This window comes from Paenibacillus sp. 22594, from assembly GCF_052044425.1.
Classification (GTDB): Bacteria; Bacillota; Bacilli; order Paenibacillales; family Paenibacillaceae; genus Paenibacillus_AQ.
This window is the reverse complement of record NZ_JBQENA010000004.1, coordinates 173,014-230,684: the sequence shown is the minus strand read 5'-3', so window position 1 is coordinate 230,684 and position 57,671 is coordinate 173,014. Positions and strand designations below refer to the sequence as shown.

Annotated in this window: 49 protein-coding genes (2 of these 49 only partly in view); 40 read left to right on the top strand and 9 right to left on the bottom strand. The window is 51.0% G+C overall.

Going from position 1 to position 57,671, the window contains the following annotated elements:
• The 11 genes from ACTJKB_RS15090 to ACTJKB_RS15040 all read left to right on the top strand — a co-directional run.
• Nucleotides 1-1,678, top strand: the 3' portion of a protein-coding gene (locus ACTJKB_RS15090) for an NADH-dependent [FeFe] hydrogenase, group A6 (RefSeq protein ID WP_440835026.1). 59 nt of this gene lie to the left of the window's left edge; 1,678 of the gene's 1,737 nt are visible here — the last part of the coding sequence; the start codon falls outside the window, past its left edge; its stop codon occupies nucleotides 1,676-1,678.
• Between the two features lie 42 nt (nucleotides 1,679-1,720).
• Entirely contained in the window at nucleotides 1,721-3,145 is a 1,425-nt protein-coding gene (gene hydG / locus ACTJKB_RS15085; protein WP_440835025.1) for a [FeFe] hydrogenase H-cluster radical SAM maturase HydG, read from the top strand.
• A gap of 27 nt (nucleotides 3,146-3,172) precedes the next feature.
• Nucleotides 3,173-4,363: a [FeFe] hydrogenase H-cluster maturation GTPase HydF gene (gene hydF / locus ACTJKB_RS15080; RefSeq protein WP_440835024.1), complete on the top strand. Its 1,191-nt coding sequence runs from the start codon at nucleotides 3,173-3,175 to the stop codon at nucleotides 4,361-4,363.
• A 10-nt stretch (nucleotides 4,364-4,373) separates the two neighbouring features.
• On the top strand, nucleotides 4,374-5,786 hold the full coding sequence (locus ACTJKB_RS15075; protein WP_440835023.1) for an aspartate ammonia-lyase: 1,413 nt from the start codon (nucleotides 4,374-4,376) through the stop codon (nucleotides 5,784-5,786).
• A gap of 41 nt (nucleotides 5,787-5,827) precedes the next feature.
• Nucleotides 5,828-7,096, top strand: coding sequence for a [FeFe] hydrogenase H-cluster maturation GTPase HydF (gene hydF, locus ACTJKB_RS15070; RefSeq protein ID WP_440835021.1), 1,269 nt, complete (start codon nucleotides 5,828-5,830; stop codon nucleotides 7,094-7,096).
• Between the two features lie 358 nt (nucleotides 7,097-7,454).
• On the top strand, nucleotides 7,455-9,212 hold the full coding sequence (locus ACTJKB_RS15065) for a spore germination protein (protein ID WP_440835019.1): 1,758 nt from the start codon (nucleotides 7,455-7,457) through the stop codon (nucleotides 9,210-9,212).
• Nucleotides 9,213-9,239: 27 nt separating this feature from the next.
• Nucleotides 9,240-10,331 (top strand): GerAB/ArcD/ProY family transporter, encoded by a 1,092-nt coding sequence (locus tag ACTJKB_RS15060; protein WP_440835017.1) that lies wholly within the window; start codon nucleotides 9,240-9,242, stop codon nucleotides 10,329-10,331.
• The gene (locus ACTJKB_RS15055) at nucleotides 10,328-11,515 is read left to right on the top strand and encodes a Ger(x)C family spore germination protein (protein ID WP_440835015.1); all 1,188 of its coding nucleotides are present in this window, start codon (nucleotides 10,328-10,330) and stop codon (nucleotides 11,513-11,515) included. The genes ACTJKB_RS15060 and ACTJKB_RS15055 overlap by 4 nt, the downstream gene beginning before the upstream one ends.
• A 44-nt stretch (nucleotides 11,516-11,559) precedes the next feature.
• Entirely contained in the window at nucleotides 11,560-12,759 is a 1,200-nt protein-coding gene (locus tag ACTJKB_RS15050) for a Ger(x)C family spore germination protein (protein ID WP_440835013.1), read from the top strand.
• A 434-nt stretch (nucleotides 12,760-13,193) separates the two neighbouring features.
• Nucleotides 13,194-15,017 (top strand): ABC transporter ATP-binding protein, encoded by a 1,824-nt coding sequence (locus ACTJKB_RS15045; protein ID WP_440835011.1) that lies wholly within the window; start codon nucleotides 13,194-13,196, stop codon nucleotides 15,015-15,017.
• Nucleotides 15,018-15,164: 147 nt separating this feature from the next.
• A complete protein-coding gene (locus tag ACTJKB_RS15040; RefSeq protein ID WP_440835009.1) occupies nucleotides 15,165-15,947 on the top strand; it encodes an alpha/beta hydrolase family protein in 783 nt (260 codons plus the stop codon).
• A 13-nt stretch (nucleotides 15,948-15,960) separates the two neighbouring features.
• On the opposite strand, the gene ACTJKB_RS15035 is transcribed toward ACTJKB_RS15040, so the two are convergent.
• Nucleotides 15,961-16,437, bottom strand: a complete 477-nt coding sequence (locus ACTJKB_RS15035) for a GNAT family N-acetyltransferase (RefSeq protein ID WP_440835008.1) — start codon at nucleotides 16,435-16,437, stop codon at nucleotides 15,961-15,963.
• Nucleotides 16,438-16,550: 113 nt separating this feature from the next.
• On the opposite strand from ACTJKB_RS15035, the gene ACTJKB_RS15030 reads away from it, so the two are divergent.
• On the top strand, nucleotides 16,551-16,895 hold the full coding sequence (locus ACTJKB_RS15030; RefSeq protein ID WP_440835006.1) for a YojF family protein: 345 nt from the start codon (nucleotides 16,551-16,553) through the stop codon (nucleotides 16,893-16,895).
• Between the two features lie 23 nt (nucleotides 16,896-16,918).
• Nucleotides 16,919-17,602 (top strand): bacillithiol biosynthesis deacetylase BshB2, encoded by a 684-nt coding sequence (gene bshB2, locus ACTJKB_RS15025; RefSeq protein ID WP_440835004.1) that lies wholly within the window; start codon nucleotides 16,919-16,921, stop codon nucleotides 17,600-17,602.
• A 227-nt stretch (nucleotides 17,603-17,829) separates the two neighbouring features.
• On the opposite strand, the gene ACTJKB_RS15020 is transcribed toward bshB2, so the two are convergent.
• Nucleotides 17,830-18,633 carry a Cof-type HAD-IIB family hydrolase gene (locus ACTJKB_RS15020; protein ID WP_074101583.1) on the bottom strand — a complete coding sequence of 268 codons (804 nt, stop codon included), beginning with the start codon at nucleotides 18,631-18,633 and terminating at the stop codon, nucleotides 17,830-17,832.
• A gap of 283 nt (nucleotides 18,634-18,916) precedes the next feature.
• Complete coding sequence (locus tag ACTJKB_RS15015; RefSeq protein ID WP_440835608.1) at nucleotides 18,917-19,861, bottom strand: DMT family transporter; 945 nt, start codon at nucleotides 19,859-19,861, stop codon at nucleotides 18,917-18,919.
• Nucleotides 19,862-20,098: 237 nt separating this feature from the next.
• Here ACTJKB_RS15015 and ACTJKB_RS15010 point away from each other — a divergent pair, with 237 nt between their 5' ends.
• Nucleotides 20,099-20,818: a metal-dependent hydrolase gene (locus tag ACTJKB_RS15010; RefSeq protein WP_440835003.1), complete on the top strand. Its 720-nt coding sequence runs from the start codon at nucleotides 20,099-20,101 to the stop codon at nucleotides 20,816-20,818.
• 140 nt (nucleotides 20,819-20,958) lie between these two features.
• On the opposite strand, the gene ACTJKB_RS15005 is transcribed toward ACTJKB_RS15010, so the two are convergent.
• Nucleotides 20,959-21,960 (bottom strand): lipoate--protein ligase, encoded by a 1,002-nt coding sequence (locus tag ACTJKB_RS15005; RefSeq protein WP_074084915.1) that lies wholly within the window; start codon nucleotides 21,958-21,960, stop codon nucleotides 20,959-20,961.
• Between the two features lie 214 nt (nucleotides 21,961-22,174).
• On the opposite strand from ACTJKB_RS15005, the gene cobD reads away from it, so the two are divergent.
• The 13 genes from cobD to ACTJKB_RS14940 all read left to right on the top strand — a co-directional run bounded on the left by cobD (nucleotide 22,175) and on the right by ACTJKB_RS14940 (nucleotide 35,680).
• Nucleotides 22,175-23,266: a threonine-phosphate decarboxylase CobD gene (gene cobD, locus ACTJKB_RS15000; protein WP_440835607.1), complete on the top strand. Its 1,092-nt coding sequence runs from the start codon at nucleotides 22,175-22,177 to the stop codon at nucleotides 23,264-23,266.
• Nucleotides 23,267-23,735: 469 nt separating this feature from the next.
• Nucleotides 23,736-24,242, top strand: a complete 507-nt coding sequence (locus ACTJKB_RS14995; protein ID WP_440835000.1) for a GNAT family N-acetyltransferase — start codon at nucleotides 23,736-23,738, stop codon at nucleotides 24,240-24,242.
• A 124-nt stretch (nucleotides 24,243-24,366) separates the two neighbouring features.
• On the top strand, nucleotides 24,367-25,119 hold the full coding sequence (locus ACTJKB_RS14990) for an adenosylcobinamide amidohydrolase (protein WP_440834998.1): 753 nt from the start codon (nucleotides 24,367-24,369) through the stop codon (nucleotides 25,117-25,119).
• A gap of 37 nt (nucleotides 25,120-25,156) precedes the next feature.
• Nucleotides 25,157-26,122 (top strand): adenosylcobinamide-phosphate synthase CbiB, encoded by a 966-nt coding sequence (gene cbiB, locus ACTJKB_RS14985; RefSeq protein ID WP_440834996.1) that lies wholly within the window; start codon nucleotides 25,157-25,159, stop codon nucleotides 26,120-26,122.
• A 9-nt stretch (nucleotides 26,123-26,131) separates the two neighbouring features.
• Nucleotides 26,132-26,935, top strand: coding sequence for a histidine phosphatase family protein (locus ACTJKB_RS14980; RefSeq protein WP_440834994.1), 804 nt, complete (start codon nucleotides 26,132-26,134; stop codon nucleotides 26,933-26,935).
• 367 nt (nucleotides 26,936-27,302) lie between these two features.
• Nucleotides 27,303-28,763, top strand: a complete 1,461-nt coding sequence (pdxR, locus tag ACTJKB_RS14975) for a MocR-like pyridoxine biosynthesis transcription factor PdxR (RefSeq protein WP_440834993.1) — start codon at nucleotides 27,303-27,305, stop codon at nucleotides 28,761-28,763.
• A gap of 15 nt (nucleotides 28,764-28,778) precedes the next feature.
• On the top strand, nucleotides 28,779-29,843 hold the full coding sequence (locus ACTJKB_RS14970) for a D-alanine--D-alanine ligase (protein WP_440834992.1): 1,065 nt from the start codon (nucleotides 28,779-28,781) through the stop codon (nucleotides 29,841-29,843).
• Nucleotides 29,836-31,041, top strand: coding sequence for an aminotransferase class I/II-fold pyridoxal phosphate-dependent enzyme (locus tag ACTJKB_RS14965; RefSeq protein ID WP_440834991.1), 1,206 nt, complete (start codon nucleotides 29,836-29,838; stop codon nucleotides 31,039-31,041). Before ACTJKB_RS14970 ends, ACTJKB_RS14965 begins: the two co-directional genes overlap by 8 nt.
• 152 nt (nucleotides 31,042-31,193) lie before the next feature.
• Entirely contained in the window at nucleotides 31,194-32,255 is a 1,062-nt protein-coding gene (gene cobT, locus ACTJKB_RS14960; RefSeq protein ID WP_440834990.1) for a nicotinate-nucleotide--dimethylbenzimidazole phosphoribosyltransferase, read from the top strand.
• The gene (gene cobU / locus ACTJKB_RS14955) at nucleotides 32,252-32,800 is read left to right on the top strand and encodes a bifunctional adenosylcobinamide kinase/adenosylcobinamide-phosphate guanylyltransferase (protein WP_440834988.1); all 549 of its coding nucleotides are present in this window, start codon (nucleotides 32,252-32,254) and stop codon (nucleotides 32,798-32,800) included. Before cobT ends, cobU begins: the two co-directional genes overlap by 4 nt.
• Nucleotides 32,797-33,603 (top strand): adenosylcobinamide-GDP ribazoletransferase, encoded by an 807-nt coding sequence (cobS, locus tag ACTJKB_RS14950; RefSeq protein ID WP_440834986.1) that lies wholly within the window; start codon nucleotides 32,797-32,799, stop codon nucleotides 33,601-33,603. The genes cobU and cobS overlap by 4 nt, the downstream gene beginning before the upstream one ends.
• A gap of 140 nt (nucleotides 33,604-33,743) precedes the next feature.
• On the top strand, nucleotides 33,744-35,342 hold the full coding sequence (locus tag ACTJKB_RS14945; RefSeq protein ID WP_440834984.1) for a cobyric acid synthase: 1,599 nt from the start codon (nucleotides 33,744-33,746) through the stop codon (nucleotides 35,340-35,342).
• Nucleotides 35,343-35,353: 11 nt separating this feature from the next.
• Complete coding sequence (locus tag ACTJKB_RS14940) at nucleotides 35,354-35,680, top strand: YnfA family protein (protein WP_440834983.1); 327 nt, start codon at nucleotides 35,354-35,356, stop codon at nucleotides 35,678-35,680.
• 146 nt (nucleotides 35,681-35,826) lie between these two features.
• On the opposite strand, the gene ACTJKB_RS14935 is transcribed toward ACTJKB_RS14940, so the two are convergent.
• Complete coding sequence (locus tag ACTJKB_RS14935; protein ID WP_440834981.1) at nucleotides 35,827-37,515, bottom strand: methyl-accepting chemotaxis protein; 1,689 nt, start codon at nucleotides 37,513-37,515, stop codon at nucleotides 35,827-35,829.
• Between the two features lie 367 nt (nucleotides 37,516-37,882).
• Here ACTJKB_RS14935 and ACTJKB_RS14930 point away from each other — a divergent pair, with 367 nt between their 5' ends.
• Entirely contained in the window at nucleotides 37,883-38,608 is a 726-nt protein-coding gene (locus ACTJKB_RS14930; protein ID WP_440834980.1) for a queuosine precursor transporter, read from the top strand.
• 117 nt (nucleotides 38,609-38,725) lie between these two features.
• On the opposite strand, the gene ACTJKB_RS14925 is transcribed toward ACTJKB_RS14930, so the two are convergent.
• Nucleotides 38,726-39,820, bottom strand: a complete 1,095-nt coding sequence (locus ACTJKB_RS14925; protein WP_440834979.1) for a M24 family metallopeptidase — start codon at nucleotides 39,818-39,820, stop codon at nucleotides 38,726-38,728.
• A gap of 390 nt (nucleotides 39,821-40,210) precedes the next feature.
• On the opposite strand from ACTJKB_RS14925, the gene ACTJKB_RS14920 reads away from it, so the two are divergent.
• From ACTJKB_RS14920 to ACTJKB_RS14910, 3 genes are all read left to right on the top strand, one after another.
• Nucleotides 40,211-45,451 carry an S-layer homology domain-containing protein gene (locus tag ACTJKB_RS14920; protein WP_440834977.1) on the top strand — a complete coding sequence of 1,747 codons (5,241 nt, stop codon included), beginning with the start codon at nucleotides 40,211-40,213 and terminating at the stop codon, nucleotides 45,449-45,451.
• Nucleotides 45,452-45,665: 214 nt separating this feature from the next.
• Nucleotides 45,666-46,508, top strand: a complete 843-nt coding sequence (locus ACTJKB_RS14915) for an SDR family oxidoreductase (protein WP_440834976.1) — start codon at nucleotides 45,666-45,668, stop codon at nucleotides 46,506-46,508.
• Between the two features lie 102 nt (nucleotides 46,509-46,610).
• Nucleotides 46,611-47,114: an N-acetyltransferase family protein gene (locus tag ACTJKB_RS14910; RefSeq protein ID WP_440834974.1), complete on the top strand. Its 504-nt coding sequence runs from the start codon at nucleotides 46,611-46,613 to the stop codon at nucleotides 47,112-47,114.
• A 39-nt stretch (nucleotides 47,115-47,153) separates the two neighbouring features.
• Here the strand turns inward: ACTJKB_RS14910 and ACTJKB_RS14905 are convergent, their stop codons facing one another.
• Complete coding sequence (locus tag ACTJKB_RS14905) at nucleotides 47,154-47,498, bottom strand: winged helix-turn-helix transcriptional regulator (RefSeq protein WP_440834972.1); 345 nt, start codon at nucleotides 47,496-47,498, stop codon at nucleotides 47,154-47,156.
• 84 nt (nucleotides 47,499-47,582) lie between these two features.
• On the opposite strand from ACTJKB_RS14905, the gene ACTJKB_RS14900 reads away from it, so the two are divergent.
• The 6 genes from ACTJKB_RS14900 (at nucleotide 47,583) to ACTJKB_RS14875 (ending at nucleotide 53,174) form a co-directional block, all read left to right on the top strand.
• On the top strand, nucleotides 47,583-47,852 hold the full coding sequence (locus ACTJKB_RS14900) for a YqkE family protein (protein WP_440834971.1): 270 nt from the start codon (nucleotides 47,583-47,585) through the stop codon (nucleotides 47,850-47,852).
• A gap of 361 nt (nucleotides 47,853-48,213) precedes the next feature.
• Nucleotides 48,214-49,659 carry an RtcB family protein gene (locus ACTJKB_RS14895; protein ID WP_440834969.1) on the top strand — a complete coding sequence of 482 codons (1,446 nt, stop codon included), beginning with the start codon at nucleotides 48,214-48,216 and terminating at the stop codon, nucleotides 49,657-49,659.
• A gap of 2 nt (nucleotides 49,660-49,661) precedes the next feature.
• Nucleotides 49,662-50,948, top strand: coding sequence for an AAA family ATPase (locus ACTJKB_RS14890; RefSeq protein WP_440834968.1), 1,287 nt, complete (start codon nucleotides 49,662-49,664; stop codon nucleotides 50,946-50,948).
• Nucleotides 50,949-51,128: 180 nt separating this feature from the next.
• The gene (locus tag ACTJKB_RS14885) at nucleotides 51,129-51,740 is read left to right on the top strand and encodes a DUF2441 domain-containing protein (RefSeq protein WP_440834967.1); all 612 of its coding nucleotides are present in this window, start codon (nucleotides 51,129-51,131) and stop codon (nucleotides 51,738-51,740) included.
• 72 nt (nucleotides 51,741-51,812) lie between these two features.
• Nucleotides 51,813-52,325, top strand: coding sequence for a hypothetical protein (locus ACTJKB_RS14880; protein ID WP_440834965.1), 513 nt, complete (start codon nucleotides 51,813-51,815; stop codon nucleotides 52,323-52,325).
• A 672-nt stretch (nucleotides 52,326-52,997) separates the two neighbouring features.
• Nucleotides 52,998-53,174, top strand: coding sequence for a hypothetical protein (locus ACTJKB_RS14875; RefSeq protein WP_440834964.1), 177 nt, complete (start codon nucleotides 52,998-53,000; stop codon nucleotides 53,172-53,174).
• A 258-nt stretch (nucleotides 53,175-53,432) separates the two neighbouring features.
• On the opposite strand, the gene ACTJKB_RS14870 is transcribed toward ACTJKB_RS14875, so the two are convergent.
• The gene (locus ACTJKB_RS14870; RefSeq protein WP_440834963.1) at nucleotides 53,433-53,816 is read right to left on the bottom strand and encodes a hypothetical protein; all 384 of its coding nucleotides are present in this window, start codon (nucleotides 53,814-53,816) and stop codon (nucleotides 53,433-53,435) included.
• Between the two features lie 569 nt (nucleotides 53,817-54,385).
• On the bottom strand, nucleotides 54,386-54,520 hold the full coding sequence (locus tag ACTJKB_RS14865; protein WP_440834962.1) for a hypothetical protein: 135 nt from the start codon (nucleotides 54,518-54,520) through the stop codon (nucleotides 54,386-54,388).
• 85 nt (nucleotides 54,521-54,605) lie between these two features.
• Here ACTJKB_RS14865 and ACTJKB_RS14860 point away from each other — a divergent pair, with 85 nt between their 5' ends.
• The 3 genes in view from ACTJKB_RS14860 to ACTJKB_RS14850 are tightly spaced (at most 25 nt apart) and all read left to right on the top strand, a layout consistent with a single transcriptional unit that may run on beyond the window.
• On the top strand, nucleotides 54,606-55,007 hold the full coding sequence (locus tag ACTJKB_RS14860; RefSeq protein ID WP_440834960.1) for a GntR family transcriptional regulator: 402 nt from the start codon (nucleotides 54,606-54,608) through the stop codon (nucleotides 55,005-55,007).
• Nucleotides 55,004-56,080, top strand: a complete 1,077-nt coding sequence (locus ACTJKB_RS14855) for a DUF5808 domain-containing protein (RefSeq protein ID WP_440834958.1) — start codon at nucleotides 55,004-55,006, stop codon at nucleotides 56,078-56,080. Before ACTJKB_RS14860 ends, ACTJKB_RS14855 begins: the two co-directional genes overlap by 4 nt.
• Before the next feature lie 25 nt (nucleotides 56,081-56,105).
• Nucleotides 56,106-57,671 carry the 5' portion of a serine hydrolase domain-containing protein gene (locus ACTJKB_RS14850; RefSeq protein ID WP_440834957.1) on the top strand. Its footprint extends 612 nt past the window's final position, so 1,566 of the gene's 2,178 nt are visible here — the first part of the coding sequence; its start codon is at nucleotides 56,106-56,108; its stop codon lies beyond the right edge, outside the window.

Sequence of the window (57,671 nt, the reverse complement as noted above, 5' to 3'; positions counted from 1 at the left end):
TGTTCTTGAAGCGGCCCGTGATCAGGGCATTCATATCCCTTCTCTGTGTTATTTGAAAGGGATCAACCATTCTTCCAGTTGCCGGGTGTGCGTGGTTGAAGTGGGGGCTAGACTCATTGCCTCCTGTACGCTGATCGCAGAGGAAGGCATGAACATTCAGACGAACACCAAGAAAATCCGGGATGCCCGGAGAACTTCTATAGAATTGTTACTGTCCGATCATGACCAGGAATGTCTCAGTTGCTCCCGTAGCGGGGGGTGTGAGCTGCAATCCGTATCGAGCGATCTTAATATCCGCAAAGTGACTTACATTGGTGAAAAGTCCAGCCAAGAGAAAGACTATACTTCCCCGGCAATCGTTCGTGACGCATCCAAATGTATCCTTTGCGGCCGCTGTGTCGGGGCCTGTGGAACTGTGCAGACTGTGGGGGCTATCAACTTCGCGAGGCGCGGTTTTGATACGGTGATCTCGACCGCGTTCGGTCGTTCACTTGCGGAATCAACCTGTGTTAACTGTGGTCAGTGCATTATGGCTTGTCCCGTAGGCGCTCTTAGTGAGCATGAGAGCATCAATGAGGTGTGGAATGATCTTGCAGAACCAGGCAAATATGTTGTTGTCCAGACAGCACCTGCTGTACGTGTTGCACTTGGAGAAGAATTCGGGATGCCCGTGGGGACTCGCGTAACCGGTAAAATGGCTGCAGCACTTCGGAGGCTAGGATTTGATAAAGTATTCGACTCGAACTTTGCTGCTGACCTTACGATTATGGAAGAAGGTACGGAACTCATCTCCCGTCTCACCAGCGGACAGAACCTGCCGCTTATGACCTCTTGCTGCCCCGGCTGGGTGAAATTTATGGAGCATAACTTCCCTGACAAGCTGGGTAACCTATCCACCTGCAAATCACCGCATGAAATGGAAGGGGCAATGGTTAAATCCTTTTTCGCTCAGAAAATGGGGATTGATCCGAAAAATATTGTTGTCGTCTCGATTATGCCTTGTACCGCTAAGAAGTTCGAGGGTACGCGGGAAGAGCTGTCAAGGGAAGGGCTGCAGGACGTCGACCGGGTACTGACGACCCGCGAGCTTGCGGCAATGATCAAAGAAGCGGGTATCGACTTTGTTAACCTGAAGGATGAAGCGTTCGATAATCCGATTGGCGAGGGCTCTGGTGCTGGCGTTATCTTCGGTGCAACCGGTGGTGTTGCGGAAGCTGCGCTTCGTACCGTATTCGAAATAACCTCAGGTAAGGAACTGGAGACTGTTGATTACACTGCTGTCCGGGGAATGGATGGCATCAAAGAAAATATCATCGAACTGCCCAATGGCCAGAAGATTCGTACGGCTGTTGTTCATGGTCTCGGCAATGCGCGTGAGCTTATGGAAGCGATGGAACGTGGTGAAAAAAGCTATGAGTTCATAGAAGTAATGGCCTGCCCCGGTGGCTGTATTACGGGTGGGGGTCAGCCCATCGTGGATGCGAGAACCTCCGAGCGGATTGATATTAAGGCTGAACGCGCGAAAGCCATCTACACGGAAGATGAGGCCCAAACGGTTCGTAAATCGCATAACAATCCTTATATAAAAGCTCTTTATGAAGAGTTCTTAGGGGAGCCTAACAGTCACCTTGCGCACGAACTGCTGCATACGCATTACGTGACGCGTTCCAAGTTTTAAGCCTACGTTTCCGTAGTACAAAACTTTGAGGAGGTTGACGAGTTGCGGGAAGATTGGGAACCAGCTGATTTCATCAATGACGAGGAAATCCTGCTCAGTCTGGAAGAAGCCAAAGTAAAGGCAGGCGATCAAGCCTATGTCCAGGCTATTTTAGAGAAAGCAAGAGCGTGTAAAGGGCTTACCCACCGGGAGGCAGCAGTACTTCTAGAGGTTACGGATACAGATATTCTGGAAAGTATCAACCGATCTGCTAAGGTCATTAAAGAAAAAATTTACGGCAATCGTATTGTATTATTCGCTCCATTATATATAAGCAACTACTGCGTCAATAATTGCGAGTACTGCGGATATAAACACAGCAACAAAGATTTCCTGCGGCGGAAGCTCAGTATGGATGAATTGGCGGATGAAGTCCGCGTGCTACAGGAATTAGGTCACAAACGGCTTGTCGTGGAAGCAGGAGAAGATCAAGCGAGCTGTGACATTGACTATGTCGTCGAATCGATCAAGACGATTTATTCCGTTAAGGTGGATAATGGCAGCATTCGCCGCGTGAACATTAACATTGCAGCTACCACAATCGAGGATTACACGAAGCTTAGGGATGCGGAGATAGGGACATATATTTTATTCCAGGAGACGTATCACAGACCCACTTATGCTGCTATGCATCACCAAGGACCCAAGAGAGATTACGACTGGCATACTACGGCGATGGACCGTGCTCAAATGGGGGGGATTGATGATGTGGGGATAGGCGTTCTCTACGGCCTATATGACCATAAGTACGATACAATCGCAATGCTCATGCATGCTGAGCACTTGGAGGAGAGGTTTGGTGTTGGTCCCCATACCGTATCCGTTCCCAGACTGCGTGAGGCAGCAAATGTAAATTTGGAAACCTATCCGCATTTGGTGAAGGATGAGGATTTCAAGAAGCTTGTTGCCATTTTGCGCTTGGCTGTTCCCTACGCCGGGATGATTCTATCCACCCGTGAAGAACCGTCATTCCGTGACGAGGTAATCAAGCTTGGTATTTCCCAGGTGAGCGCGGGCTCCAGTACGGGAGTCGGTGGATACATGGAGACCAAGCAGGGAACCGCAGGTCAGTCGAACGAGAAGCCCCAATTTGAAGTCAGTGATCATCGTTCACCAGAGGAGATTATCCGTGGACTTTGCCAGGACGGGTACGTTCCCAGTTATTGTACAGCTTGCTATCGGGAAGGACGTACAGGCGACCGTTTTATGAGGCTTGCTAAATCCGGTCAGATTCATAATATCTGCCAACCGAACTCTTTGTTAACTTTTAAGGAATATTTGCTTGATTATGCAGACGATGAGACCCGTACCTTAGGGGAAGAGATTATTCGCAAGGGACTCGATGATATTCCGAAGGAAGCCGCGAGAAAAGCAACGATTAATCGGCTCCAGCGCATCGAAAATGGCGAACGGGATTTGCGTTTCTAAAATCGCATTATTAAGGAGAGAATCGCTATGCAATTTACTCCACAATCGAACAAAATGCATATCGCTGTTTTTGGCAGAAGAAATTCCGGTAAATCGAGTTTGGTTAACGCACTCACCGGTAAATCGACCTTGCTGGTCAGCGATTTGCCGGGAACGACGATAGAACCGGTCTTTCAATATGTGGAAATAAAAAATATAGGGACCGCTATTATCGTAGATACGGCTGGAATTGATGATGCGGACCTCTTCCGGGTTCAAAGGACGAGAGAGGTTATGGATTTAACCGATCTTGGGATCATGATTTTCTCGGATGAGACCGGTGACTACAAGCTGGAGAAGGAATGGGTTCACGAACTGGCTAAACGGAATATTCCTGTCATCGGGGTTATCACCAAAACCGACGATCATTATGTAGATATTGATTCTTTAAAGACGGGACTGAATATCCCCATCGTGAAGATCAGCGTGAAGCGAAACACTAACCTTGGAAGTCTACGCCACGCCTTGAGTGACTTTGCTCCTGCCGAGTTTGAGCGAAACAGCATTGTGGGTGATCTGGTTAACCCAGGTGATCTGGTCGTTATGGTGATGCCTGAGATGATACCTGCTCCTAAATACCGGCTGGTTGCTTCGCAACAGCAAATTCTTCGCGATCTGCTGGATCATCACGCTATGGCTGTGTCTGTCACCGAAGAAGAACTGCCAGAGCTGCTCTCCCGCTTGAATAAGTTGCCAGATCTTGTGATTACAGATTCACTGGTATTTGACAAAGTGAACGAGAGTATACCCGCGAGTGTACCATTAACTACTTTTGCGATTCTGATGGCGCGGTTTAAGGGGGATTTAGATACCTTTGTGGCCGGTGCCGGGATGATATCCACCCTGAAGCCCGGAGACAGGGTCCTTTTGTCAGAGGCCTGTATCCATCACCCGCATAACGGAGAGATCGACCGTGTGCTGGTCAAGGCCAAGCTTCAGGAAATAGCTGGCGGCGCTCTGGATATCACGACGAGTGTGGGGCCCGATTTCCCTGCTGACATCTCCGGGTATAAGCTGATCGTTCACTGTGGAGGCTGTATATTTAATCGCAAGCAGCTGATGATGCGGCTGCAGAGTTCAGGAGTGCAAGGCGTGCCGATTACCAACTATGGCATCGCTTTCGCCTATTTCCGTGGGATTCTGCCGCGTGTGCTGGAAGTCCTGCAAGTGAAGGCTTGAGCGGTATAAGATGGAGATATCGCGGGAATCTCCCCGTATTGAACAGGATGCTTTAGGTGCAAAGGATATACCAGCGGCTGCTTATTACGGTATTCATACAGCGCGGGCCATGGATAATTTTCCTGTAAGCGGCAGAACGGTTAACCCTCATTTGCTCCATAGCATGATAACGGTGAAGAAAGCAGCGGCGCTGGCTCATTTGAAACTGAATACCTATCCGGCGGCGATTGCCCGGGCTATCGTTCAGGCATGTGATGAACTTCTGGCAGGCGCCTATAGGGAGCAATTTACTGTAGATGCTCTGCAGGGTGGTGCCGGGACATCAACGAATATGAATGTGAACGAAGTTATCGCGGGCCGAGCGATTGAGCTTTTGGGTGGGGAGCGGGGGGACTATTCACGGGTACATCCTCTGGATCACGTCAACTGCTGCCAATCCACCAATGACATCTATCCCACGGCACTGAGAATTGCTGCTATCGGCCTGGTTCGGCGGCTGAGTCAAGCTTTTGCCTCCTTGCAGGAAGCCCTTCAGGAGAAAGAGCATGCCTTCGCAGATGTGCTCAAGCTGGGTCGTACCGAGCTGATGGATGCCTTGCCGATGATGGCAGGGCAGGGATTCGGGGCCTATGCCAAAGCGGTAGCCCGGGACCGCTGGCGGCTGTACAAAGTGGAGGAACGGCTCAGGGAGATCAACATTGGGGGTACTGCAATTGGAACAGGCCTTAATGCACCGGCAAAATATACGTTTTTGATAACTGATCTTTTGCAGGATTTGACTGGTTACGGGCTGGCCCGGAGCGAATATCCAATGGACCCTACGCAGAATATGGATGTTTTCGCTGAAGTATCCGGGCTGCTGAAGGCTGCATCTATTAATCTGTTGAAAATTTCGGGTGATCTGCGGCTTCTGGCCAGCGGGCCGGTTGGAGGCCTCGGGGAGCTTGAAATGCCGGCCGTGCAGGCAGGCTCCTCCATTATGCCGGGTAAAGTCAATCCGGTAATGGCAGAGATGGCGGGGCTTGTGGCGATGCGTGTCATTGCCAATGATACCGCGGTAACGCTGGCAGCTGCGGGCGGCCAGCTGGAGCTGAATGCGTTTATGCCACTGATCGCGGATGCGCTCCTGGAGTCCCTGGAGATCCTGGCCAATGCCGTAAGGCTGTTCGAAGAGCGTTGCGTCCGTGGCATCCGCATTTGTGAGCAGCGGTGTTATGAAGGGGTTGAGAAATCCTCCGCTTTGGCAGCCGCACTGATACACCACATCGGATACGAGAAAAGTGCAGAGGTAGCCAAGCGGGCAAGCCAAGAAGGAAAAACGGTACGGGAGGCGCTGGTGGAGGCTCAGTTTCTACCTGAGGCTGTAATCGATCAAATCCTGAATCCCTATCAAGTGACCAAACCGGGTGTGCCCGGCAAATAAGTATAGATCGGCACTAACCGCTGGGGGAAGGAGAGAGCCGTGTGAGTGTGAATGATACCCCACGCTCAAATCGCCTGCACATCGCCCTGTTTGGCAGGAGCAACGCAGGGAAATCAAGCCTGATTAACGCAATCACCAAACAGGATGCTGCGGTTGTGTCACCTGTTAAAGGAACGACAACAGATCCTGTGTATAAAGCGATGGAGCTGCTGCCGCTCGGGCCAGTAGTATTTATTGATACCGCCGGCCTGGATGAAGAGGGTGAGCTAGGTGAGTTGAGGAAACAGAAGACGCTTGAAGTTCTTAACAAGTCTGATATGGCCCTGATCGTTGTTGATGCTGTTTGCGGTGTGAACCCATGTGACCGGCAGATTGCCGGAACCGTCCGCAGCAAGGGCATCCCCGCAATTGGAATCTTGAATAAGATAGATTTGTTAGCGGACCAGGAGACATCTCATGCGGATGGTCTTACCGCGCTTGTTGACCAGGCAGAGCAGGAACTGGGCTGTAAGGTGATCCCTGTATCTGCACTTGAGCAGCAGGGAATTAGCGGACTGATGAAGGCACTGATTGCTGTTGTGCCGGATGCTGAGGATAAATTCCGCATTATCGGCGATCTGGTCTCTCCGGGAGACTTGGTCGTACTGGTGGTTCCGATTGACAAGGCAGCGCCCAAAGGCAGATTGATTCTTCCGCAGCAGCAGACCATCCGTGACCTGCTGGAGAGCGATGCCATTGCGGTGGTTACGAAGGAATTCGAGCTGAAGGAAACGCTGGAGAGTCTCGGCAAGAAGCCCCGGCTTGTGGTGACAGATTCACAGGTATTCCTGAAGGCTGCAGCAGATACGCCCAAAGACATACCACTTACCTCATTTTCTATCCTGTTTGCCCGGCACAAAGGTAATCTGGAAGAGATGGTGAGAGGGGCGCGTGCTATTGACCGCCTGGAGGACGGTGACAGAGTGCTGATTGCCGAGGCATGTACACATCACCAGCAGCCAGATGATATCGGCAAAGTCAAAATTCCCCGCTGGATTCGGCAAGCCACCGGCAAGCAGCTGCAATTCGAATACGCCAGTGGCATGAAGTTCCCGGACAATCTGGAGGACTATTCCCTTATTGTGCACTGTGGCGGCTGTATGCTGAACCACAGGCAGATGCTCTGGCGGGTGGAGCAAGCGATTTGGGCCGGGGTGCCCATCGTCAATTATGGCGTTGCGATTGCCTATGTCCAGGGTATTCTGGAACGGGCGATATCACCGTTTCCGCTTGCCCGTATAGCCTGGGAAGAGAGCAAGGCGCATGAATGATTTGTGATGTGTAAGAGAGATGACCGCCTTCCTGGAACCGGAAGGTGGTTTTTGTGTTGTGTAGGAGTAACTATTCAGTTGCCTGTCTAAAAGTCAACGCAAATAAGGGGTGCAGCGCACCTCATAGGGAAAAAATCAAATGGGAAAAGCAACGTTCCCTCTAAGCACGGACTGAATACTTTCGAGCACTGGAGCTACGGGCGAGACCCGGTGCTCTGTCCATGCTGTAAGAACCGAATGGTGCTTGTGTACCGGCTAGGATAAAGAAAATATTCACCCGTTAGGATGATTTTATTCGTGCATGAATTATCCTGCTTCGGTAAAAATATGGCTACAGCTTATAAAGGAGGCGTTAATGGTGTGGAAGACGATAGTGGAGTTATTCCCTAGCTGGAGCTTGCTTTTCCAGGGATTCATGATCTTCAGCGTCCCTGCTGCCATAACGTATACAATGAACTGGGCCAAAGTAAAGGAGGGACAAATCAGTACAAGGGGACTCAGGGTTGAAGGTGAAAAGGGTGGTGGCATTCCAAATGCTGGAGATTCAGGAGGGAATACTCAGAAGAAAAACCAAGTTCCACAAAATACCATGGCTGCGGGAGATCCTGCAACAAGTACGTCCAAAGCTCCCCCTTCCCTCACTTATACCGGCCAATTTCAGAAGGATTTGCAGACGTTCAAAGCTATAAGCGCAGATATGGCTGATGTCAATGTGAGAGAGCTGCGCATCGGAGATTTGCAGATTAAGGCGGCGCTACTGTTCGTGGATGGGCTTACGGATAAGGACAGCATGGACCTGAATATTTTGAAGCCTTTAATGAACACGGTACGTCCCTTTGAAGGGATGACGACCGCTCCGGAAGCGAACGTGCTGAAAGACATTATTATACATAGGGTGGTCTCGGTCTCGGAAATCGGATGTACCGGGAATCCGATGATGTCGCTGCAAAAGGTATTGTACGGCTCTGCTGTATTGCTGGTCGAGGGCCTGGCAGAGGTCATCGTGTTGGGTGCGCCAAGGGGAAAGGCAAGAGGGGTAGAAGAGCCGATATCAGAAGCGCTCTTGCGCGGTCCACGAGTTGGTTTTAACGAGACGCTTAGTGATAATACGGCTCTACTGCGCAGGCATGGGCAAAACACCGACCTTGCTATGATTTCTTTTATAGTAGGCAAAAGAATACAGAAGAAACTGGTGCTAACGTATATCAAAAGTATCGCTAACGAGGAGCTTGTAGAGGAAGTCAAACGAAGAATCCGGACGATCGATATCGATGATGTCAAAGAATCGGGCTATATAGAGCAGCTGATTGAAGACAACTACCTCAGCCCCTTTCAGCAGGTTCAGAATACAGAAAGGCCGGACCGTGTAATGGCAGCTCTGCTGGAGGGAAGGGTTGCTATTCTTCTTGACGGTTCACCATTTGCTTTGATTATGCCGGTTACGTTTGGGATGCTGCTGCAGTCTCCGGAGGATTATTATGACCGCTGGATTGTGGGTTCGCTGCTCCGTACATTGCGTTTTTTCTCAGCGGCAGTCTCGCTGTTCGCACCAGCTTTATATATATCCCTTCTGTCGTTCCATCCCGGGCTGATTCCAACCAAGCTGGTGATTTCAATTATCAACTCACGGCAAGGGGTGCCCTTTCCAGCATTGGTTGAAGCACTGATTATGGAGGTTTCTATAGAAATATTGCGGGAGGCCGGATTACGTCTTCCCAAACCGATAGGTCCGGCAATGGGGATTGTCGGTGGTCTGATCATCGGTCAGGCGGCGGTAGAAGCGGGGATTGTCAGCCCGATTCTGGTAATCGTGGTCGCAGTTACAGCAATCTCTTCTTTCGCCATGCCGATGTATAGCGCAGGCATTACGCTGCGCCTGCTCCGGTTCGTAGCCATGTTCTTTGCAGCGGTATTCGGGCTGTATGGGGTTATTTTTTTCTTCCTCCTGCTCAGCAGCCATTTAATCAAGATGAAGAGCTTTGGTTTGCCGTATAGCAGTATGACGGTACCATATCGAATAAGCGATTGGAAGGATTTTATCTTTAGGATGCCGCTGCAATTTCTGCGACGCCGGCCGGCAATGATGAAACCGAAAGATCCTATGCGCAAAGGATAAGAAATACGGGTAATGGAGGTAGAGGAAATGAAGGCTAAAGCAAAGGATAGAATAACAACCCCTCAAGCGACGATTATCATGGTGAATTATATACTCGCAGCAGGCATCCTTACCCTGCCCCGTGTAACGGTTGAGGCTGGCAAAACTCCCGATGTATGGATATCCGTAATTCTGGGCGGCTTACTCAGTATGCTGGCAGCCGCTGTAATAGCGAAGCTCAGTCAGCGGTTTCCGGGCCAGACCTTCTTTCAATATTGCCGGCTCATTATCGGCAAGCCGCTGGGGATACTGCTGGGAACATTAGCTGTCGGATATTTTCTGTGTGTAGCCAGCTTTGAAATGCGTACCGTACAGGAAGTGACCGGTTTTTTTCTGCTGGAAGGGACACCCGCCTGGGCTATTTCGGCGATATTCATATGGATTGGCCTTTACTTATGCATGGGTGGGATTAATGCTATATCCCGCATTTGCCGGCTGATTGTTCCGATTACCTGGACGGTTTTTTTCGGAGCCAGTCTGCTTAGTCTCGAGCTCTTCGATCTCAATAATCTTCGTCCCGTTCTGGGGGAAGGACTTGGACCCGTATGGAAAGCCATTAAGCCGACGGCTCTGACCTTTACAGCCGGGGAAGTTATGTTAATCCTTGTAGCGTTTATGGATAAGCCGAATAAGGCCATGAAGGTGGTTGTAGTTGGGACGTTGATCCCCATGCTTTTTTATGTCGTGGCTGTTGTACTGACAATCGGGGCTTTTTCTATAGAGGGAGTGGTAACTAGAACATGGCCGTTCCTTGATTTGGTACGCAGCTTTGAGGTGAAGTATCTCATATTAGAACGGTTTGAATCACTATTGATGGCGATCTGGATCATGCAAATATTTTGTACATTCTGCATCACGTTCTACGCTGCGGCTCTGGGTCTATCGCAAATGATAAACAAGAAATTCCAGAATTGCCTATTTGCCCTGCTGCCGATTGTCTATATCGTTTCCCAGGTTCCGCCCGGTATTAACGGTCTGTTCGCGTTAGGGACGGGGCTGGGGAACTTTTCAATGACAGTATTCGGACTCATACCGCTGCCACTGCTGATCATCGCGCACTTTAGGAGGGCTGGTTCATGAAGCGCGGATGTATAATCATCGTGTTGTTTGAAGCGTGTGTGCTGCTCTCCGGCTGCTGGAGCATCTCGCCGATTGAGGATAAAAATATGTGTGTAGGTATTGCACTGGACAGTGCGGATGAAACCGAAGTTGAAGTGGAATTTGAGCATAAAGGCGGAGATTATCCAAGACGAAAAAAAATATCTTCCACCTACCAATATTTTATTCCGCAAGGCTCGGTAGGTCCTCAAAAAGGAGGCCCGCAATCTTTTAAAAACATGACTGAAACGGCAGACTCCATCTTTGAGGCTGTTCGGGAGCTTGCACTGCGTACGAACCGTCCTCCGATTGGCCATCACACAAAGATTATTGTGATAGGAGAGCAGCTTGCACGTTCAACGGATCTCTCTGAGCTTATAGACTTCTACGTCCGGGATAATGACACCCGCCTAAGCGTTTTGCTGCTGGTCAGCAGTGGAAAGGCCAAGGACTTACTGAGTACATCGCTGACGGGGCAAATCCCCGCTCTTGTGATAGATGGCATTTTTGAGAACAGGGTCCGGAACTCGAGGATATGGGAGCCTATGTCTATGGCTAAGGTAATCGGTCCTTTGCATGGGAAAACAAGCTTTTTACTGCAAAATGTAATTATTTCAGGCAAGGAGGTCAAATTTGCGGGAGCGGGCGTGATCAAAGGGGAAACGGGAACGCTCATCGACTTTCTCGATGAGTCGGAGCTGGAGGGTTTGGTCTGGCTTACGGGGAAGGCGAAGGGTGGAGTCCTCAAGACACATGATCCGGATAACGACAAGCTCATTACGTATGAAATCAAATCGATGGGCAGTAAAATCAAGGCGAAAGTGAAGGGCGACGACATCTCTTTTGTCGTTAAGATAGAGTCTACAGGAAGATATGCTGAAACATTCACCCCTGGCGGGGGAAAATTGGACGAGGCCTTGGTGGAGAAAGATGAGCAAACGCTGCAGAAGCAGGCCAAAGAGCTGGTTCAATCCACTATGAACAAAATGCAGCATGAACTGAAGGTCGATGTTGCGGGATTCGGTACCAGCCTGCACATCCAACATCCCGCCGTATGGCGGAAGGTCAAGGAGGATTGGGAAAAAACCTTCAGCAAGCTCCCGGTCACTTATGAGGTGAAGGTGGAAATTGAAGATTACGGGGCATCAGGTATAACATCTGAATAAAAGGGAGCCTTGCTGATCATCGCGTACTTTAGGAGGGGTGGTTCATGAAGCGTGGCTGTGTAATCTTATTGTTGCTTACAGCATGTGTACTGCTCTCCGGCTGCTGGAGCAGCTCGCTGATTGAGAATGTAAATCTGATAGTAGGTGTTGCACTGGACACCGAGGATGAAACGGAAGTTGAAGCGGGATTTGAGCGTGAAGGCGGAGATTACCCGAAACGGAAAAAAGTATCTTGTACCTACCAATTTTTTATTCCGCAAGGTACGGTGGGACCCCAAAAAGGAGGCTCACAAACCAAAACCAAAAATTATCATAATATGACTGAAACGGGAGACTCCATTTTTGAGGCTTTACGGGAGCTTTCACTGCGTGAAAGCCGTAATCCGATTGGTAGTCACCTGAAAACGATAGTGATTGGAGAGCAGCTTGCACGTTCAAGGAATATCTCCGAACTCGTAGACTTCTACATCCGGGATAATGACATTCGGCCAAGTGTTTTGCTGGTGGTTAGCAGTGGAAGGGCCAGGGACATACTGAGTAATGCGCTGCCGGGGCAAATCCCCGCCTTTGTGCTAGATGGTATTTATGAGAACAGGGACCGGAACACGAGAATATGGGAGCCTCTGACTATAGCTAAGGTAATCGGTCCATTGCATGGGAAAACAAGCTTTTTACTGCAAAATGTAATTATTTCAGGCAAGGAGGTCAAATTTGCGGGAGCGGGCGTGATCAAAGGTAAAACGGGAACGCTCAGCGGCTTTCTGGATGAGTCGGAGCTGGAGGGTTTGGTCTGGCTTAAGGGAAAGGGGAAGGGTGGAGTCCTCAAGACACATGACCCGGATAGCGGCAAGCTCATTACGTATGAAATCAAATCGATGAGCAGTAAAATCAAGGCGAAAGTGGAGGACGACGACATCTCTTTTGTCGTTAAGATAGAGTCTACAGGAAGATATGCTGAAACATTCACCCCCGGCGGGAAAAAATTGGACGAGGCCTTGGTGGAGAAAGATGAGCAAACACTGCAGAAGCAGGCGAAAGAGCTGGTTCAATCCACTGTGAACAAAATGCAGCATGAACTGAAGGTCGATGTTGCGGGATTCGGCACCAGCCTGCGCATCCAGCACCCCGCCGTATGGCGGAAGGTCAAGGAGGATTGGGAAGAAATATTCACCAAGATCCCGGTTACTTATGAGGTGAAGGTGGAAATTGAAGATTACGGGGCATCAGGTATAACATCTGAATAAAAGGGGAGCCTTGAACCCCGGGAAGTATGCCGTGAAAATAGCCAGACTATTGCTCATGAAACGGGCAGTCTTTAGAAAATGGCAGGGAGAAGCATGAGGATCATGCGCCTTCCTGCCATTTTGTACTTATGGGCTTCCTTTCCATGTTTTCCACTCCTGCATATTAATTTTCCTTTCAAAGAAAGATAACCACCTATATAATGGGAATCAGCTGTGGTTGATTTGGTTGAAAATTGAAATTTAAACTGATTTGAACAGGAGGTTAGTGCTGAAATGACATCCAAATCGGTTGTCCCCATCCTGCGCCTAAGCACGTGGTCCATGAATGGGAAATTGCACGACTCTATGGTGTATGTCAAGGTGCAGGGAACAGAATTTTAGAGGGAGATGATGGATTGAAACAGAAAGGCGCATTTTCGAGGTTGAGTACATATATGTTGAAGCACAAGCTGCTCTATACCGTACTGCTGCTGATCACATTGTTCAGCATTGTTCTGGATCTGACAATGGCCTGGTTTTTGGCCAGAATTACGGATGCAGCGGTCCGTATGGATGTGAATGCTTTTTCCGGCCTTGCCTGGTTCGGGGGGCTTTTCCTGATTACCGCAGGCGTGAGCAGCTATTTCAGTGCCTACCTCAAAATCAATATCTCCGCCAAGATCAGAAATGAGCTGCGCCTGGATTTGATGAACCATACGCTGCTGCTGCCACAGTCCTATTTTGACCGCAATCATTCCGGAGATCTATTATCCCGTTTTACCAATGATAATCAATCGGTCGGAGAAGCCTGCGGACAGGTTATGATTGATCTTTTGCGCAATCCGCTCTTGGCTGTGGCGTCTTTTGCCTATCTGATCTATATTAACTGGCTGCTTGCACTGATCTGCATTACGATGGGGCCGCTGCTCTATCTGGTCGGTAAGGTTTTTGGCAAAGCGATGCGGAAGAACAGTGTGCAGGTACAGGAGAATATGAGCCGGACGACTTCATTTCTGAACGATATTCTGGGCAGCAGTATGGTCTTCAAGGCATTCTCGATTGAGCGCAGACTGATGAAGCAGTACAAAGGATACAGTGACAGCATTAATGCCGGAGAACAGAATCGGGGACGGATTGAAGGGGCTACGGGGGCACTGTCCTCTGTGCTAGGAAATCTCACCTTTTTGCTGGCTCTGGTCATCGCCGGATATTTTGTCGCCAAAGGTTCGCTTGAGGTAGGAGCCATGATCGCATTCATTCAATTGATGAATTATCTGGTTATGCCTTTCTCGGCGCTGCCGGGACTTGTGGCCTCCATGCAGCAGTCGCTGGGAGCGGCGCAGCGGATTTTTGAGGTGATGGATGCGCCTGCTGAGGTAGAGGCTCTGCCTGAGAAACAAATGCAGCATCCCGAGTTTGAGCAGCTTAATCTGTCGGCGGTAACGTTCAGTTATCCCGGGGCCGGGAAGCTTAGCTTAAACCAGGTTAGTCTTGAATTGCCGCAGGGGATGCAGATGGCGGTGGTCGGGTCGAGTGGAGGCGGGAAGTCTACGCTATTCAAGCTTCTGCTGGGCTTCTATAAACCGGATGAAGGTGAGATTTTAATCAATGGCAAAACGGTTCAGGGGATGAGTCTGGAGCAGCTTAGAAGCCATTTTGCCTATGTACCTCAGGAGTCCGGGCTGTATACAGGCAGTATCCGCGAAAATATCCGCAATGGCAGGCAGGACGCCTCGGAGGAAGAGGTAATAGAGGCGCTTCGTCAGGCCAATGCCTATGATTTTGTAATGGAGCTGCCTGAAGGGGTAGACTCTGAGATCGGCGAGCATGGCTCGCGGCTCTCTGGCGGCCAGCGCCAGCGGCTTTCGATTGCGAGAGCGATGCTGAAGAACGCGCCGATTCTGCTGCTGGATGAAGCAACAGCCGCGCTGGATAACGAATCGGAAAAAATGGTGCAGCAGGCCATCCGCAAGCTGATGAAGGGCAAAACCACCATCGTTATTGCCCACCGTCTGTCAACGATTCAGAGCGCCGACGTTATTCTGGTGATGGAGAACGGGGAGATTGTAGAGCGCGGGGGTCACGAGGAGCTGCTTGCGGCAGAAGGGCGCTACTATGATCTCTACAATTCCCAGCTGGAGCAGGAGGAAGCAGAGGGGCAGGAAGAAAGAACACAGGAGTACACGGAAAAGCAGGGGGCTCGGGTGGCAGGTACGGAGAACACGGACCGTTCAGGACATAAGCTGCCCGGACAAGAGGTTGCAGCTGGCGAGGTATAGTGCAGAGAAAAACTTGTGATGTCAAGAATTCGATTGGATTATTCCGGAGCAGGCGCGGCGGCGACCTGCTCTTGGAATTATCCCAATAGATGGAATGTTTACCTTGCGCTCAAGAGGCTGAGGATATTGTTAAAAGGAGTATTCTGAATGAATAATTCTATGAGATTTTCTTATGGCAGCCACCCATCTCAGTTCGGCGTTTTACATTTACCTGATTCAGAAGGGAAGCTCCCGGTGATTATAACTGTTCATGGCGGATTCTGGAGATCACAATTTGGCCTTGAGGAGACCGAGGAGATAGTAAAGGATTTGGTCCAGCGTGGATTTGCAGTTTGGAATATAGAATATCGCAGAATTGGAGAAGAAGGAGGGGGGTGGAAAGGGACATTTTCTGATGCTATTTCAGCAGTGAATTATATTTCAACGCTTAGTGAGCAGTTTCCACTTGATCTCTCGCGTGTCATGCTTCTGGGTCATTCAGCTGGCGGACAATTAGTGCTTTGGTTAGCTTCCCTTGCTCATGAAAACGGTAGTGAAGAAAATTTCGAACCATTGCTGGTGTCCATTCGTGGGGTTATTAGTTTGGCAGGCGTTTCGAACTTACGGAAAATGTGGGAAATACATACCCAAAAGGATATCCTTAGTCCTGTAGAATCCTTGTTGGCAGGGTCACCAAATGAAGTTCCAGAAAGATATCATTTGGTATCGCCAATGGAAAGGCAGTCTTCCCAGATCGAGCAATTTCTTATTCATGGTGAAATGGATCTTCATGTGCCAGTCGAATTCAGTATTGAATACGCTCAAAAAACTGTTGAGCAGGGTGGGAAAGCACACTTAATAGTTATTCCAGGAATCGAACATTTTCAAATCATTAACCCTACATCTTCTGCTTGGAATACCGTGATACATTACTTGAAATCTTCCTGTTAAAGGAAGCATAAAATCATAGCCGCAATACGGTGATCGGCTCGTTGTCGCAGATTTCGCCGTTGTCATGGAAGCCGAAACTTTCATAGAGCTTTTTGGCGACGATGTTATCGGCTTCATATGGGATCCAGCAGTAATGTGCGGGCCCGGCCGGAAAGGTGCAGATAAATTCCAGGATTTTTGTCATGGCTTCCCGGCCGTAGCCCCGGTTCTGATACTGCTTGCCGATCATCAGCCGCAAGATGCAATAGCTGTCGTCCGCGATGGACGGCAGTTCGTATCCGGTGATTCCATAAGTGAGCATCACAAAACCAACCGGCTGCTCATCCGCGTAAATGGCAAACGGAAATGGGTGTCCCCCATTGGTTGCAAGGACATAACACGAAGCCACGCTTGACAGATTGGATGCCACGAAGCGGTTCTGATCTTCTGAAACTTCCAGATTGAATACGGTACGCCGGTTTTCCAACGTGATTGTTCTAAGCGTAATCATGTAGGGCTTCCCCTTTCGGTCGAATAGTCACCTGGGCCCAAACGCTATTGTTTATTCTCCCAGGACGTATGTTAAAATGGCATTAATACATTCTACCAGACAAGGAGGCCGCTATGCAGCCGATACTCCCCGAAGATATCCAGTTCCGGATCGATGATCTTACCGGTCAGGAGCTATATGTACACCTTGAACTTACGACAGGCGCCTATGCCAGTCATTTGGACAGCACCCGGCACCCGGCGTCGGCGTTCATCTCCAATGCGGTCATCCGATATACGCAAGGTTCCATCTCTGGTACGGGTCCATACCGGGTGGGCTTAAAGACAACGCTCGGCTGGATTTATGCCGAGGGCCTTACACACGTTGATGAGATGGACAAGGAACGGCTAATTCTGGCCGGCCACGATAGTCAAGGAAAGCTAATCGTTGCATTGCAACTGAGCCGGGAAAAGTTCTGATGAAAGCGGAGGATCAAGCACCTATGAATCATAAGCAAGCCAAGCATCAGCGAATCCTTGTTATATTACCCCATCCCGACGACGAATCTTTTGTTGCATCAGGGACGCTTTCGATGTACATAGACAGCGGTGCCGAGGTCACCTATGCCTGTCTGACCCTAGGAGAGATGGGGCGCAACATGGGCATCCCGCCGTTCGCGAACCGTGTCACCTTGCCGGCAATCCGCAAGGATGAACTGGCAGCCTCCTGCCTTGCGATTGGTATCCAGGATCTAAGAATGCTCGGGTTCCACGATAAAATGATCGAATTCGAAGACCAGGAACTTCTGGACTCTCAGATTATGGAGCTGCTCAAGGAACTGACCCCATCGCTGGTCATCACCTTCTATCCAGGGTACAGTGTGCATCCCGATCACGATGCCACCGGAGCTGCTGTCATCCGAACGATTGGCCGGCTCCCTGCGGCAGAGCGCCCATTGGTATATTGCAGCGCGTTCGCCAGCAATCACGAGCAGATGATCGGAAAAGCGGATGTTACCGTAGACGTGACCGCATTCCTTGCGAAGAAAATGGCCTCGATTCAGGCGCACCGTTCGCAATTCCAAGCGGCAGAGCTTGTGGGGAACCAGGATCTTACGGAAGAGGAAATCCGGAACCGGTTTGGAACAGAACAGTTCTGGACCTACCGGTTTGCTGAATCTTCGTAAGATAAACATGAAACTATACGGAGTCTTTAGTTATCTGATATCAAGTGGAAACGGATTCGCCATCCTCTGAAAAGCTTATGCTTCCGAAGCAGCGATACTACGCATCGCTTTCAGGCATCCGTTTCAAGCGAGAAATGTATAAATTTGCACAAAGGGTGCCTTACTGCCGAGTTCAAAGAACCGGAGTAAGGCACCCTTTGTGCTGCTGCAGAACAAGCTTACGCTCTCTATTCCACAGTGTGCAGGATGAACTTGTCGATGGCGTATTTCACGCCGTCTTCATTGTTACTGAGGGTGATGAAATCGGCAATGTCCTTCAGCGCCGGGATCGCGTTAGCCATCGCTACGCCAAGGCCGGCAGCTTCGAGCATTTCGTGGTCATTCCAGGAGTCGCCCACGGCGATGGTTTCGGACAGCTCGCAGCCGAAGTGGGCTGCCAGGAACTCCAGAGCCAGACCCTTGGTGCCCTCATGGTGCATGATTTCCAGGAAATGCGGCTTGGATTTCGTGATGTGTACAGAATCGCCCAGCAGCTCTCGCAGAATCGGAGATAGCTCATCCAGGAAGGCCGGATCGTCGATGATCAGCATTTTTGGTGTTTTTTGCGGAACAAGCTTTTCCCAGTCCGGCTCAATAAAGTATTGGGTTCCGTTGAGCGTGGCATAGTCAATCAGCTTTTGATTTTCTTCACGCGCATACAGCTTGTCATCAATGTAGGTCTGTAAGTGCAGGTTATGCTCTACGCAATAGCTGAACAGCTTCCGTACGGCATCTTGTGGCACATAACGCTCGTAGAGCACCTTTTCATCCATCAGGTTCTTCACAAGTGCACCCTGGTAGGTGATAATCGGCACGTTCAGTCCGGTCTGGCGGGCGATAGCCTGCGCTGAAGCATAGGCACGTCCGGTAGCCAGGGTAACCACAACACCTGCGGCAACGGCTTGTTCCAGCGCTGTTTGTGTAGCAGGGGTAACTTCCTTAGTATCCGTAATCAGGGTGTCGTCAATATCAATTGCAATCAATTTGTACATGCAGGTTCTCTCCTAATGGTTTGGTGAGCGCAGCCGTAGGAGTGTTTCCACACTATGGAATACGCTGTAGTAAGTGTGCTGTGAGCCTATGCGGAAGGCTTGGCTCTTTCTCTAATCAAGCTAGCAGAGCGCTAGCCTGGCGAAAATATGGTTTACATTGAAAATAAGGGCTGCTCAGTCCGTTGCAAGCTTGCGGCCTCTCCCCATGTGGCGAGTGATGATGCTGCTCCGGGGTGAAGACTGCTGCCGCATGATGACAAATGAAATCATGGGCCTGATCAAATCATTTGTCTGATGAAATCAGAAGGCCAGGTTCTTCACTTTCTAGGGCTGCAGGTCCAGGCTCAGGGCTAAGCTCAGCCATCAGCATGGCGGCAAGAATACATAGACATCCAAGTAGCACAGACACGCCGAGCGATTCCCCGCCAAACGCCAGTCCTGTCAGGGCGGCGAATACCGGCTCCGTGGCAAAGATAATCGCCACCCGGGAGGGTGTGGTGTATTTCTGGCAGGCGGTCTGAATCCAGAAGGCAAACGCGCTGGTCGGGCCGATGGAGATGAGCAGTGCCCACAGTACCTCTGGTTTCATGATCAGTGCCCCGCTGTGCGCAAGCGGGGCAGGCCCATCCACGAGCAGGGAAGCGAGGACGCTGAGCAGCCCGACAAAGGCAAGCTGCAGCGTGGCCAGCGGCAGCGCCGGATAACGCGGAGCATATACGCCGGTATATGCGACCTGCAGCGCAAAGGCGACAGCACATAGCAGGACCAGTGCGTCGCCCTGGTTCAGGGACAGCGCGGAGCCGGTGAAGGTGAGCAGGTAGAGGCCTGCCACCGCGAGTCCCGCGCTGAACCAGGTATACCGGGAAATGGCATGTCTTAACAGCGCCAGTGACAGGAAAGGGACAAGCACTACCGACAGTCCGGTTATAAATCCGGTGTTGGACGTGGTGGTATAGAGCAGTCCCATCGTCTGGAAGCCATAGCCTAGGAACAGAAAAAGACCCAGCAGTAAGGCGTGCCCTGTCATGCGCCAGCTTAGCAATCTCCATTCCCGGCGGTAGAAAACGGCGGTGATCAGCGCCAGCAGCAGGGCGGCACCGATGAACCGGATGCTGTTAAATGCGAGCGGCGGCAGCACCTTGACTGCGTTTTGCACAATCAGAAACGTACATCCCCACATCATCGCCACCAGCAGCAGACTGAGATCGGCTATTCGGGAGCGATTCACAGTGGTCATCCTTTCTTGGTACGAGAGTTTCGGATCAAGTTGTCCAAATTGTATCTTAAAACAGGGGGGAGGACAAGACAGAACTATGCGCAGGGCAGGCGGGATAAGGGCCTTGGTACCCGAAAAACAACCAAAAGCTGGACAAAAAAGCCAGCAATTGATATACTTCGATAACCGTACACTTGTTCTTATTTTTGTATAAGATAACCCTACACCTTAGAAAGGAGCGGGTACACCATGATGGGCAAATCCCATTTCATCATTAGCACCGGGGTTACCCTATCCGTCATGAGCCTGCTCGGCCATGAGATTACGATTCCGGCGGTTGCCGTAGCGGGACTTAGCGCCCTCTTACCTGATATCGATGAGCCAAATTCACTGCTGGTGCGCAAAGCTCTGCCTGAATTCCTGCTGCGGATCCTGCAAGTGGCTCTAATTGGGGCCGCCATCTATCTGTATTTTGCCGGAATCGCCGCACCGCCCTGGAACGTCGCGCTGGCGCTGCTTGTCGGAAGCGTATCCTTCCTGCCGGGCAGGCGGCTGCGGCATCTGGTGATGCTGCTGCTGGCACTGGGGCTGTTTGCGTTCGCGGAGGACTACGACCCATGGAACTACATTGCAGCCTGCGTACTTGTCGTATCCTCGGTTGTTCCGCACCGCGGACTGACACATACGCTGTACGGCGTGGCCGGCTGGGGAGCGTTGCTTTATTTTGCCTCGCTTGGCATGAATGACGGCGGCAGCCTGTGGATTGCCGGAGGCATGTCCTACGCGCTGCACCTGCTGGCCGATTCCCTGACCCAGCGCGGCATTACCCCGCTGCCTCCTCTGCCCTTCAAGCTTCGTCTGAAGCTGATGAGCACAGGGACGAAGAAGGGCAATGCGGTGGAGAAGTTCTGCATCATACTTACGCTTGCACTGGTTACGTATGTTTTTGTGCTTACTCCCGGTATATAGAGTGCTTTTGCCCGAGGACATCAAAAAGGCTTTCTGCGGATCATTCACAGAAGGCCTTTTTGGTCGTTGGAAAAAGGGAGGGCTCTATCCTGCAAGAGTGTCTCATCCCTCTTTCCAGATTCGGCTCCGCTAACCGGGAGCTATTCCTCCAGGAAAATCAAACCGATGAAGTCCTCCGGCTCAATCCGGCCGAAATAATGCTTCAGGTCAAGCCCAGATAGGGCGTCTCTGACCTCTGCATCTTCATAGCGTTTGCCGCGCAGCGCGTTCTCCACGTCCACTACATCGCCGACGCCGAAGAAATCGCCGTAGATTTTGATATCCTTAATGTAGGAATCTTCAATGTCCATGCGGATATCGACGAGCCCTGCCGGGAACTTGCGGGTATGCTTCACGTTGCTTTTTGGCGAGAGTCCGTAATTCCAATCCCAGTTCTGGTAATGCTCCTTGGAAATTTCGTTAATCCGCACCCAGTCGTCCTGGGTCAGCTTGTACTGCGGAACCTCGGAGGGCTCCATGCCGAAGATGGAACGCAGCAGGCCCTCACGGAATTCCTCAATGGTCATGTCGCTTCCAAGCAGCTCCTTGATATTAGCCACACGGCTGCGTACAGATTTGGTGCTCTTGGATTTAAATTTCTCCGGGTTCACATTCAGTGAGGCCTGCACATCGTCCAGATTGAGATCGAACATCAGGGTGCCGTGGCTGAACATGCGTCCGCGTGTGGAGAACTGGGCATTGCCGGAGATTTTTTGCTCCCCGACCTGGAGATCATTGCGTCCGCTCAGCTCGGCATTCACACCCATGGACTGCAGGTAGTCGATGACCGGCTGGGTGAATTTCAGGAAGTTATGAAAAGACTGTCCGTCGTCCTTGGTAATGAAGCTGAAGTTGAGATTTCCGAGATCATGATAGACAGCCCCGCCGCCGGACAACCGCCGCACGACCTGAATATTGTTGTCCTTCACGTATTCCTGGTTGATCTCTTCAATGGTATTCTGATGTTTGCCGATGATAATGGACGGGCTGTTGATATAAAAAAGCAAATAGCTGTCGTCCATCGGCAGATTCTTGAGCGCAAATTCCTCAATCGCGAGATTGATCGATGCGTCTGTAATTCCGGTGTTATCGATAAAAAGCATAGTAAATTCCTCCGCTTGGGCATGATTAACTGCTGTAGTTATTTTAAACCAAAAGTGTGGATTGTACAAAAGAACCAATGGTTGTGAGGCAGAGGCATGTCTGCGGCAAGCGGCATTGTCTTGCGGTACGGGGATGCGAAACATTGACGTATTTCCGGCAATGGAGCAATAATGGGGACAATGAGTGAATAGAAAGATGAAGAGGAGTGTAGGCATGCTTGAAAAATACGGCCACGGCGGCGATTTGCTGACGGCTGCGGAACTGTACGGGGAGGGGAGCGGCGCTTTTGTTGATTTTAGCGCTAATATCAACCCCCTTGGTCCGCCGCCCGGTGTGCTGGACCTGCTGCGTAATTCATTGTCTGTTGTGACGGCCTATCCGGATCCAGGGCACCGCAGACTGAAGTCCCTGCTTGCGGAGAATCTGGGGGTAGACAACGACTGCATTACGGTGGGCAACGGGGCGGCGGAATCGATGGCGCTGCTGCTCCTGGCTGTGAAACCGCGTAAGGTGGGCATCATCGAGCCCTGCTTCTCGGAATACCGCCAGCTCGCAGAGCAGTTCGGTGCAGAGGTCATATCCGTTCAAGGCACGAAGGAGCAGGGCTACCGTGCCGGTGCGGATAACATCGCCGGACTGCTGGAACAGGTGGATCTGCTGTTCCTCGGACAGCCGAATAACCCGAATGGCGTTCAGTATGCGCTGGACGACCTCCGGCTGTTGGCGCAGCAGGCGGAGCGCTGCGGGGCGGTGCTGGCGGTGGATGAAGCGTTCATCGACTTCATCCCCGAAGAGCGGCGGCAGTCGCTGCTGCCGGAGCTTGGGACTTATCGTCATACGGTGCTGATCCGCTCGATGACGAAGTTTTACGCCATTCCGGGGCTGCGGCTAGGCTTCACCATCGCAGCTCCGGAGCTTGCCGCCGCCATGACCGGCAAGCAGGTGACCTGGAGCGTGAACAGCCTGGCACTGCTGGCCGGAGAAGCCTGCCTGCGCAGCGGGCGCGAGTATGAGCAGCGCACGCGCGAGCTGATCGCGGCAGAGCGCGAAGCGCTGCGGCAGGGTCTGCTGCGGCTCGGCTGCGAGGTGCCGCCGGGCGAAGCGAACTTCCTGCTGCTCGGACTGCCCGCAGGGTGGAGCGCTGCAGCTATGCAGGAGAAGCTGGGCCGCAGCGGCATTCTTGTGCGCAGCTGCGCGATGTATCCGGGCCTTACGCCGGGGCACATCCGCGTCGCCGTCAAAGGATACGAGGACAACGCACGTTTTCTTCACCAACTGGAGGAGACGGTGCGGGCGGGAGTCTGAGGGCTTATAGCAGCAGAGTAAGTAAATGATGACGGTAACGGAGGATGGACTAAGGTCCGGAGCAGGCTGTATTAAGCTGACTAAAATAGGCGAAATGAGTGTGGCGGAATGGCTCTTCTCGCTAATCTGAATATAGAGTTGATTGCTAGGTGGAATTAGTAAAACTAATTTGCTGAAATCCACGCTGCAGCGGCATTAGTGGGATTTTCTACAACTAAATCAGGCGGAATTCCTACATATCGGCCGATAGGGCTGGATTAGGTTTACTTTTTCCAACTGTTGCTTTTTGGAGAGCGGACCGGTGCAGATTAATGGGAGGAATTCCACTTATATATCAAGGTCGTCTGAGTATGTCCCCATTCCACTGGAATGGTAAGATGTTCATATCAAATCATACATAATGGTAAATAAGAGCGACATGAAACTATTTATCTATTGTACAGAAAAATCATTTTAGGGGTGTGAAATTATGAATATAGAAGTTGTAAAAGTACCTTTGGAAGAGAAAGCAATATTGAAAAATCTATTAAAAATGTACTGCTACGAGTGGTCACAGTATAATAAATTTGATGTAAATGACAAAGGCGAATATGAATTTGAATATCATATTTCTGATTATTGGGATAAAGAAAAACACTATCCGTTTTTCGTGAAAGTTAATGGAATATTAGCAGGGTTTGTACTAATTGATGATGATTTTGTATTACATCCTAATTATGATTATTCAATGGGTGAATTTTTTATTTTGCATAAGTATCGTCGATCCGGAGTAGGACGATATGCGGCAAAAGCTGTATTTGACATGTTTCGCGGGAAATGGGAAATAGGAGAACATCCGGATAATATTTCGTCTGTTGGATTTTGGGATAGCATTATTAATGAATATACGGATGGTAAATATGAAATCATAAAATCTTGTCCAAATCTTGTATATCATGATGGAACATGTGGTAACGTTATTTCATTTGTGAATTAGAGTTTTTTCTGTGTCAGATGGGTATGATTTGAAATCACTTCTAGTGTTTTATGAAGATAAATAGAATTTTGTTCATCAAAGGATTTTTAAGTTTAAATTAATGCTGCGAGAGGAGCGGGATCAAATGGGCGAAGTACAGCTTCCTTTTAACCCAGGCAGCGGCGCTACGGTGTATCACTCTAGCGTCTGGCCTGGACTTGTGCTCGAATGGAAACAGGAGCATCTGCTGCTGGAATTCCCGGTTGAAGCGGAAGGGCTGTCGAGCGCGGTGTACGGCGGCGGGATGGTCCGTCTGAAACGGGCCGTCAACCAGTTCGTCAGCCGTGATTATGAGTGCAGCAATCCGGTGCGCGATATGGAGGACAAGTTGCGCGAATGGGGTTACCCGCTGGAAGGCTGCGCCGGTCTGATGACAGCGGTGCCGCTGGAGCATGCTGCCGTTGCCGAGGAGGATATCGGCTCGGCGGGTATTTTCTGCTGTGTTACCGCAGCCTCCGGTAATGCCGCGCGCGCTGGAGTCCGGCGGAACGTACTGGCCGCTTACCACTCCGGGACGATCAATATCATGCTGGGCATTGACGGTCGACTGACTCCGTCCGCGATGGTCAATGCCGTGATGACGGCAACCGAGGCGAAGGCTGCCGCACTGGCCGATCTCGGGGTCACGGATCCCGAGAATGGCCTGATTGCCACTGGTACCACTACAGATGCTGTTGTGCTCGCAGTGAGTGGGAGCGGACGCTACGCCGCAGAGCATGTCTACGCCGGAACCGCCACCGACCTGGGTGGAGCGATTGGCAGGCTGGTGTACGCGGCTGTAACGGCAAGCCTCGGATCAGTGAAGGCGGCCCAGCCAGCAAGAAAGGCCAGCCAATGAGCCTCATAAGCAACAAGCCGTTTGCGGGTGCTGCCTGGTGATGCTTGCTATTATATTACTTGCAGCCTATGTGCTGGACCGGATTATAGGCGACCCGCGCAGTATCCCTCATCCGGTGGTGCTTATGGGAAAAGCGATCACAGCTCTTGAACGGCTGATCCGCCGTTTCTGCTCTCAACCGCGCACTCTGAAACGCGCAGGAATCCTGCTTCCGCTGCTGATAGCAGGCGGAGCCTGGGGAGTGACAGCAGCCCTTCTACTGCTGCTGTCCCGGGTCTCGCCTTGGCTGGGCTGGGCAGCGGAGGTCTGGCTGATCGCTACAACTATTGCCTCTAAGGGACTTAAAGATGCCGGGATGGCCGTCTATGTGGAGCTGCGCAAGGGAGATATCTCTGCAGCCCGGACAGCGCTCGGCATGATCGTTGGCCGCGACACCACCAAGCTGGAGAGCCCGGATATTGTCCGGGGTACGGTGGAGACCGTGGCGGAGAATATCGTGGATGCAATTATTTCTCCGCTGTTCTTCGCCCTGCTCGGCGGAGCACCGCTGGCCATGGCTTACCGTGCGGTGAATACGCTGGATTCCATGGTCGGCTACAAAAACGACAAATACCGTGATCTCGGCTGGGCCTCTGCCCGGCTCGATGACGTAGCCAATTACATAACCGCGCGGATGACAGCAGTGCTGTTAGTCTTGTGCGCCTGTCTGCTGCATCTGGACTGGCGCAGCAGCTGGCGTATTGTGCGGCGCGATGCGCGCCGCCATCCCAGCCCGAACAGCGGGTTCCCCGAATCGGCGGTAGCCGGAGCGCTTGGCATCCGTCTGGGCGGCGAAAATGTATACCACGGAGTGGCCTCGTTCCGCGCCTACATGGGCGACCCCCTCCGCTCTATGGAGCCGAAGGATATTATTCTTGCCTCAAGGCTGATGCTGTGGTCTTCCGCCATATTTGTCTGCCTGTGTGCAGCGGCGGCTATGCTGTGGCACGGGATTGGAGGCTGAGTCAGAGAGATGGCAAATGATCGGGCCGGTTTGGACGCTAAGCATATACTGAATCCTGAATCTATGCTGGGCGCTCGGAATGAACGGAAACCTGAGGAAGAACTGAATCCTGAGCATGAACCAGACCCTGGACATGATGCGGACCCTGAGTGTGAACCGGACCCTGAGAATGGACAGGCATGTGAGAGCAAAGTAGAACTTCAAGTTGAGCTTGAGCTGGTGCTGATCCGTCATGGACATACCCAGTGGAATGCTGAACACCGTTACCTGGGCAGCACCGATCTTCCACTGCTGCCTGAATCGGAGGTGAAGCTGTCTGCTCTTCGGCATCAGCCCGAACTCGCCGGCACCTTCTGGCGTGTGTACTGCAGTGATTTGCGCAGATGCCGCGAGACACTGGCGGTCATTGCCCCTTCCCTTGGGCAGTCGGCAGTGTACGATTCACGGCTGCGCGAGATGAGCTTTGGCGCTTGGGAGGGACAGAATTATGAGCAGCTGCAAAATAATCCAAGCTATCGGAGCTGGATTGATGATCCTACGGCGTTTACCCCGTCGGACGGAGAATCCTGGGCAGAATTCACCGGACGCGTGGAGAGTTTTTTGTCTGAACTGCTCCATATAGCTGCCGAGGCGCCTGGCCTTAGGAATGGACCTTTTCGTGTGCTGATTGTGACTCACGGCGGCGTTATCCGCCAGATGCTGGCTCGGACAACCGCGGGGCTTTGCTTCCGTGAAGCCGCGGCACCTCCGCCGGGAACTGCAACCACGGTGAGGCTGCGGTGGCGCGGAGGGGAAGAAGGCAGCTGTCACTGAGTAAAGTTGAAAAAGGAAAACAAATTTGTGGATTTCACTGATTTTTCGATGAATAGGTGGAAAAAGTAGATTTAATCACCTTCATTTTCATCCATCTAGCGCTATCTGGCAGAATTATATGGAATTTTTTTCAGCTAAACATCTCCATGGTGGTCCCTCAGCAGAAAGAAGTGGATAAATTCCACCAAAGCTAGCTACCTCGCAAATAGGGGGAATTTGTGTTCCAAACAGCCGTAAGCGAGCGCCCTGGGCATCCGGCCTTTTCAGCTTTTACAGCCATAGAACCACAGCGGGAAGAAATTCCCGGGCTGTGGTTCTTTTTTTACGGAGAGGACTGTGCCATGATAGCTATGGGGGCGATGGAAGCATGTTCAAGGATTTCAAGCTCATTGCCGGCCGGCCGGTATACATTCAAGTGAAAGATTACATGAAGCAGCTGATCCTCAAAGGCGCCCTTCAGGGAGACCAAAAGCTGCCGTCTACCCGCGAGCTCAGCACACTGCTGGGGGTCAGCCGCAATTCGGTCATTTCCGCCTACGAGGCACTTACGGATGACGGCTTCACCTATGCGGTTCAGGGCCAGGGAAGTTATGTATCACAAGCCGCAGCTGAGCAAGCCGGGAGTCCCCGGGATTCCGCGTGGACAGTAGACTGGAAAGAGCGGCTGAGCAGCCAGGCCAGGCTGGCCGAGGAACTGGATATCATGAAGCGGGGGATACGCGCTGCGAAGGGTACAATTTCTTTTACCAGCATCGCACCCGATGAGAGCCTATTCGATCTGGAAAATGTAAAACGGGCGTTTATGGAACGAATGGCGGTGGAAGGCAATGTTCTGCTGAACTACGGCTATGCCAAGGGGTATAAGCCTTTAATAGACTATTTACGGCAATATATGGAGCACAAGGGCGTAGATACGCGGGGCAAGGACATTCTGATTACGAACGGTTTTACCGAAGGGTTTGATGTCGTATTGACCGCACTCGGCCGCAAGGCTGGGGCGGTGCTCTGCGAGAATCCGACGCATCACACGGCGATTAAGAATATGAAGCTGCACGGTTTTGAGATTGCGGGTGTGCCTATGGAGCGGGACGGCATCCATCTGGGTGAGCTGAAGCGGGCGCTTGAGGCGCGTGAGTATGACTGTGCGTATTTTGTCCCTTCCTACCACAATCCAACGGGCATCGTCATGTCTCCCGAGAAAAGACAGCGGCTGATGAAGCTGATGACGGAGTACAAGGTACCGGTGATCGAGGACGGTTTTAACGAGGAACTCCGGTATTCGGGTTCCCACGTGGCTCCTCTGATCGCAGCAGCGGGCGGCGGGAATAGCGTGGTCTATCTGGGGAGCTTCTCCAAGGTGCTTTTTCCCGGACTGCGTGTGGGCTGGGTGCTTGCGGATCAGGAGCTGATCTATTACCTGGAAAGCGTCAAAAGAGCGCGAAGCATTCATACCTCAACGCTGGATCAATCAATTCTGTATCAATATCTGCTTGGCGGCAATCTGGAGAAATACCTGAAACGGGCGAGAGCGGAATATAAGCGCAAATACGAGCTGACCCTGGCCTGCTGCCAGGAGCATATTCCGTATGCATCCCTCACCGGGGATGGGGGCCTGCATCTTTTTATAACGTTTGCCGAGGGCTTCAGCACGAGGGAGCTGCTTACGGCATGCCGGGAGCAGGGGGTTATTTTTACGGCGGGAGATATGTTCTATACGAATGGGCAAGGGCAGAACACACTGCGGCTGGGATTCTCCAGGGTGGCTGACGGGGATATCCGTAAGGGCGTTGAAATTATTGGCAGCACTGCACGGCAACTACTGGGATGAAGAGGGGTTAAGAGAATGAGAAGAGTAGGCGTAATTATGGGCGGGGTATCCTCGGAATATGAGGTGTCGCTGAATACGGGCAGAGAAATGCTGAAGCATCTGGACCGCAGTAAATATGAAGGCGTCCCGGTAGTCATTTCTTCGCGGGAAGAGCTGGTTGATGCGGTAAAAGGTCTGGATTTCGCGCTGCTTGCCCTCCATGGAGCCTACGGCGAGGACGGGACCGTACAAGGGACGCTGGAAACGCTGGGTATTCCATATTCCGGCAGCGGTGTGCTGTCCAGCAGCCTGTGCATGGATAAAGCGCTGTCCAAGACCATTCTCCGCAGCAAAGGTGTGAACACCCCAGCCTGGATCTGCCTGGACCGTATGGAGGATTTCGTGCCGGAAGCTGTAGAGAAGCTCGGATATCCTGTGATGGTAAAACCAAATTCGGGCGGCTCCAGCATCGGCATGACAAAGGTGAACAGCCGTGCGGAGCTGCGGAGCGCGGTAGAGAAGGCTTTTGCCGCTGACCGTTCGGTGCTGATCGAAGAATATACCGAAGGCCAGGAAATCACCTGTCCCATTCTCGGAGGAAAGATGCTGCCCGTTATCGGCATCCGCTCACTTGGAGCGGATTGGTTCGATTACAGTGCCAAATATGAGCTGGGCGGTGCGGAGGAGCAGGTTATTCAGCTGCCAGCAGAGCTTGAAGAACGGGTGCGTGCGGCGGCTTTGACCTGCTATCAGGCGCTGAAGTGTACAGTATATGCGCGGGTGGATATGCTGCTAAAGGATGGCATTCCTTATGTGCTTGAGGTAAACACATTGCCGGGCATGACAGAAACGAGCCTGCTGCCAAGAAGTGCGCTTGCTTCCGGATATACCTTCAGCGGGCTGCTGGATGAGATTATCTCCGGCTCGCTTGCAGAGCGACGGGGGATCGCGGCGGGACCGGAGGTTTCAGTCGCAGCAGGCATACCGGGAGTCTGGGGCGCACAGGGAGAAGACGGTAACGAAAATAAGCAGGACGCTCAGAGTTTGCGGGACACGCAGGCACTGCAGACTGTGCGGCAGGGGGCTGTCAACTATGGATAAACACAAACGGTTTCAGCAACAGGATCACAGCGCCCAGCTGAGCGAGCGGATTGCTCCGCGTGTACGGGAGATAGCGCCTTCGGGCATCCGTGCTTTTTTTGATCTCAGTGCGGGTAACAACGAGATTATATCACTGGGTGTGGGCGAACCCGATTTCGCTACCCCTGAGCATATCAGAGCTGCTTGTATCCGTGCATTGGAGCGGGGAGAGACGAGTTATACCCCGAATGCCGGGCTGCCGGAGCTGCGGGAGGAGATTGCCCGCTATCAGCAGGAAAGCTTTGGGCTGTCCTATCAGCCTATGGAGGAGGTGCTGGTAACGGTGGGCAGCAGTGAAGCCCTTGATCTGGCGCTGCGTGCCTTCACCGCTCCGGGTGATGAGGTAATCATTCCTTCGCCCAGTTATATTGCCTATTCGCCGATCGCCTATTTGAATGGGGGAACATTGGTGGAAGTGGAGGCTACTGTGGAGCAGGGCTTCAAGCTTACCGCCGAGGCGCTGTGCAGAGCTATTACCCCGCGCTCCAAGCTGCTGATGGTGAACTTTCCGAATAACCCCACAGGGGCGGTCATGTCTTACGAGGATTGGCTTCCGATTGCAGAAATCGTAAAAGCCCATAATCTGATCGTACTTTCGGATGAAATCTACGCCGAGCTGACCTATGACAGCAAACATGTCAGCATTGCTTCGCTTCCCGGTATGAAGGAGCGGACGATCGTAATCAGCGGGTTCTCCAAAGCCTTCGCCATGACCGGCTGGCGGGTCGGTTATGCCTGCGGGAACCGGGAGCTGCTGTCTGCAATGCTGAAAATCCATCAGTATACGGCGATGTGCGCGCCTGTTCTGGGCCAGATTGCCGCGATAGAATCGCTGCGCCACGGATTGCCGGACAAAAACAAAATGAAAGAATGCTTCCGGCAGCGCCGTTCACTGTTTGTAGAAGGGCTCAGATCCATCGGGCTGCATTGCCATGAGCCGCAAGGGGCTTTTTATGCCTTCCTTTCTATTAAGCATACCGGAATGACATCAGAAGATTTTGCGCTTCGTCTGCTGCGGGAAGCAGGGGTTGCTGCTGTGCCGGGCCAAGTGTTCGGTACGGGCGGTGAAGGTCATCTCCGCTGTTCCTATGCAGCTTCCACAGCGAAGCTGACCGAAGCGCTCGAACGGATGGAAGGTTTTATGAAGGTGAAAATGTAATTGTAAGATTAATCTCTATCCCCTATAATCCATAAGGAAGAAATAGGGAGTAATAGTGACGAAATAGCTGGCGAGCCGCAGCAGAGGGCCCTCTTCTTCAAAGAAGGGGGCCCTTCTAATTTCAATGCAAGAACAAACAGGAGGCTATAATGATGATTTCAGCAATTGAAGAAGTAACGGGACGGATTGCTCCGCCGGATGAACAAGCCGAACTGCAGGCAGAGCTTCGCCTGAACAGTCTGACCAAGCCGCCGGGAAGCCTCGGACGTCTGGAAGCTTTAGCTGTCCGGCTGGCCGGTATCTCGAAGAAGGCGCAGCCCAGTTACGGTACACGTACTGTTGTTGTAATGGCTGCCGATCACGGTGTCTGCTGTGAGGGGATCAGTGCTTTTCCGCAGGAAGTCACTGTGCAGATGGCCTATAATTTTCTCACAGGTGGGGCAGCGGTCAATGTCCTGGCCCGTCAGGCTGGAGCAAGTGTGCAGTTCGTGGATATCGGAATCAATGCGGAGCTGGAGCATCCGGAACTGATCAACCACAAAGTGCGGCCGGGAACGGACAATATGGCAGCTGGACCAGCCATGAGCCGGGAAGAGGCTCTTCAGGCTGTACTTGTCGGTGTAAATGTTGCCCGGGAAGCGGTTAAGAACGGAACGGAGATTTTTATAACCGGTGAAATGGGCATCGGTAATACAACGGCCAGTGCCGCCATTCTGTGCGCTCTGGAGGGCATCTCGCCGGAGGTTGCTGTAGGCCGAGGAACAGGGATTGATAATGAACGGCTGCTGCACAAAATTGAAGTCGTGGCGCGTGCACTGCGCGTGAATTCTCCGAACCCGGCAGATCCGATGGATGTGCTTGCCAAGGTAGGCGGACTTGAGATCGCCGGTCTGGCCGGTCTCATTCTCGGAGCTGCTGCACTGGGTGTACCGGTCATTCTTGACGGATTTATCTCCGGTGCCGCTGCACTTGTGGCGAAGGCCATTGCGCCTGAATCCACAGCATATATGATCGCTTCCCATGTATCGAACGAGCAGGGCCATACGCTGATGCTGGAGCGCCTGGGACTGGAAGCGCTGCTCGATTTGGGACTGCGTCTGGGCGAAGGAACGGGAGGCGTGCTTAGCCTTCACCTGATTGACGCGGTCAGCCGCATCATGACCGAGATGGCTACCTTCGAGAGCGCCGGAGTATCCGGGGCTGAGGGGAAATGAGCATCCTTGTAACCGGAGGAGCGCGGAGCGGCAAAAGCAGCTTTGCCGAGCGGCTGACGCTCTCCCTGGCGGATCAGGCCGTATATGTGGCTACCGGACAAGCCTTTGATGAAGAAATGAAGGCAAGGATTGCTCTGCACCGCAAGCTTCGCGAAGCGAATGGCAGTGCCTGGGAGACGATGGAGGAGCCGCATGCTCTGCCAGCGCTTCTGGACCGTCTTTCTGGCGGAAAGGCGGTGCTTGTGGATTGCCTGACGCTATGGCTCTCCAATGTGCTGCTGTCCGTGGAGGATCAGGAGGACAGACAGGAGCGGGTGGAGCGGGAAATCGCCCGCTTGGAGCACAGTGTATCGTCCTTTCAGGGTACGCTGGTGCTGGTGACGAATGAGGTGGGGGATGGCATTGTGCCGGAATATGCGCTTGGCCGGCTGTACCGGGATCTGGCCGGACGCATGAATGCGCTACTGGCCCGGAGCAGTAAGCAGGTCTTTCTGGTCACTGCCGGCATTCCGATAGAGCTGAAAAGCAGGGAGTATCTGCTATGAGCGCACGGGGGGATGCTGCCGCCGCATTTCAGTTTCTTTCGCGGTTTCCGGTCAAGGGTGGCGGGGATTTCTCCCGCGATCTGCTGCAGCGCAGTGTGGTCTATTACCCGCTGGTTGGCGCAGCCATCGGGCTGAGCGCGGCGCTGGGTGCAGGCATCGCGGCCTGGCTGCTGCCTGCCTTGCCTGCTGCTGTGATCACCCTCATTCTGTGGGTGGGGCTGACCGGCGGCCTGCATCTGGACGGCTGGATGGATAGCGCGGATGCGCTGCTCAGTTACCGTACACGTGAGCGAATGCTGGAGATTATGAAGGACAGCCGCGTGGGGGCCATGGGGGTGCTGGCCTGCGTGCTGCTTCTGCTGCTGAAGGCCTCGCTGCTAGCGGCATTCATCGAAGGCGGCTCCTGGGCGGAGCTGCCGCTGCTCCTGCTGCCGCCGGTCTGGAGCCGCTGGTACATGGTGCGGGCTATGGCCCGCTACCCGCTCGCCCGCGGCAATGAAGGGCTGGCCGCCAGCTTCAAGGGGCTGCCTGCCCGGCAGGAGCGGCGCACGCTGCTGCTGGCGGCGCTGCTCTCGCTGGCCGCAGCCGCCGCGCCTCTGGCGCTCGGCGCGGATAGCGCCTGGCCGCAGCTGCTGGCAGCGGCCATCCTTGCGCCGGCCCTGGCGCTGGCCTGCGGCACGCTTGCGGCGCGGCGGATCAGCAGCCGGCTCGGCGGGCTCACCGGCGATGTGTACGGCGCGCTGAACGAGCTGCTGGAGGCGCTGCTCCTGCTGCTGCTGGTGCTGCTACAGCATAACCTGTAGCGCGCCGAGCCTTAGAACGCTTATCATAGCCGGCCTGTGTGCCGGCTTATTTTAAAATATAAGCATTTATATGTTTCATGTTATGAATTGAATAATCCTTATATTTCTCTTGCAGCAGAATAATAGCAAGGAGGCTTGGCATGGAAGATCAAGCAGCTACTACACGAATGACGCCACAGCCTGCGGCTGTGCTGATGATCCAGGGAACGGCATCGGATGTCGGGAAGAGCCTGGTCACCGCTGCCATTGGACGGATTATGACCCGGGACGGGTACCGGACTGCGCCCTTTAAGTCGCAGAATATGGCATTGAATTCCTACGTCACTGTGGACGGCAAGGAAATCGGCCGTGCCCAGGGCATGCAGGCTGAAGCATTCGGCACTACAGCCACCACCGACATGAATCCGATTCTGCTGAAGCCCTCCGGCGAGATGAGTGCGCAGATTATAGTGCACGGCGTGCCGCATGCAGCGCTGAGCGCCCGCGAATACCGGGAGAAATTCCTGCCGGAAGCCAAAAGCACGGTGATGGATGCGCTCGGACGGCTGCGGAGCTCTTATGATGTCGTATTGATGGAGGGCGCAGGCAGTCCGGCTGAGATCAACCTAAAGGCGAGGGATATCGTCAATATGAATCTGGCGGGATGGGCGGATGCCCCGGTGCTGCTAGTGGCTGACATAGACAGGGGCGGTGTGTTTGCTTTTCTGGTCGGTACCCTGGAGCTGCTGGAGCCGCATGAGCGGGCCCGTGTCAAAGGCTTCATTATCAATAAATTCCGCGGCGATCTGTCGTTGCTGCAGCCTGGGCTCGATTGGCTGGAGCAGCGGACAGGCATACCGGTTCTGGGAGTCCTGCCATTTCTCCCTCAACTGCGGATCGAAGCTGAGGATTCCGTGGTTCTGGAAGGAACGTCGGGACGTTTGCGGGCAACACAGGGCCAGGAGCTGGATATCGCCATCATCCGCTACCCGAGAATCTCCAACTTCACCGATTTTGATCCCCTGGAGGACGAGCCGGATACTGCTGTTCGTTATGTGACAGCCGCTGATGAGCTGGGAACTCCGGATGCCATCATCCTGCCGGGGACCAAGAACACTGGGGCCGATTTGGACTATCTGCGGGAACAGCGTTTCCCGGAAGCCATCGCAGCCGCAATGAACCAGGGGACCAGGCAGCTTGTTGGCATCTGCGGAGGGTATCAGATGCTGGGGCTGAAGCTGTATGACCCGTATGCGGTAGAAAGTTCAGAACCAGGTGAAAGAGAAGGGCTTGGACTTTTACCGCTGTCCACTTCTTTTCTCCAGCAGAAGACTACGGTCCGTGCCAGCGGTGTACTGGCTCAGAACCATCCGCTGCTCTTAGGCGGGACGCCTCCCGGATCAGAAACGGCGCTCTCTATTGAAGGGTATGAAATTCATATGGGAACCACTGTGAACCATGATCCCTCTTTGGTCAGAAGCCTCTTTCAGCTGAAGGGACCGGAAGGGAGTACGCAGCCCGAAGGTTGGGGAACACCGGAGGGCCAGGTCTGGGGAACCTATCTGCATGGATTGTTCCACAATGACGGCTTGCGCAGAGCCTGGCTTGATGGTCTAAGACTTTCCAAAGGGCTTATACCGCTTAGGCAGACCTTCTCGGCAGCAGCACTGCGCGAACAGGAGTTTGACAGGTTGGCGGATAGCGTGCGTGCGAACCTTGACATGGCAGCGGTCTATGAGATCATGGGGTTAACTCAATAAGTGAGGTAACCATGGCCATAGCGATTCTTCTCTTTATCGTTGCCGGTCTGGCCGAAATTGGCGGCGGGTATCTGGTCTGGCTGTGGCTGCGCGAATCGCGTCCGCTCTGGTATGGAGGAGTTGGAGCGCTGATTCTCGTAGCATACGGCATTATACCCACCCTGCAGAAGTTTCCTTCCTTCGGCAGAGTCTATGCAGCCTATGGCGGTGTATTCATCGTGCTGGCCGTGCTATGGGGCTGGCTGGTGGATAAAAAAGCACCGGATCTCTATGACTGGATCGGCGCCGGCATTTGTGTAATCGGAGTGGCTGTCATTCTCTGGGCACCGAGACATTGACCGGCAGCAAGCGTGAATGCTCACCAGTGTGCCGGGACTCAAGGCCGCGCCACATGCACATAAAAACAGCAACGGGTGCCGTTTCTTCATAGGACGGCACCCGTTGCTGTATGCTTTTGCGGCGATTATCACCATTCTCCACCGGACTAAATTTTGAACTGCTGTACCGCTTCCTGCAGCTTCACGGCCTGCTGGTACAAATGCTCTACAGTCTCAGCATGAACTTCAAGCTCCTGATGCTGCTGCTCGGAGTTGGCAGCAAGCGTGTCGGCATTTTGCTGTGACTTGGAAGTGATCTGGGCGGTTTCCTCCACGGAGGCGCTAACCTCCTCGGTGCCTGCCGAGATTTGTTGTGTAGCGGCAGATACGGACTGAATGCTGTGGTTGATGCTCTGAATAAGAATCAGCAAGTGGCTAAATGCATTTCCGGCCTCAGACACTTTGCCCACACCCGAAGCCACCTCGGCATTCACATGATTCATTTCTTCTACCGACCGGTTCATATCCTCCTGCAGGCTAAGCAGGAACTCACGGATTTGTTCATTCGATTCTTTGGATTGCTCGGACAGCTTGCGGACCTCTCCGGCAACCACTGCAAAACCGCGGCCATGTTCACCCGCCCGTGCAGCTTCAATGGAAGCATTCAGCGAGAGCATTTGAATCTGCTTGGTGATCTCTGTAATTCCCTGGACAACTTCACCGATCTGCATAGAACGCTCATTCATGATGCGGAACTGCTCCAGCGACTTCACCGAAGCCTCTGCCACATGGCGCATCTGATCCACAGCGCTTTGAGCGATGTCATTGCCGCCTGAGGCTTCTTGGGAAGCCTCAATGATCTGTTCGGTAACTTCACCTGCGGCTGAAGCAATATGCTGGATGCCGATATTGATCTCGTCCATCGCCCGGGAATTATCCTGCGCGCTGCCGGCAATGGCCGTGCTGCCTTTGCTGATTTCCTCAACAGACAGGGCGGATTCCTCAGCCATCCCGTTCAGAATGTCAGTGCGTTCCTTCAAGACATTGGAATCCGCGACCACAATGCTGGAGGTATCCAGAACCTGTCCAATCATCTCTCTCAGCCTCTCGCTCATGGTCCGGAAGCTCCCGGCCAGCTGGCCTACTTCATCGTTGCCTTTAATCTCCAGTTGCTGGGTGAAGTCCCCACTGGCCAGCTTCGTGCTGTAGACTGCAAGCTGTGTGATCGGACGTGTAATTCTGCGGGTCATCAGCAGCGCAGCGCCCACACCAACGATCAGCACACCCAAAGTGATTCCTGCACTAATCCAAAGGATGCTGTTCATTTTATCCTGGATAAAAGCAACATCTGAACTTGCTCCGATGACCATTGTAGTGCCGGGGACCCCGACATACGCAGTCTTATGTATTCCGTGACTATCACTATATATTTCACTAAGTCCGGCTTTTCCCTTGGTCGCCCGCTCCATGGCGGGTTGAACCTCAATGCTCTCATCCGGCTGCAGCTTCGCTCCATGATCTGCAGTGAGTACAGTAGCTTTGCCTTCCTTCAAATCGATGAGAAAGATGGTTTCCAGGCCATGCTGTTTTCGTTTATCCTGAAAATAAAATTCGATCGTTGTCTTCGATTGTTCGTTTTTGTTCAGAGTCTGCTGGGCATGTGTCGCATTCATATTTTTATAGATGTCCTGCGCGGAACTGGTCAGAATCTTATCAATCTGCGGGATCACATAACTGTCAAAGGTATTGATAGATATGAAATAATAGCTGGTACTTAATAAAGCAGATGACAGCAACAGAACAATGAACAGCAAAAACGTAAATCTACGGCCAATGGATTTCTTGACTTGAAACATTTCATTCTCTCCTTTTCCTTCAATTACATCCTTCTATCCCATGCCAATGCTTTTTGGGCAGGCAAGCAGCAATATATTCCGTAGGTAGGGTCATATATGAAGCTATCGTTTCCAGGAATGTGATTGATAACTATTCTATAGAATTAACCTCAGGTTGAATAGTGAAAATTTGCTTAATGCTGAAGAATTTTCAGAAAATTTATGTATATTTGTCGAATACTTTAGCTGTTTTGTGAAAAAAATGAATTTATATTTCATAGCATGTTAGCTTTGATTGTGGTAGAGTAAAAATGTTTTGTTCTCAAAAAAAGAACGCCGCGGTTCGTAACCATCCCGCGTAACCAAAACTAGGAGGAATAATAGATTCGTGTTTAATTTGTTGTGGGGAATGTTGTTCGTCGTTGTCAATTTTGGTTTCTATCTGCTTTGCTACCGGCTTTTTGGCAAAAAAGGCCTGTATGCCTGGGTCGGTGTGGCTACTGTCATCGCCAACATTCAGGTCGCCAAGACGATTGCCTTGCCCTTCGATATTGTGATGACATTGGGCAACACGATGTATGTCACACTCTATATGACCAGTGACCTGCTGAATGAGAAATATGGACGAGCCGAGGCGCGGAATGCGGTGTGGTTTGGTTTTTTCACATTGCTGATGACTACGGTAATCATGCAGATGGTGCTGTGGTTCGAGCCCCAGGAGACGGATATCGCCCAACATTCGCTCAAGACCATCTTTGGTCTGATGCCGCGTCTCGCGGCGGGAAGCCTAACCGCTTATTTTATCAGCCAGTTTCTTGATGTCCGGCTGTATGCCTGGATTCGAAAATATTACAGCAGTTCAAGACAGCTCTGGATCCGCTCCAACGGCAGTACGATGGTCAGCTCTTTTGTCGATACACTGATTTTCTGCACCATTGCCTTTGCGGGAACCTATGATCTGCGGGTATGGACAGAAATTCTGCTGACCACGTATATCGTGAAATTTCTGCTTACCGGTGCCGGAACACCAATTCTGTACATTGCCCGTTCCTTCAAATTTGCAGAGGACGAGTTGCCTGCTCACCCGGCGGCAGATTCACGCAGCGCTTCCTGAAGCCCGGGAGAAGAATCGCCGCACCACAGAAGGTGCCTTATCATTGCATCAAAAAAAGCAGCAAACCACTCCGGGAGGAGCAGGTTTGCTGCTTTTTTATGATTTGAAGGCTTTACGCTATAAATGCAGCACCGTCAGCTCTTTCGGCATAGTCGTCAGCGTCTTGGGCCCCTCTGGTGTAATCCAGACATCATCTTCAATCCGGACGCCTCCCAGACCCGCTACATAAATACCTGGCTCTACAGTGAAGACATTGCCGATGTCGATGAAATCCCCATTCATTCCGTGCAGTGAAGGATATTCATGCGTGTCCATCCCGAGGCCATGTCCGACCCGGTGCATGAAATACTCGCCGTAGCCGGCGGCTTCAATCACTTCACGGGCCGCGCGGTCCACCGAACCGAAGGTCGCTCCGGCCCGCGAAGCAGCAATACCGGCTTCATTGGCAGCCAGAACCGTGTTGTAGATTTCAACCAGCTTGGGATTTGCTTCTTCAACGGCATAGGTGCGGGTGATATCGGAGGCATAGCCTGCGGCGTATACGCCGAGGTCGAACATCAGGAAGTCACCCGGCTGAATGACCCGGCTGCCAGGCACACCGTGGGGCAGTGCGGTATTCGGACCGGAGAGGACCATCGTATCGAAGGAAGGGCCGGAAGCGCCAACCTTTTTCATCAGATAGTCCAGCTCGGCCACCAGCTCGATTTCGCTGACTCCAGCTTTGACATGAGTGAGGCCTTGACGGAGTACCTCCTCTACCAGCTCGGCGGCATGCTTCATGCGGCTGACTTCCTCAGGAGTTTTCTTCGCGCGCATGGCCCGCAGGATAGGACCGATATCACGAAAAACATCCGCAGATACCGCTTCTGCCAGTTGTTCATAACGGCTCACGGTGAAGTGCTCCTTCTCGATGCCCAGCGTTCCGGGCCTCAAGCCTGCAAAACATGATTTCAGCAGCTCATACGGATTGTCCGTGTCGCTGTGTGTCAGAATCTTGGTCACTGAGGAGGCAGCAGAAGCGGCTTCGGCATCGAGTGCGGGAACGATCAGCACCGGCTCCTCGCCGCGGATCAGCAGCAGTCCCAGAAAACGCTCATGAGGATTGCTGGCAAACCCGGTTAAATAGTACACATGCTTCGGATCGGTGACGAGCAGCGCATCCAGGCTCCCGCCAGCCATTCCCTGCTCCAAAGTGGATAGAGCCTTATTCATTTCATTAGTTCCCCTTTCGGATTCACGTTAAAATCAACGTTCTCATTATAGATCATAACCCGTCAGGGTGCACGTGCAGTGACGCTGGTTATTGAACGGGAAACGGTCATCTGATTGTACTGATTTTACCTGTGAAAATATTTAGAGGGATCATATATTTCTATGTGTGTTTATGAAAAATGAAACTTAAGTCCTATCTTTATCGTAGGTTTATTGGAGAAATGTGACAAAATATCTTTTTTTACGATAAAATAAGAGGTTTTAATACAGGAATAGATTGACATCTAATAGGCCGTTGGTTACGATTCGACTAGGTCTATCTAATTATGACAATTCTGCTGGGGGAGTAGTCATGGGTAGGATACTATCATGGGGAAATGGGAGACATCTATGTATTCAAAAAGATTGAGGACTACGGTTTCACTGGTTTTAGTTTTACTTTTATCCTTTCTAAGTGTTCTGCAGGTATCGGCGGCATCTTTGAAAGCGGGGGTGGTAACCTCGGAAAAAATGCTGAACGGGAAGCAAAAAATCTCCGTCAACAGCGTGCTGGATGTAACCTACGGTGATTATACGACGCTGAATACGGTGAAATTTTCCCTTCTTAAGGACGGGAATGAAGTAACCAGTCAAACGAGGCAGAAATATCAGATAGAGCATATGTCTGCGGCAAACTCCGTTTACTCTGTCTATTATTCTAACATCGCTTTTGAGGGGCTGAATGCAGGGGAGGAATACACTCTACGGGCAGAGTACCAGGGAAAGACGGGGGTAGTCGTTACAGATCCCCAGACCATAACAATCCCTGCTTCAACAAAAATTAAAATTGTCGTAGAACATATGGCAAAAGACTCGGATACATACGTAGAAGCCGCTGCAGGGGAAGTTCGCAGTGATGATAAAAGCATCAGAATCTCGTTTTTGAGCGATGGGGTGCCACTGGCAAACGAGAGAATTGACGTACGGGCGAACACTAAATATTATAGTAACTTTGTTACTAATGCCTCTGGTCAGATCGAACTGGTGGGCAAGACAGGTTTCTCGTTAGTTGACTCTGTATTGATTTTTTCTGTCAAATCAGGAACGGATAACTATGAAGTCACACCTGTGTATATTACTGACAAGCAGGAGGCCGGGACTTATACAGCAGCTATCCGCTATCTTGATGCTGAAGGAAATCTGATGCAGCAGAGCTATGACAATACTAGTTGGCCAAACGGTGTTGTTCAAAGAATTGGTGTTTCTGGACTAGATATACTGGTACTAAAAACAGCCGGAGTATCGGGCGATTTCAAAACACTCATTAAATCCGCGAAGAATGAAATGTATATGTTCCATACTAGCCAATCGGCGCTGTACTCCGCCGTAGACGGAAGTCATCTTGCTATTATCCAGAATGGCAGTGACTATAGCCGCCTGAACCTGCAGTACTCTTGGGATGGAGCGCCATTAGAGGTGAAATCGGTCTCTGTTACAACGAATAATCACTATAAACAGCATAGCAGTTCCAACATCTTTCAGGATATAGCTTCAAATGTAATATATGTTAAGAAAGACATAGAATACGATATCACAGCCGTTGCCGCTATTCCGGGGTCGAACAGCAGAGTTGTGTTGCATCATCAGGTAAAGCCGGTTGAACCGGTTAGTACCATAGAGTACGCAGCCAAGTCTGAGAACTTCAGTGCACTGAAGCTCCAGGTCCCGGATCGGGGACAAGGTCAAGGTCAGATCAAGGTATCTTTTTTAAATGCCAAATTGAATTTCAACCAGGTCAGCGTAACAGTGCCTTCAGCTGATTCTACCGTGTATGTTCACAAAGGGGAAGAAATTCACCGTCTGACTGCGACAACAACAGTTGGAAATGGGGACAGCAGCAACTACACGAATCAGGTTGTTCTGAAATCCTTTTTCACACCAACCGAAAATGAGTATTTCCTTAAGGCTGGAAGCAGCTACAAATCGCAAATTATTCTGAATGTGCTGGGCTCGAATTATTATGCTCAGGATGAAGTCCGCAACCAGATCGTTCTGGGTGAAAATCTGGAGACGCGGGTGGTTATGACTGACGAGAATGAGAATGTTGTGGATCTGAACGGCAACTACAGAATTCAGATTCTGGATGCAGCAGGAGCTATCGTTGAAGAGAATTCGCTCTATTGGACTACGGAAGAAAAGGATGGCTATCTCCAGCGTGTTAACAAACGGGAATGGAAACCTGTGAAGTCCGGAGACTATAAAGTCCAATTTGTTCCTTACGTCTATCAGAGTGGCGCATATGTTAAGGGTGAGGTTCTCGCTGAAGCTGACCTAAGAGTCTTGCCGAAGCAGGAGCTGGAAGTGGAAATCCGCGATAAGGCAGGTAAGCTGGTTGACCTGGTGAACAAACCTTATTTAACCGTGGATCAGGCCGGAAAGATTACCTTCACCGTACGTGAACATGTAACAGGCGCTACTGGCAAAGCTCTGCCGGGTGTGAAAATTACACGTTATGGACAGGAAATAGGGGTCACTGATGCAGAAGGGCAATTCACGCTGCCTGCAAGCGAAAGCTCCTATCTTGGAGAGTTCTTCTTCCAAAAATCGGATTATTTGTCCAAAACGGTGTCGGTAGCCGTTATAGATCCAAAAACGCAATCCGTAATACGGATCCGGGGACTCGATAAGCCGGAAGGAGAATATGCCGGCGGAGTGCCACTGGATTATGCCTACGTACAGGCTAATATCAAGAAAAGCGACGGCACATATATTCAACAGACCCAGTTTATCAACATTGATGATCAGCAGGCTTTTCTTATTGTAGAAGCGCCATCGGTAGTCGGTGTAGATTTTATGCGCTATAACCGCAGCAATATGGGAGTAGAGTCCAAGTTCGGGTACTATATGTACGGTTCTGTGCAAACCAATCCAGGCAAGGAATATTCACTGGTGCTGGATGCCAGAGAAGCTCTTCAAGAGGTAAGTAAAGTCAAGCTTACAAAGTATATGGAAGAATTATCTATTATCCGTAAAGGGTTGTCCGGTGTGGATTATGTTCCTTACGTAATCGACAGCAACAGCAGTGACCAGAACTACTTTTATGCCACAGAAGGAACTTACAGCGTATTGGCGCATACGAGTGGAGACACTTTCATCTATCGTGATAATGTAGTGGTCACCGAAGGTGATAATACATGGTTGTATACTGATTCCGCTAGTGATCTGGCTACGGTGGTAGCACCGGAATCAGGAAGCATCTACTCTGTGGATTTCATCACACCAGATCAATCGAAGCTTAAGGGTTATGCTTATGATGCTACAAAGGTTCAGCTGACGCCCAGCGAAGTTATTGTGAATCTGGACCAGATGATCGGTAGTCTGGAGTATCAATATAATATCCGCCTTTCAGGAGATACACTCAAAGCCGGAACCTTCACCGAGCTGAGTCCCGGCGCTATTGCCGGATTGGATATAGTCGGACTGAAGAACGGCAAATTGGTCCGCAGCAGCGCCTATAACTGGTTGAAAATCGGATTGGTTGATACAGCAGGTAATGCAATAAGCCAACTGTCTAAACCAAGAATTTTGGTTACAAGCTATGGTTCATCCAGCGGTCATACCACAATTAATCCGGAAGCATCTTCTTACAGCATTGAGGATGAAGCAGGGAACAAGCTATATGAAGGAAGTTCGTTAAGCTATCCATTAAATGCCTCCGTAATGTTAAAAGACGGAAGCTATGTAGTGAAAGCGAATGTTACTATTGACGGACATACTTACGCCCTCAACAAGAAATTCGTACTGGAAACGAAAGAAGGCACAATAGTAGATCCTGGAACCACTCCTCCAGGTGAAGATTTGGAGAACGGTGGCAGCACACCTGGAAACGGAACTAATCCTGGAAGCGGCACCGGTGGCGGTACAGGCGGTGGCACGGGTGGTGGTACAGTAACAACTCCTGCACCAACCCAAGCGCCGAATGTAAGTGTAAATGAACAGAACACCAAACTTCGGGAACTGGTCAAAAACGTGACAGGAACACCGGCAGAGAAGGCAGCCGCAGCTCAAAGTGCACTGAGCAGCATTGCAACTTCGCTCAAATCCGTTACAACGTCCCAAGGGGCTGAGCAGAACAGCAAGAGCTTGTCCCAGGCCTTGGACAGCGCAGCCCAATTACTCGCAACAATTCAAGACCCGGCAGAGAAGCTGAAGATTGTCAGTTCCATCAATGAACTCGTCGGCAGTGCTCCATATGTGATGAATCATCTGGAAACCGGTGAGAAGGCAGTTGCCTTTGCACAGTCGCTGATTCAGAATGCAGCAGCAGTCTTGAATAACGCACAGGGCGTCGCTGCGGCAGATATCCTGCAAATCAAGAATGGCGTGGTGTCTTCCAGCCAAGCAGCCTTGAACAAAGCGGGCGAAGTAACGATCGCCAAGGAAAATGTAACGGTGGAGGGTAACTCTGTCTCCTCGCAATTGACAGAAGGATTGGTCAGCAAACAGATTGAAGCCTCCAAAAAGGCACTGGCTGCTGTATCAGAGGACCTGAACGCCAAGCTCGGTGCGGGTCTGGCCAGTGAACTTAAAGTTTCCTTGACCGTAGAGATTCCTCCGGTTGGTGAAGGTGTGAATAAGCTGAACACTTCGCTCCCATCGGAGATTCTGACGATGATACAGAACAATGGTATTGATGGACTCAAGCTACAGATGGGAAAAACAGCATTTACCATTGAGCCGGATACATTCGGTACGGTGAAACCTGGAGAGAAGATTACCCTTGCAGCTGAAGTTGTGGAGAATGCCGTGATCGGTAAGCCTAGCCAGGCGGAACCGCTGGCTACCCTGCCGGTGATGGAATTCAGCGCAAAGGTAGGAGATAAGGCAGTCAAAAGCTTCGAGAAGCCGATCAACGTGTCTTTCGATGTATCCGCAATTGATACATCCAAATATTCGGCGGCCAACCTTGAAAATCTCACAGTGTATGTGCTGAATGAGACCAGCCTGACCTGGGAAGCGGTTGGCGGTAAGTTTGATCCGGTTACACAAACCGTGACTGCGCTGAGAGGCCACTTCAGCCGTTATACCGTAATGCTTGGAAAAGGTGCATTTACGGATGTAGCTGAAAATCATTGGGCCGTGAAAGAAATCAATTACCTGTTAACCAAGGGAATTGTGGAGCAGACTGCCAAGTTTAATCCTTCGGATAAGGTAAACCGCGCACAGTTTGCTGCCTGGATTTCCAAAGCCTATGGTCTGGATGGCACAGGGCTGACTCTGCCATTCAAAGATCTGGCTGCCGGAAGCGCCGGTTATAATGAAATTGCCGCTGCTTATGCAGCAGGAATCATTACAGGCAAATCTGCTTCGGTTTTTGACCCTAAGGCGACAATTACCCGTCAGGAAATGGCCACAATGCTGGCACGCGCTCTTACTCTCTATAACGGGGCTAAGAACGTTTCCGATCCAGGGAATGTAAATGCAGCCTTTACCGATAACGGTAAAATTGCCAAGTGGGCAGCTGCAGGTGTAGCTCTGACCAAGAGCAGCAAGCTCTTTGGGGGCTTTGAAGACGGTACCTTCCGTCCAGCACAAACGGCAACCAAAGCAGAAGCAGCAGCACTGATCTACAGACTTTATCAGCTTAAGTAGAGTAAACTGTCCTATAACCAACTAAAGGCTGGCCTGCACGTAGATAACATTCTACGGGCGGGCCAGCCTATTTGTGTATTAGAGCTTTTCTTCATCCCCTGATATGATGTAACATAATCTTAAATCATGTGCTTTGTAAAGGCCAGGCCGAAGCGGATGCCGTCCAAAAAAGAACGGCGAAGCCGTTTCCACCTGGAGGAGAGGGGACTTGCCCATGCTAGGGAAGACGGTGCTGGTCACCGGAGGCAACTCCGGTATGGGACTGGCGACAAGCATTGAAATGGCCCGGCGGGGAGCGGCGGTCATTATGGCCTGCCGCAGCCGCCAGCGGGGAGAAGAAGCGCTGGCGGAAGTGAAGCGGCAAAGCGGGTCCGATAAGATCAGGCTGATGCTGTGCGATCTGGCCTCGTTCAAGAGCATCCACGCATTTACAGAGGAATTCACGGCCGGCTATCCCGTGCTCGATGTGCTGATTAATAACGCAGGAGTGGTTACAGTCAAGAGGCAGCTCACGGCAGACGGGTATGAAATGGACTTCGGCGTGAACCATCTGGGCCACTTTCTGCTGACCCATCTGCTGCTTGAGCCGCTGGCTGCGGCGGAGCAGGGCCGGATTGTAGTGGTTGCCTCAGGAGCCTATAAGATCGGCAAACTTCATCTGGATGATCATACCCTCTCGCGCGGTTATAATCCGGCGAAGGCCTACGCCCGTTCCAAGCTGGGCAATATTCTGTTCACCCGGGAACTGGCTTCACGGCTGCAGGGGACAAGGGTCACAGTGAACGCTGTGCATCCGGGTGCAGTTGGAACAAGCATCGGAGTGAACCGGGAGACCGGCTTCGGGCGCCCGGTTCTGAAGCTGCTGTCTCACTTCTTTTTGACGCCGGAGCAGGGAGCAGATACAGCCATTTGGCTGGCAACAGCGCCGGAGCTGGGGGAAATAAGCGGAGAGTATTATTACCGCCGTAAGGTTCAGGAGCTAACCCCCAGAGCGCGGGATGCTGAAGCCGCAGCACAATTGTGGCAGTGGAGTCTGGATCAGACCGGGCTGACATGATAACTTCATGACATAAGATGAACTTGAGAATGGATAACAATCATTGCGGAATGCCCTTGAAGGAACGTCTGAAATTCATATATTTGCAGGAGGAATGGATCAATGGCAGCGCAGAATTACAGGATTGAAGATGCGGTGGCTGGGGATTTAGCGGCTATTGTAGATATTTATAACTCAACCGTTGCAGGAAGGATGGTGACTGCTGATCTGGAACCGGTGAGCACTCAGGACAGAGAGAAGTGGTTTCAGGAGCATAACAGTCATCACAGGCCGCTCTGGGTGCTCAAAAAAGACGGTGAAATCGCCGCCTGGTTTAGTTTCCAGTCTTTTTACGGCCGTCCGGCCTATAACGGAACTGCGGAAATCAGCGTCTATGTAAATGAAAAATTCCGCGGTACAGGGGCAGGTAGCCTGCTGCTGGCCAAGGCTCTGGAGGAGTGCCCGCGTCTTGGCCTGCAGAATCTGGTCGGCTTTGTGTTTGGCCATAATGAGCCAAGCCTGTCGCTGCTGCGGAAATTCGGTTTTGAACAGTGGGGCCTGCTGCCCGGTGTTGCTGAGATGGACGGCATTCTGCGTGATCTGGTGATTATCGGCCGCAAACTGTAATGAATGGCATCTTCTCCGGTACCGTTCCCGTATTCTGGCTTAATGCGGACGGACGGAATCAGACTGGCACTCTTCGGCGGTAATCCATGAATCCGACCATTGCTGAAGATCCCGAATAACCGATTCCAGTGCACGTCCTTTGTCCGTCAAAGAGTACTGGATTCGAACAGGTGTCTCAGGAAACACCTCACGGAGGACAATGCCCTCTTGTTCAAGTTCCTTGAGCCGCTCAGAGAGCAGCCGGCCGCTGACCGGCAGAGAGGCTTCGATAACACTAAACCGCTGGGGTCCCTGTAGAAGCTGGTATATGATTAAGCCCGTCCAACGTCTGCCGATGATATCCATACTTTTTTGTAACCGTGGACACAAGTCTGTAGATTTCATAAGGCTCACCTCTTAATTAACATTATAAACGAAATGACCTTTAACTAAAACAAATTTGAAGTATATAGCGTTTTCCCCGAAAGGATGATTGAATTGGCTAAAAAGAAAAAACCAACCCATACACCGCGCCCCGCAGCTTCGGAGGCTCCGGCAACCCTGAAGGATCTGCTGAGCAGCGATGTGCTGGAGAAGCTGAAGGCGCAGGGTGATGCACTCAAGGCCGAAGAGAACGACAAAAAAGAAGCCGCCCGTAAGGCGGTGGAGGACCAGCGCAAGGCGGAGCAGAAGCGTCTGGAGAATGATTTTGCCCATTTGCTGGAGAACAGCAGCCAGGATTGGCACAATTTTAAATAAACATTTTTCCAGTAAAAGGATTGACATGAAGCGGAACGTGCGTTTATATTGGGTTTATCAAATTAAAGGGAGGTCGATGAGTCATGATTGGAAATACACAGCTTACAACCGCATATGGAAGATCTGATCTCACCGGCTCCGTTCGGGAAACATGATGTGCACCGGCCTGTTCTGCTGAATTTACGCAGGACAGGTGCGACTGGCATACTGTAATGAACCTTTGGCAGGGTGCTATATACGGAAACTCTGCGAAGAGCCGTGGATCAGAATGATGATCTGCGGCTCTTTTTGCGTACCCATTTTATTTACTCCACACATTAATAGCTTACACTTTGAAGGGAATTGAACAACAATTATGAATATGAACGAAGAACAAGCGGGCGGCTATGTCCCCTGCTATAAACATGAGCTTGCATTGCCGGGCGGCGACCTGAAGGTATATGCCAGCGAGCAGTTGTTTGCTTCACTGGATTATAAAGTACTGGAAATGGCGAACAACAATCTGCAAATTCCTAATATCGAATACATGAGCTACACCCCGGATGTGCATGTAGGTGTCGGAACATGCATTGGCACCACGGCAGTATGGGATGCTGCTGAAGGGTATGTGTCTCCCTCCATTGTGGGCAGCGATATCGGCTGTGGTATGCGCGTGCATCTGACGACACTGCATAAGGATGATCTGCGTGAAGTGAAGCTGCGCAGGAAGCTGGTGCACGCTATTGAGAAATATTTACCGATGGAGCAGCAGCAGCGGGGAACTTACAGTGATATCCGGCTGGAGAACATTATCCGCAAAGGGCTGCACGGGCTGCCGAACAAGTATGTGCCGGATAGCTATACCCCGAAGAAGTCGAGCGCTTTGTCGCATGTTGAGATCAGCAAGCTCACCTTTGACGAGGAGATTCTGAATGAGCTTCCCGACATGGCCTGGCACCGGGGACACCGCCAGCTCGGAACCCTGGGCGGGGGCAACCACTTTGTGGAGATCCAATCGATTGAAGTTGCGGAGGAGCAGCGTGAATTGGCTGAGGCTTGGGGGCTGTACGATGGACAGATCGTCGTAATGATCCATTCCGGCTCCCGGGCCTGGGGAGGTATCGTCAACCAGTTCTGCACACCGGCCTTCGCCAAGGTGATGGGCCAGTTGGGTCTCGGCAGCGCCGATCCGCGCCTGATCTATGCACCGCTGGCACATCCTCAGGCCCAGCGCTACGTCAATCTGATGTACTCAGCGCTGAACTATGCAGTGGTGAACCGCCATCTGATCGCCTACGCGGTCCGCGAGGGGTTCCGCGAAGTATTCGGACCCAAATGTGAGCTGCGGACTCTTTACGATCTGATGCACAACTACGCCTGGCAGGAACAGACCGCTTCCGGGTCCAAGTTCGTCCACCGCAAAGGGGCAACACGCGCGCTGCCGGCCGGACACCCGGATAATCCACGGCCTTATGCGGCTACCGGCCATCCGGCGCTGATTCCGGGCTCCATGGGTACGGCCTCATATATCATGGTCGGTCAGCCGGGAGGGGAAGAGAATTATTATTCCATCTGTCATGGCGCCGGACGCATCCGCTCGCGGTCGGCAACGAAGCGGCTGGTATCGGTCCATGATTTTTCCAAGTCGATGAGAGTAGGCGAAGAGGATGAGATTGTGGTCAATCAGCATTCTCTGGAATCTATCATTGACGAATCGCCTCAAGCCTATAAGAATGTAGATGAGATTATAGAGAGCGTTACGGGCGCCGGGCTGGCTGCAGTCGTGGCCAAATGCAAGCCGCTCGCGGCGATAAAGGGGACCAAGTAACCATGGAGAAGGAGAACAAGAAGCATACTGTAATTTACAAATACGACGAGAATACCACCGGTATGATCAAGGGCTACGATGCCTACGCACGTCTGGTGGACGGCATTCTTGAGGCTCTGCACACCCGTTATGGTGTCCGTTATGAGCTGTATGCCAGTGACGACCCCAACAGTGAGTACTGGAAGCTGCTGGAGAATGATGTGCAGAGCGGCAATCCCGGTGTGGAGCATGTGGCGCGGATTTTTGACCGTCTGGAGGACCGGACGTTTGTGTATGACGATGACAAGGAGCAGCCGGAATACAGTATCCACTTGTCGATTCGCAATAACGTGCTGGCCTATCCGGATATGGGCGTGGCCCTTGCACGGGTCCCTGTATTTCAGGAGAACGGCATCAACTTCCAGGATTATGTGTTTGCCGCCTCCGATGGACAGCTGCAGGTTTTTCTCGGCAATGTGCGCAAGCGGCAGCGGGAACAGAACATCAATAAGGTGACGGTGTACACCGACAGACGCAATGGGATCTTCCGTGAGGATGAACCGATTACACGTTCTGTCGGACGTGAGGATGTGGTGCTGGAAGCGGGAATCAAAAAAGAAATTTACCGTTCGCTTGACCAGTTTTTCGATTCGGACCGCAGCTTCTATGTTACCTATGACATTCCCTACAAAAGAGGAATTCTGCTGTACGGACATCCGGGGAACGGGAAGACCACGCTGGTCAAATCTATTGCAGGAAGCGTGCCTGGTCCGGTCGTCTATTGGCAGATTACCGAATACACCAGCAGTGAATCGGTGAATGAGGTGTTCGAAGCCGCAGCCCGGCTGGCGCCTATGGTGCTGGTGATCGAGGATATCGATTCGATGCCGCAGGAGGTCAGATCCTTTTTCCTGAATACGCTGGACGGGGCCACCTCCAAGGAAGGGATTTTTCTAATCGGGACCACCAACTATCCGGAGAAAATAGATCCCGGACTCATGAACCGCGCCGGGCGCTTCGACCGGGCCTATGAGATCCGAATGCCGGACGAGGAGCTGCGGATGGAGTATCTGAAGCTGCGCGGCTTCACAGCGTTTGCCGGTGAAGAGGGAGTGGCCACCGCAGCGCGCCTGACGGCGGATTTCTCCCTGACCCAGCTCGGTGAGCTGTATGTCAGCGCTGCGCTGGAATGGCACGAGAACGGGCGGGCCGATGTCGAGGCCCTTGTCCGGGGGATGCGCGGCGAGCTAGATAAAGGCCGCAAGCGGGAATGGATGAAGGACGCTGCGTCGACTATCGGATTTTATTAGAACTGTAATTTTCATTATTACATTTGCAGATAAGCTGTATTGCAATGAAGGGGAGCCGGAGGGCTCCCTTTTTGCTGTTATGCTGTGAGATAGACTGACCGCAAGTCACCCGAACAGGCAGGATAATGCTGGTAAATGCCGAATTTACCTATGTTAACTATGGCGAATAGGGGGGAGTCCATGCAAGGAAGCGAGTTGTATGTTTATCACATTGTCACTAGGAAAAAAATGGACCTTGGGCAGATCATTAGCTTTGACAAAAATCAAAAAAACACCTTATATCACTTCTTTTTTGAGAAGGAACAGATGAATTCTAAAGGTGAAGATATGATTCAAATTTTGCATGATCATTATACAAATGACGGCTTAAAGATGGATATAGAGAATGCAGATGTAACGATTAGATATATGGGGCAGACAATCAGGGCTATTAGAGAAGCCATATGTGAGATGGTTAGATTGCAAGAATATCCTGAATATCCTTCACGTTTGTCTTGCTTATATGCTGCAAAGAGCTATGAAGACGCTCAGAAATGGAAAGAACTATTCGATGCTTACCATCGAAAAGTTCTGCAGATCGTTAAACTTCGGGTCATTGGGAATATTTTTGAAGGTGACGGGAATCTTCTACCAAAGGAAGATGCAATTCCTTTTTCCAAAAAAATCGAACAAGCCAGAGAATATTGGAAAGGTAATATACATAACAAACTTCCTGAGCTATTGATCAACGGACAAATCGAAGTAGTAGAAATTATTGATGAATTCTCTGCTTCATTTCAGCAGAACGGTTAAAAAACCATTGAGCTTGTAGGCATAAAAGAGAACGTGGTGGTACGCTATAAAAAACTCATTAGGAGCTGAAAGATGAGCGAATTTAGTGCGAGTTATCATTTACAGACAAACGATCAGCAAAAAGCCGTTGAATTAATTAGAGCTTCAAACAATAAAGGATTTGTTTTCCCTGAGTCTAATGGTTGGGTAACTTTTATTGTTAAGGGACCGGCATTTGGTATCCGGAAAGCGATTGTATCACTAAATCCAGGCTTATTAGTTCATTACTCATATATGGAAGATCACGGATGGGCACTATCATTTTTTGAGAAGGATGAACTCATATCTACATATAAATGCGATTGGACTGAGGAACTATTCATTGAGAAAGATGAGCTTGATATAGTTCTACTTAGAGAATTAATTATTAAGCAAGGTAATTCAATTGAAGACTTGGAAAAAGCTTTAGATTTAGCGGAAGATGTTGGTGAAGAGCCTCCAGCTTATTTTATCGCAAATAAACTAGGATTAAGCTATTTTGAATGGCTGTCCGCTGACAACATCGGCGATGGCTCATATTATAAAAACTTAGTAATTGTGGATTAATCGAGAATGAGAAGACTAAACCCCGGAAGGTTCGTGAAGGTAGGAACGCTACTTAGATGGGCTTTTCCAAGTCATTTGCGCTAATGGGAAACGATAGCGGAAAAGCAGATTGCATTGGCTGTCTGCTTTTTTCATTGTAGTAACGGGCAGTTTAGTTGAACAAGATAAGTGGAGGTTTTATGTCGCATTTGACGCATACTGTGCAGGATTCAATAAAACTCACACAAAAAAGAGCCCCTTACGGAGCGAATGAAACATTTAAAAAGATATATCGAATTATGAAGAAAGCGATGATAAACAGAGCGGCCAGTCCCAGAAGAGAGGAAATGATGATTTTATCTGAGCGTTTATATTTACTCATCAAGGTCACCTCATCGTGTTTTCCTAAATAATACCATATCTAAGAAATTAGTGCTTAGTGAAAGTCTGCGGTTATTGCGCAGTACGAAGATATTGTGTAATAAAAGAAGGCGTGCTTATTGAATGCTAACGGGAAACGTTAATTCAATAGGAACAAGTAAGCAGCCGCTCAAAAGATCGGTTGCTTTTTCTTTAAGCACTATCAGACAGGATAACGTAATGGATGTGAGACTTCTTTAACTTAGGCTAGTCCTGGATAAATTTATAAACCGATTAATATTATTACAAGAAACTAAACATCCTGAGAGTATTATGAAGGCTGTGGAAGAAATTGTAGTTACGTTTAACGAAATGAATGAGGACAATGGCTATTTTATTGAAACGATGGAGCGTGAAGAATTGGCTGATTTTATTGACAAGGCAGCCAGGCTAGCTGGATTAGAAATTGAGGAGGATCAAGATATTACAGAAGAATGGAGGGAGTGGTAATTTTGTTGATTAGTATTTGTAAATTCGGGGAATTTGATAAATTAAACTATAAGTTACTTCGCACTTTCGACAATTACGACAATTAGCAAGTATTTACTACTGGATGGCTTAGAGCTAACTGAAAACGATAGAAAAAGCGGTTCCTTCGCGGCAACCGCTTTTGTTTTTCTTTACTAACCAGGCAGTTTAGTGCGATCCTTTTATATAAAAGGACTTGCTACTACTATTCTCCTGTTAAAAAGATGGGAGTTGTTAGATTCATTTAAAAGGACGGCGAATTACTTTAATAATGCGTGCCCCTTCACTAATCAGTCTTTGTGCTTTAGCCACATTTATTCTAACGAGCACTGCTACGTCGGTAGAGTTCTCAACGTCGAATACTGAAAAGATCTGCCCATTGGCGAACAGTACTCCTTTAAGCTCAACTTCTTTTCCGCGGGTTGGCCTTGGAACAGTATTTTGAATTTTGCAACGCATTACACCCGCACGTATTAGACGGCGTGCTTGTTCAGTAGTCGTTCTAACCGCGAAAATCGGGTCTATTTCTACCCCTTTCGTTTTCGCTTCAATTTCAGATATTAGAAAAAATTTACTTCCTATTTGTGCAATACAATTGGAGCCTATGGTAACCGGATTTGCCATAGTTTATCACCCCCTCGAAACATGGTATGAAGAGAAGGAGAATTAAGAAACGGCGAAGTTCCTAGCCGAGTAGCTTTCATTTGTAATAAAGTTGCATGATCTGTGCCATAGATTACAAACAGATTTTATTCGACTAACGGGCAGGTTAGTTGAAAAGTAATCACGCTGAACCGTATGATAACCGTGCTGAGTTAACGGGAAACGTTAGCTTTATAGACTTACGACGGCAACCAGCCAAAGATCGGCTTCCGTTTTCGGATAGTTGAATAAGGATACCACGGCAGCTGACCAGAAGATCAGCTGCCGTTTTCATTTAGCTAAGTGCAGGATTGTTTAGTACTATAGCCTACGCATATGACACTTTAGTTCAAACCTTTAAGAACATTAATGACCATACTAGACAATATGGAAATAGTTTCAACTTGATCTTGAATAGTATTATTATATATGTTATATATGTAGTATAACAAACAAAGAGGGAGGTTGGTTTGATATGGAATGGTTTCGACATGTCAAAATCGCATATGGTTAATGATACCCTGCGCCATTGCCGGAGGGCTGCTGATGCCCTAATCGCTCAAAGTGCTTCCGAAGGACGAGAATCCGGCGATGGCGCTGTTCACGTGGCATCTGGCAAAGCTGATTCGCTCCAAAAGTGCTCCGATTCCCTCGTTTGTATAGATGACGGTAAACGTACTTGTCATCTATATGGCGGCCGACTTGCTTTTACTCTGCGTGGCCCCCTTTCTATCTGATGACGTGCAGCTGCTACCATAAGGAGGGATATTTTTGTTCATAGAGCTTGATCTGCAATCGGAAACCCCGATTTACACACAACTGGTTGACCAAATCGTCGAAGGGATCGCCTCCGGTTCCTTGCGGCCTGGCGATCCGCTTCCGTCGATCCGAAGCTTGGCGGAGAACTTGGGGATCAATCTCCATACCGTTAACAAAGCCTACAATTTGCTCAAGCAGGAGGGCTTACTTCAAATACACCGTAAGAAGGGCGTTATCGTTCAGCCCGACGGGATGCCCGGCGTGACGGAGGCATTCGAGGAGAAGCTCCGGCGGCAGTTACGGTCTCTTGCGGCGGCAGCTGCGGTACGAGGCATGGCGGAAGAGGTATTCGCGCAGGAGAGCAGATCGGTGTACCGAGAGATGATTACGAATCGCGGAGGGGAACAACGTTGATACAAGAACCGATGATTATGATATCCAGCAGTTATTTGATGATTGCTCTGATGCTCAGTTTACAGGTCTATATCGGCTTGCGGAACGTGCTGTTTGGCATCGTGCTGCCTGCGGAGGCCCTGCAGGACCCTGCCGTCCGTGCCATTCGCCGGAACTACGCTTTGCTTACCAGCGGTTTTGCGGTCGTCATCGGAGGAGTTTGCTTTTTATGGATGCGTCATCAGCCTGCGCGGAGTCTCCTGATTTGGACGACAGCCATCGTGCTTTTAATGATTGCGTCAGGCTTCGCTATTTGGATCAGCCGGATGTCCGCGCAACACTTGAAGGCGGCCAGAGGCTGGGAGATTGTCTTGCAGACAAAGCGCGCAGCAAGCCTTGTAGCTGGACGGATGCGTAGCCCGGTGCTAAACACTTGGTGGTATTCGGTGAATGCCGCCGTGATGGCGCTATGCATCTTCTTTGCTATTGCCAAGTGGGATACGATTCCGCAATTGTTGATTCTCGGAAATTTTGAAATTAACAAATCCGTGTGGAACGTATTCATACTGAACATTGTACAAGTACTGAATATCACTGTATTCGTCTGCTATAATCTGATAATCAGCCGTGCGAGGACATCGCTGGATCCCCAGGACCAGGAAGGTTCACTGCAAAAACAGTTGAAGCACAAGAAAATCCATTCGATTCTGACTTGGGGCGCTTCGCTCCTCATGGTTGTATTCGTAGGGGTGGCGCAAGCCATAGCGTTGTACGGTTGGAAGGGAAAGCTGCTCTTCCTCTCCGGCATGTCGCTCTGTGCAGCACTCTTCTTGGCGCTGATCGGCGTCATGCTTTACCTGAGAATCAAAGGTATTGATCAGTTAAGGGATGTTCCATCGATGGAAGATAGGCACTGGAAGTTCCTCGGCAGCATTTACGTGAACCCGGAAGACCCGGCGTGGATCGTTCCGAACATTCATGGTTTCGGCTGGACGATCAATATGGCCAATCCGCGAGGTAAGATTATAGTCGCCGCAACGGTAGCCATTCCGGTGATTGAAATTATCTTATTTCTGCCTATTTTGAATAAATAATTCAATAGCCTGAAGGGGAGTTTGAATGATAAAAAACCGATGGATAACGGTAGCTGTGCTATTTTTGTGTCTGCTTCTGTTGTTAACCGCCTGCAACGACAATACACAAGTGGCTGAGATGCAGAACACAAGAGAGGCACTGAATACATCTGAGGTGAACGAGTCAAGTGCTGCTCCGGTAACCGTGCCGAAGGCTGAAGGGGGCTCGCCTTCTAACGAGGCTGTGATCTCCTACGAAATCACCCGGGATGCTGCAAAGGAGAAAGCCGATCTCCTCACGAAAGCTCACGATACGAACAGCGTGCAATACGCCCTTATCGATCATGGCAACATCGTCGTATCCGGCCAATCCGGCAAGAATGATGAGCAGGGACTGAAACCGCTCACGAAAGACACGATGTACGGGATCGGCTCGACAAGTAAGATGTTTACCACGGTTGCCGTTATGCAGTTGGTCGATCAAGGGAAAATCGATCTCGATACGCCGGTTGTCCAGTATATCCCCGATTTTACGATGAAGGATGAACGCTACAAGCAGATTACACCGCGCATGCTGCTGAATCATTCTTCCGGGCTGAAGGGAACCTCGCCTACGAACGCCGGTTTATTCGAAGATAATGATACTTATGCCCACGACACACTGCTGAAGCAACTGTCCGGTCAGACCTTGAAAGCGGACCCGGGGGCTTATTCGGTTTACTGCAATGACGGATTTACGCTGGCCGAGATTCTGGTCGAGCAGGTCAGCGGCATGGACTTTACCTCTTATATCCATCGATATATTACCGAACCTCTGGGTATGGTCAATACGAAGACTCCGCTCGATTCTCCAGACGAAGCGAAGATGGCGGGACTCTATTATCCTACCTATACAGGACAACTTCCTAACGAGACGATCAACGTGATCGGAGCTGGAGGTATCTATTCCACGGCGGAAGATTTGGCTCGATTCTCGCAAGTTTTCACGGGGGAAGCAGAAAAAGTCTTGTCTGGTAAATCGGCTGCGGCAATGGCGCAAGACGAGTACAAGACGCCTTTGTGGCCTGACGATGCGGATAACTCCATCGGATACGGTCTTGGCTGGGACAGCGTCAATCTGTACCCCATTAGTGAATACGGGATGAAGGCGTTGACCAAAGGAGGGGACACGATTCTCTATCACGCTTCGCTCGTTGTGCTTCCCGAACAGGACATGGCGGCAGCTGTTGTCACTTCCGGAGGGAGCAGCACGTACGATCAGCTTCTGGCGAACGAAATCCTGCTTCAGGCGCTAAAGGAGAAAGGCACAATTGACGAATTTAAACCTGAGAAGTCATACGGCACGCCGGTAAAGGCTGATATGCCGGAGTCCGTGCTGCAGTATTCAGGAATTTATGGCGCATCCGATACAACGATAAACATAGATATTACCAAAAACGGCGTAATGTCCATCACTTCGGAGCAATCGCCCGATCATCCAGCCGAGATCTTCGAATATTCGGCGGACGGCACGTTCCGGAGTGCGGATGGGAATACGATGATCAGCTTTGTGACGGAGGAGAACGGCCGTACCTACGAATGGCTTCACCGATATGCTTCAGTCCCGGGTATG

Coding starts and splice junctions, on each gene's coding strand:
- ACTJKB_RS15050 (WP_440835013.1), top strand. CDS start 11,560: ATGAAGCGTGGCTGTGTAATCTTATTGTTGCTTACAGCATGTGTACTG.
- ACTJKB_RS15045 (WP_440835011.1), top strand. CDS start 13,194: ATGTTGAAGCACAAGCTGCTCTATACCGTACTGCTGCTGATCACATTG.
- ACTJKB_RS14980 (WP_440834994.1), top strand. CDS start 26,132: ATGGCAAATGATCGGGCCGGTTTGGACGCTAAGCATATACTGAATCCT.
- ACTJKB_RS15040 (WP_440835009.1), top strand. CDS start 15,165: ATGAATAATTCTATGAGATTTTCTTATGGCAGCCACCCATCTCAGTTC.
- ACTJKB_RS15020 (WP_074101583.1), bottom strand. CDS start 18,633: ATGTACAAATTGATTGCAATTGATATTGACGACACCCTGATTACGGAT.
- ACTJKB_RS14885 (WP_440834967.1), top strand. CDS start 51,129: ATGCAAGGAAGCGAGTTGTATGTTTATCACATTGTCACTAGGAAAAAA.
- cobU (WP_440834988.1), top strand. CDS start 32,252: ATGAGCATCCTTGTAACCGGAGGAGCGCGGAGCGGCAAAAGCAGCTTT.
- ACTJKB_RS14935 (WP_440834981.1), bottom strand. CDS start 37,515: ATGTTTCAAGTCAAGAAATCCATTGGCCGTAGATTTACGTTTTTGCTG.
- ACTJKB_RS15075 (WP_440835023.1), top strand. CDS start 4,374: ATGGAGATATCGCGGGAATCTCCCCGTATTGAACAGGATGCTTTAGGT.
- cobD (WP_440835607.1), top strand. CDS start 22,175: ATGCTTGAAAAATACGGCCACGGCGGCGATTTGCTGACGGCTGCGGAA.
- ACTJKB_RS14880 (WP_440834965.1), top strand. CDS start 51,813: ATGAGCGAATTTAGTGCGAGTTATCATTTACAGACAAACGATCAGCAA.
- ACTJKB_RS15010 (WP_440835003.1), top strand. CDS start 20,099: ATGATGGGCAAATCCCATTTCATCATTAGCACCGGGGTTACCCTATCC.
- bshB2 (WP_440835004.1), top strand. CDS start 16,919: ATGAATCATAAGCAAGCCAAGCATCAGCGAATCCTTGTTATATTACCC.
- ACTJKB_RS14925 (WP_440834979.1), bottom strand. CDS start 39,820: ATGAATAAGGCTCTATCCACTTTGGAGCAGGGAATGGCTGGCGGGAGC.
- ACTJKB_RS15035 (WP_440835008.1), bottom strand. CDS start 16,437: ATGATTACGCTTAGAACAATCACGTTGGAAAACCGGCGTACCGTATTC.
- ACTJKB_RS15060 (WP_440835017.1), top strand. CDS start 9,240: ATGAAGGCTAAAGCAAAGGATAGAATAACAACCCCTCAAGCGACGATT.
- ACTJKB_RS14990 (WP_440834998.1), top strand. CDS start 24,367: ATGGGCGAAGTACAGCTTCCTTTTAACCCAGGCAGCGGCGCTACGGTG.
- ACTJKB_RS14910 (WP_440834974.1), top strand. CDS start 46,611: ATGGCAGCGCAGAATTACAGGATTGAAGATGCGGTGGCTGGGGATTTA.
- ACTJKB_RS14965 (WP_440834991.1), top strand. CDS start 29,836: ATGGATAAACACAAACGGTTTCAGCAACAGGATCACAGCGCCCAGCTG.
- ACTJKB_RS14895 (WP_440834969.1), top strand. CDS start 48,214: ATGAACGAAGAACAAGCGGGCGGCTATGTCCCCTGCTATAAACATGAG.
- hydF (WP_440835024.1), top strand. CDS start 3,173: ATGCAATTTACTCCACAATCGAACAAAATGCATATCGCTGTTTTTGGC.
- ACTJKB_RS15030 (WP_440835006.1), top strand. CDS start 16,551: ATGCAGCCGATACTCCCCGAAGATATCCAGTTCCGGATCGATGATCTT.
- ACTJKB_RS14970 (WP_440834992.1), top strand. CDS start 28,779: ATGAGAAGAGTAGGCGTAATTATGGGCGGGGTATCCTCGGAATATGAG.
- ACTJKB_RS14875 (WP_440834964.1), top strand. CDS start 52,998: ATGAAGGCTGTGGAAGAAATTGTAGTTACGTTTAACGAAATGAATGAG.
- cobS (WP_440834986.1), top strand. CDS start 32,797: ATGAGCGCACGGGGGGATGCTGCCGCCGCATTTCAGTTTCTTTCGCGG.
- ACTJKB_RS15005 (WP_074084915.1), bottom strand. CDS start 21,960: ATGCTTTTTATCGATAACACCGGAATTACAGACGCATCGATCAATCTC.
- ACTJKB_RS14920 (WP_440834977.1), top strand. CDS start 40,211: ATGTATTCAAAAAGATTGAGGACTACGGTTTCACTGGTTTTAGTTTTA.
- ACTJKB_RS15055 (WP_440835015.1), top strand. CDS start 10,328: ATGAAGCGCGGATGTATAATCATCGTGTTGTTTGAAGCGTGTGTGCTG.
- ACTJKB_RS14905 (WP_440834972.1), bottom strand. CDS start 47,498: ATGAAATCTACAGACTTGTGTCCACGGTTACAAAAAAGTATGGATATC.
- ACTJKB_RS14890 (WP_440834968.1), top strand. CDS start 49,662: ATGGAGAAGGAGAACAAGAAGCATACTGTAATTTACAAATACGACGAG.
- ACTJKB_RS14940 (WP_440834983.1), top strand. CDS start 35,354: ATGGCCATAGCGATTCTTCTCTTTATCGTTGCCGGTCTGGCCGAAATT.
- pdxR (WP_440834993.1), top strand. CDS start 27,303: ATGTTCAAGGATTTCAAGCTCATTGCCGGCCGGCCGGTATACATTCAA.
- ACTJKB_RS14915 (WP_440834976.1), top strand. CDS start 45,666: ATGCTAGGGAAGACGGTGCTGGTCACCGGAGGCAACTCCGGTATGGGA.
- ACTJKB_RS14900 (WP_440834971.1), top strand. CDS start 47,583: ATGATTGAATTGGCTAAAAAGAAAAAACCAACCCATACACCGCGCCCC.
- cobT (WP_440834990.1), top strand. CDS start 31,194: ATGATTTCAGCAATTGAAGAAGTAACGGGACGGATTGCTCCGCCGGAT.
- ACTJKB_RS14865 (WP_440834962.1), bottom strand. CDS start 54,520: ATGACAAGTACGTTTACCGTCATCTATACAAACGAGGGAATCGGAGCA.
- ACTJKB_RS14995 (WP_440835000.1), top strand. CDS start 23,736: ATGAATATAGAAGTTGTAAAAGTACCTTTGGAAGAGAAAGCAATATTG.
- ACTJKB_RS14870 (WP_440834963.1), bottom strand. CDS start 53,816: ATGGCAAATCCGGTTACCATAGGCTCCAATTGTATTGCACAAATAGGA.
- ACTJKB_RS14945 (WP_440834984.1), top strand. CDS start 33,744: ATGGAAGATCAAGCAGCTACTACACGAATGACGCCACAGCCTGCGGCT.